Origin of the sequence: Microbacterium sp. zg-B96 (assembly GCF_030246865.1) — a bacterium.
Taxonomy (GTDB): Bacteria; Actinomycetota; Actinomycetes; order Actinomycetales; family Microbacteriaceae; genus Microbacterium.
Window position 1 is genome coordinate 2,893,729 of sequence record NZ_CP126738.1, and the last position, 56,067, is coordinate 2,949,795.

At 67.7% G+C, this 56,067-nt stretch carries 53 protein-coding genes, 2 tRNA genes and 2 pseudogenes (2 of these 57 cut by a window edge); 18 read left to right on the forward strand and 39 right to left on the reverse strand.

From position 1 onward, the window contains the following. A protein-coding gene (locus tag QNO11_RS13760; RefSeq protein WP_257507696.1) for a hypothetical protein crosses the window boundary here: on the forward strand, positions 1–70 show its final stretch. Its footprint begins 275 nt before the window's first position; the window shows 70 of its 345 coding nt (coding positions 276–345); its start codon lies off the left edge, out of view; it ends in the stop codon at positions 68–70. Positions 71–72: 2 nt separating this feature from the next. Here QNO11_RS13760 and QNO11_RS13765 read toward each other — a convergent pair whose 3' ends face one another. Further along, positions 73–477 (reverse strand): DUF7882 family protein, encoded by a 405-nt coding sequence (locus QNO11_RS13765; RefSeq protein WP_257507695.1) that lies wholly within the window; start codon positions 475–477, stop codon positions 73–75. A gap of 188 nt (positions 478–665) precedes the next feature. Here QNO11_RS13765 and QNO11_RS13770 point away from each other — a divergent pair, with 188 nt between their 5' ends. Next, positions 666–1,157, forward strand: a complete 492-nt coding sequence (locus QNO11_RS13770; protein ID WP_257507694.1) for a transporter substrate-binding domain-containing protein — start codon at positions 666–668, stop codon at positions 1,155–1,157. Continuing rightward, positions 1,154–2,125, forward strand: coding sequence for a cation diffusion facilitator family transporter (locus tag QNO11_RS13775; RefSeq protein WP_257507693.1), 972 nt, complete (start codon positions 1,154–1,156; stop codon positions 2,123–2,125). The genes QNO11_RS13770 and QNO11_RS13775 overlap by 4 nt, the downstream gene beginning before the upstream one ends. 17 nt (positions 2,126–2,142) lie before the next feature. Here the strand turns inward: QNO11_RS13775 and QNO11_RS13780 are convergent, their stop codons facing one another. Next, positions 2,143–3,195 (reverse strand): YihY/virulence factor BrkB family protein, encoded by a 1,053-nt coding sequence (locus tag QNO11_RS13780; RefSeq protein WP_257507692.1) that lies wholly within the window; start codon positions 3,193–3,195, stop codon positions 2,143–2,145. 1,016 nt (positions 3,196–4,211) lie between these two features. Here QNO11_RS13780 and QNO11_RS13785 point away from each other — a divergent pair. Both QNO11_RS13785 and QNO11_RS13790 read left to right on the forward strand, forming a co-directional pair. Then, positions 4,212–6,500: an alpha-L-rhamnosidase gene (locus QNO11_RS13785; RefSeq protein ID WP_257507691.1), complete on the forward strand. Its 2,289-nt coding sequence runs from the start codon at positions 4,212–4,214 to the stop codon at positions 6,498–6,500. 62 nt (positions 6,501–6,562) lie between these two features. Continuing rightward, positions 6,563–7,597, forward strand: coding sequence for a LacI family DNA-binding transcriptional regulator (locus tag QNO11_RS13790; protein WP_257507690.1), 1,035 nt, complete (start codon positions 6,563–6,565; stop codon positions 7,595–7,597). Between the two features lie 36 nt (positions 7,598–7,633). On the opposite strand, the gene QNO11_RS13795 is transcribed toward QNO11_RS13790, so the two are convergent. The 9 genes and pseudogenes from QNO11_RS13795 to QNO11_RS13830 form a co-directional block, all read right to left on the reverse strand. Continuing rightward, the gene (locus tag QNO11_RS13795; protein WP_257507689.1) at positions 7,634–9,652 is read right to left on the reverse strand and encodes a hypothetical protein; all 2,019 of its coding nucleotides are present in this window, start codon (positions 9,650–9,652) and stop codon (positions 7,634–7,636) included. Positions 9,653–9,689: 37 nt separating this feature from the next. Beyond that, the gene (locus QNO11_RS13800; protein ID WP_257507688.1) at positions 9,690–10,766 is read right to left on the reverse strand and encodes a family 43 glycosylhydrolase; all 1,077 of its coding nucleotides are present in this window, start codon (positions 10,764–10,766) and stop codon (positions 9,690–9,692) included. A 100-nt stretch (positions 10,767–10,866) separates the two neighbouring features. Beyond that, a complete protein-coding gene (locus tag QNO11_RS13805) occupies positions 10,867–13,242 on the reverse strand; it encodes a hypothetical protein (RefSeq protein WP_257507687.1) in 2,376 nt (791 codons plus the stop codon). An 80-nt stretch (positions 13,243–13,322) separates the two neighbouring features. After that, positions 13,323–14,546, reverse strand: a complete 1,224-nt coding sequence (locus QNO11_RS13810) for an MFS transporter (protein ID WP_257507686.1) — start codon at positions 14,544–14,546, stop codon at positions 13,323–13,325. A gap of 119 nt (positions 14,547–14,665) precedes the next feature. Continuing rightward, positions 14,666–15,505 (reverse strand): ATP-binding cassette domain-containing protein, encoded by an 840-nt coding sequence (locus tag QNO11_RS13815; protein ID WP_257507685.1) that lies wholly within the window; start codon positions 15,503–15,505, stop codon positions 14,666–14,668. Then, positions 15,502–17,307: a dipeptide/oligopeptide/nickel ABC transporter permease/ATP-binding protein gene (locus tag QNO11_RS13820; RefSeq protein WP_257507684.1), complete on the reverse strand. Its 1,806-nt coding sequence runs from the start codon at positions 17,305–17,307 to the stop codon at positions 15,502–15,504. The genes QNO11_RS13815 and QNO11_RS13820 overlap by 4 nt, the downstream gene beginning before the upstream one ends. Further along, a complete protein-coding gene (locus tag QNO11_RS13825; RefSeq protein WP_374113786.1) occupies positions 17,304–17,972 on the reverse strand; it encodes an ABC transporter permease in 669 nt (222 codons plus the stop codon). The genes QNO11_RS13820 and QNO11_RS13825 overlap by 4 nt, the downstream gene beginning before the upstream one ends. Continuing rightward, a pseudogene (locus QNO11_RS16315) lies at positions 17,955–18,305 on the reverse strand (hypothetical protein); the annotation flags it as partial. The pseudogene QNO11_RS16315 and the gene QNO11_RS13825, both read right to left, overlap by 18 nt. Then, positions 18,293–19,816, reverse strand: coding sequence for an ABC transporter substrate-binding protein (locus QNO11_RS13830; RefSeq protein WP_257507682.1), 1,524 nt, complete (start codon positions 19,814–19,816; stop codon positions 18,293–18,295). The pseudogene QNO11_RS16315 and the gene QNO11_RS13830, both read right to left, overlap by 13 nt. Positions 19,817–20,053: 237 nt before the next feature. On the opposite strand from QNO11_RS13830, the gene QNO11_RS13835 reads away from it, so the two are divergent. After that, entirely contained in the window at positions 20,054–21,001 is a 948-nt protein-coding gene (locus QNO11_RS13835; RefSeq protein ID WP_285169391.1) for a LacI family DNA-binding transcriptional regulator, read from the forward strand. A gap of 18 nt (positions 21,002–21,019) precedes the next feature. Here QNO11_RS13835 and QNO11_RS13840 read toward each other — a convergent pair whose 3' ends face one another. Next, a complete protein-coding gene (locus tag QNO11_RS13840; protein ID WP_257507680.1) occupies positions 21,020–23,458 on the reverse strand; it encodes a glycoside hydrolase family 2 TIM barrel-domain containing protein in 2,439 nt (812 codons plus the stop codon). A gap of 587 nt (positions 23,459–24,045) precedes the next feature. Here QNO11_RS13840 and QNO11_RS13845 point away from each other — a divergent pair. Both QNO11_RS13845 and QNO11_RS13850 read left to right on the forward strand, forming a co-directional pair. After that, positions 24,046–24,675, forward strand: a pseudogene (locus QNO11_RS13845) (HAD-IC family P-type ATPase); the annotation flags it as partial. 154 nt (positions 24,676–24,829) lie between these two features. Further along, the gene (locus QNO11_RS13850; RefSeq protein ID WP_285169393.1) at positions 24,830–25,555 is read left to right on the forward strand and encodes an EI24 domain-containing protein; all 726 of its coding nucleotides are present in this window, start codon (positions 24,830–24,832) and stop codon (positions 25,553–25,555) included. Between the two features lie 130 nt (positions 25,556–25,685). On the opposite strand, the gene QNO11_RS13855 is transcribed toward QNO11_RS13850, so the two are convergent. Further along, positions 25,686–26,300 carry a TetR/AcrR family transcriptional regulator gene (locus QNO11_RS13855; RefSeq protein ID WP_257507678.1) on the reverse strand — a complete coding sequence of 205 codons (615 nt, stop codon included), beginning with the start codon at positions 26,298–26,300 and terminating at the stop codon, positions 25,686–25,688. 97 nt (positions 26,301–26,397) lie between these two features. Here QNO11_RS13855 and QNO11_RS13860 point away from each other — a divergent pair, with 97 nt between their 5' ends. Further along, a complete protein-coding gene (locus tag QNO11_RS13860) occupies positions 26,398–27,021 on the forward strand; it encodes an NAD(P)-dependent oxidoreductase (RefSeq protein WP_257507677.1) in 624 nt (207 codons plus the stop codon). Between the two features lie 8 nt (positions 27,022–27,029). Further along, complete coding sequence (locus QNO11_RS13865) at positions 27,030–27,413, forward strand: hypothetical protein (protein WP_257507676.1); 384 nt, start codon at positions 27,030–27,032, stop codon at positions 27,411–27,413. Positions 27,414–27,542: 129 nt separating this feature from the next. Here the strand turns inward: QNO11_RS13865 and QNO11_RS13870 are convergent, their stop codons facing one another. The 7 genes from QNO11_RS13870 to QNO11_RS13900 form a co-directional block, all read right to left on the reverse strand. Next, the gene (locus QNO11_RS13870; protein WP_257507675.1) at positions 27,543–28,259 is read right to left on the reverse strand and encodes a RibD family protein; all 717 of its coding nucleotides are present in this window, start codon (positions 28,257–28,259) and stop codon (positions 27,543–27,545) included. Beyond that, positions 28,256–29,281 (reverse strand): glycosyltransferase family 4 protein, encoded by a 1,026-nt coding sequence (locus tag QNO11_RS13875; RefSeq protein ID WP_257507674.1) that lies wholly within the window; start codon positions 29,279–29,281, stop codon positions 28,256–28,258. Before QNO11_RS13875 ends, QNO11_RS13870 begins: the two co-directional genes overlap by 4 nt. Continuing rightward, entirely contained in the window at positions 29,278–29,679 is a 402-nt protein-coding gene (locus QNO11_RS13880) for a 6-pyruvoyl trahydropterin synthase family protein (RefSeq protein ID WP_257507673.1), read from the reverse strand. The genes QNO11_RS13875 and QNO11_RS13880 overlap by 4 nt, the downstream gene beginning before the upstream one ends. Continuing rightward, positions 29,676–30,695 carry a zinc-dependent alcohol dehydrogenase gene (locus QNO11_RS13885; RefSeq protein ID WP_257507672.1) on the reverse strand — a complete coding sequence of 340 codons (1,020 nt, stop codon included), beginning with the start codon at positions 30,693–30,695 and terminating at the stop codon, positions 29,676–29,678. Before QNO11_RS13885 ends, QNO11_RS13880 begins: the two co-directional genes overlap by 4 nt. A 131-nt stretch (positions 30,696–30,826) precedes the next feature. Next, positions 30,827–30,997 carry a hypothetical protein gene (locus tag QNO11_RS13890; RefSeq protein ID WP_257507671.1) on the reverse strand — a complete coding sequence of 57 codons (171 nt, stop codon included), beginning with the start codon at positions 30,995–30,997 and terminating at the stop codon, positions 30,827–30,829. Between the two features lie 36 nt (positions 30,998–31,033). Beyond that, positions 31,034–31,579, reverse strand: a complete 546-nt coding sequence (locus tag QNO11_RS13895; RefSeq protein ID WP_257507670.1) for an ABC transporter permease — start codon at positions 31,577–31,579, stop codon at positions 31,034–31,036. Next, positions 31,579–32,328 carry an ABC transporter ATP-binding protein gene (locus tag QNO11_RS13900; protein ID WP_257507669.1) on the reverse strand — a complete coding sequence of 250 codons (750 nt, stop codon included), beginning with the start codon at positions 32,326–32,328 and terminating at the stop codon, positions 31,579–31,581. The genes QNO11_RS13895 and QNO11_RS13900 overlap by 1 nt, the downstream gene beginning before the upstream one ends. Positions 32,329–32,443: 115 nt before the next feature. On the opposite strand from QNO11_RS13900, the gene QNO11_RS13905 reads away from it, so the two are divergent. After that, positions 32,444–32,899 (forward strand): hypothetical protein, encoded by a 456-nt coding sequence (locus QNO11_RS13905; RefSeq protein WP_257507668.1) that lies wholly within the window; start codon positions 32,444–32,446, stop codon positions 32,897–32,899. Next, positions 32,883–33,614 carry a hypothetical protein gene (locus QNO11_RS13910; RefSeq protein ID WP_257507667.1) on the forward strand — a complete coding sequence of 244 codons (732 nt, stop codon included), beginning with the start codon at positions 32,883–32,885 and terminating at the stop codon, positions 33,612–33,614. The genes QNO11_RS13905 and QNO11_RS13910 overlap by 17 nt, the downstream gene beginning before the upstream one ends. Before the next feature lie 106 nt (positions 33,615–33,720). Here QNO11_RS13910 and QNO11_RS13915 read toward each other — a convergent pair whose 3' ends face one another. Beyond that, positions 33,721–34,008, reverse strand: coding sequence for a hypothetical protein (locus QNO11_RS13915; protein WP_257507666.1), 288 nt, complete (start codon positions 34,006–34,008; stop codon positions 33,721–33,723). Positions 34,009–34,184: 176 nt separating this feature from the next. Between QNO11_RS13915 and QNO11_RS13920 the strand changes: the two genes are divergently transcribed. Further along, positions 34,185–34,619, forward strand: coding sequence for a DUF1801 domain-containing protein (locus QNO11_RS13920; protein ID WP_257507665.1), 435 nt, complete (start codon positions 34,185–34,187; stop codon positions 34,617–34,619). A gap of 78 nt (positions 34,620–34,697) precedes the next feature. Here QNO11_RS13920 and bla (QNO11_RS13925) read toward each other — a convergent pair whose 3' ends face one another. The 7 genes from bla (QNO11_RS13925) to QNO11_RS13955 all read right to left on the reverse strand — a co-directional run bounded on the left by bla (QNO11_RS13925) (position 34,698) and on the right by QNO11_RS13955 (position 40,698). After that, entirely contained in the window at positions 34,698–35,720 is a 1,023-nt protein-coding gene (gene bla / locus QNO11_RS13925; protein ID WP_257507664.1) for a class A beta-lactamase, read from the reverse strand. Between the two features lie 2 nt (positions 35,721–35,722). Further along, entirely contained in the window at positions 35,723–35,959 is a 237-nt protein-coding gene (locus QNO11_RS13930) for a LacI family DNA-binding transcriptional regulator (protein WP_257507663.1), read from the reverse strand. A 446-nt stretch (positions 35,960–36,405) separates the two neighbouring features. Next, positions 36,406–37,710 carry a fumarylacetoacetate hydrolase family protein gene (locus tag QNO11_RS13935; RefSeq protein WP_257507662.1) on the reverse strand — a complete coding sequence of 435 codons (1,305 nt, stop codon included), beginning with the start codon at positions 37,708–37,710 and terminating at the stop codon, positions 36,406–36,408. A 126-nt stretch (positions 37,711–37,836) separates the two neighbouring features. Further along, complete coding sequence (locus QNO11_RS13940; RefSeq protein ID WP_257507661.1) at positions 37,837–38,511, reverse strand: response regulator; 675 nt, start codon at positions 38,509–38,511, stop codon at positions 37,837–37,839. Then, positions 38,508–39,710, reverse strand: coding sequence for a sensor histidine kinase (locus QNO11_RS13945; RefSeq protein ID WP_257507660.1), 1,203 nt, complete (start codon positions 39,708–39,710; stop codon positions 38,508–38,510). Before QNO11_RS13945 ends, QNO11_RS13940 begins: the two co-directional genes overlap by 4 nt. A 162-nt stretch (positions 39,711–39,872) precedes the next feature. Further along, positions 39,873–40,085 (reverse strand): hypothetical protein, encoded by a 213-nt coding sequence (locus QNO11_RS13950; RefSeq protein WP_257507659.1) that lies wholly within the window; start codon positions 40,083–40,085, stop codon positions 39,873–39,875. A 64-nt stretch (positions 40,086–40,149) separates the two neighbouring features. Then, positions 40,150–40,698, reverse strand: coding sequence for a hypothetical protein (locus QNO11_RS13955; protein WP_257507658.1), 549 nt, complete (start codon positions 40,696–40,698; stop codon positions 40,150–40,152). Between the two features lie 216 nt (positions 40,699–40,914). Between QNO11_RS13955 and QNO11_RS13960 the strand changes: the two genes are divergently transcribed. After that, a complete protein-coding gene (locus tag QNO11_RS13960) occupies positions 40,915–41,199 on the forward strand; it encodes a DUF4342 domain-containing protein (RefSeq protein WP_257507657.1) in 285 nt (94 codons plus the stop codon). Positions 41,200–41,404: 205 nt separating this feature from the next. Here QNO11_RS13960 and bla (QNO11_RS13965) read toward each other — a convergent pair whose 3' ends face one another. The 7 genes from bla (QNO11_RS13965) to serS all read right to left on the reverse strand — a co-directional run bounded on the left by bla (QNO11_RS13965) (position 41,405) and on the right by serS (position 47,668). Continuing rightward, complete coding sequence (gene bla / locus QNO11_RS13965) at positions 41,405–42,178, reverse strand: class A beta-lactamase (RefSeq protein WP_257507656.1); 774 nt, start codon at positions 42,176–42,178, stop codon at positions 41,405–41,407. 306 nt (positions 42,179–42,484) lie between these two features. Continuing rightward, positions 42,485–42,576 (reverse strand) — tRNA-Ser (locus QNO11_RS13970). Between the two features lie 72 nt (positions 42,577–42,648). Beyond that, entirely contained in the window at positions 42,649–43,869 is a 1,221-nt protein-coding gene (locus tag QNO11_RS13975) for an LCP family protein (RefSeq protein WP_306817081.1), read from the reverse strand. Between the two features lie 56 nt (positions 43,870–43,925). After that, positions 43,926–45,236 (reverse strand): LCP family protein, encoded by a 1,311-nt coding sequence (locus QNO11_RS13980; RefSeq protein WP_257507654.1) that lies wholly within the window; start codon positions 45,234–45,236, stop codon positions 43,926–43,928. 49 nt (positions 45,237–45,285) lie between these two features. Next, a tRNA-Ser gene (locus QNO11_RS13985) sits at positions 45,286–45,373 on the reverse strand. A 124-nt stretch (positions 45,374–45,497) separates the two neighbouring features. Continuing rightward, complete coding sequence (locus tag QNO11_RS13990) at positions 45,498–46,406, reverse strand: HAD family hydrolase (protein WP_257507653.1); 909 nt, start codon at positions 46,404–46,406, stop codon at positions 45,498–45,500. Next, a complete protein-coding gene (serS, locus tag QNO11_RS13995; RefSeq protein ID WP_257507652.1) occupies positions 46,403–47,668 on the reverse strand; it encodes a serine--tRNA ligase in 1,266 nt (421 codons plus the stop codon). The genes QNO11_RS13990 and serS overlap by 4 nt, the downstream gene beginning before the upstream one ends. A gap of 52 nt (positions 47,669–47,720) precedes the next feature. Between serS and QNO11_RS14000 the strand changes: the two genes are divergently transcribed. Next, a complete protein-coding gene (locus tag QNO11_RS14000) occupies positions 47,721–48,785 on the forward strand; it encodes a diacylglycerol/lipid kinase family protein (RefSeq protein WP_257507651.1) in 1,065 nt (354 codons plus the stop codon). 29 nt (positions 48,786–48,814) lie between these two features. Further along, complete coding sequence (locus tag QNO11_RS14005) at positions 48,815–49,867, forward strand: LLM class flavin-dependent oxidoreductase (protein WP_257507650.1); 1,053 nt, start codon at positions 48,815–48,817, stop codon at positions 49,865–49,867. A gap of 30 nt (positions 49,868–49,897) precedes the next feature. Here QNO11_RS14005 and pheA read toward each other — a convergent pair whose 3' ends face one another. Continuing rightward, positions 49,898–50,857 (reverse strand): prephenate dehydratase, encoded by a 960-nt coding sequence (pheA, locus tag QNO11_RS14010; RefSeq protein WP_257507649.1) that lies wholly within the window; start codon positions 50,855–50,857, stop codon positions 49,898–49,900. Positions 50,858–50,910: 53 nt separating this feature from the next. Here pheA and pgm point away from each other — a divergent pair, with 53 nt between their 5' ends. Together pgm and QNO11_RS14020 are read left to right on the forward strand one after the other, a co-directional pair. Then, the gene (gene pgm / locus QNO11_RS14015) at positions 50,911–52,551 is read left to right on the forward strand and encodes a phosphoglucomutase (alpha-D-glucose-1,6-bisphosphate-dependent) (RefSeq protein WP_257507648.1); all 1,641 of its coding nucleotides are present in this window, start codon (positions 50,911–50,913) and stop codon (positions 52,549–52,551) included. Positions 52,552–52,666: 115 nt separating this feature from the next. Further along, entirely contained in the window at positions 52,667–53,665 is a 999-nt protein-coding gene (locus QNO11_RS14020) for a magnesium and cobalt transport protein CorA (RefSeq protein ID WP_257507647.1), read from the forward strand. A 111-nt stretch (positions 53,666–53,776) separates the two neighbouring features. Here the strand turns inward: QNO11_RS14020 and QNO11_RS14025 are convergent, their stop codons facing one another. The 3 genes in view from QNO11_RS14025 to kduI are tightly spaced (each overlapping or abutting the next) and all read right to left on the reverse strand, a layout consistent with a single transcriptional unit that may run on beyond the window. Next, positions 53,777–54,391 carry a bifunctional 4-hydroxy-2-oxoglutarate aldolase/2-dehydro-3-deoxy-phosphogluconate aldolase gene (locus QNO11_RS14025; protein WP_257507646.1) on the reverse strand — a complete coding sequence of 205 codons (615 nt, stop codon included), beginning with the start codon at positions 54,389–54,391 and terminating at the stop codon, positions 53,777–53,779. Beyond that, positions 54,388–55,314: a sugar kinase gene (locus QNO11_RS14030; protein ID WP_257507645.1), complete on the reverse strand. Its 927-nt coding sequence runs from the start codon at positions 55,312–55,314 to the stop codon at positions 54,388–54,390. The genes QNO11_RS14025 and QNO11_RS14030 overlap by 4 nt, the downstream gene beginning before the upstream one ends. Continuing rightward, positions 55,311–56,067 carry the 3' portion of a 5-dehydro-4-deoxy-D-glucuronate isomerase gene (kduI, locus tag QNO11_RS14035; protein WP_257507644.1) on the reverse strand. The gene runs 74 nt beyond the window's last position, so 757 of the gene's 831 nt are visible here — the last part of the coding sequence; its start codon lies off the right edge, out of view; its stop codon occupies positions 55,311–55,313. The genes QNO11_RS14030 and kduI overlap by 4 nt, the downstream gene beginning before the upstream one ends.

A 56,067-nucleotide genomic window follows, 5' to 3' on the forward strand; every position in this document is an offset into this window, starting at 1 on the left:
CAGATCACCGTCGCCACCGGCGGGGATGATCCAGGACGAATTCGACGACGGGTACGCCGACGAATTCTGAGGTCAGCGCGCGGATGCCGCGGCGTCGGCCCTCACGGCGTCGGCCGTCACTGCACCACGGTGGCGGCGAGGACCGCTCCCGGCTACCTGCCGCGTGCGCTCGGGCCTGGGGGTGTGCAGGGGTGGGAGCGTGATCGCACCGGTCCTGGCGACTTCATCCGCCATCGACTGCAAACGGCGCGGGTCGAGGACCGCCGGATCGGCGTCGTCGAACACGAACCGCAGCGGGATGGAAGGTTCGAGCCACAGGGTCGTACGGCCGGCAGGGCTGTTCTCATCGTGCTGCCACGCGAGCGTGAAACTCTCGCCGCGACGCAGCTTCGTGGCCATGACCACCTTCAGGTGGGCCAGAAGCGTGTCTTCGATCTGAACGGGGGTGCTGGCGGAACTGTAATACAGGGTGCCCATGGGCTCTCTCCTTGACCTCAGACAGGTCGCGGAGATTGTTCAATGAGAAAAGTGCCACAAGCGGTTCGGGTTGCTGGCGAAACGATAAGCGAGTGTCGTCGGCGAGACCTGTGAGCCCATTCTAGGCGTCATCCCTCGGATTAGCGAGCTACCGCGTCGCCGCCGGGCCGCCGCTTATGGTGGGGGGCATGCCAGGCTCACCGTCCCCCCTCCACGCCCGACGTCTCCTGGTGATCTCGACGCTACTGCTGACGGCGACATTCGCCGGCTGCACCGCGATTCCGGCGGATGCCGCCGGCACGTTGGACCGGGTTCGCGACGGGGAGATACGGGTCGGCATCACGCACAACCCGCCGTGGACAGACACGTCGGGCCCTCCCGCCGGCTCGGAGGTCGAGCTCGTCGAGCAACTGGCGGCGGACCTCGATGCCGACGTGGTGTGGACCGAAGCCAGCGAGGCGCTGCTCGCCGAGGCGCTGCGTCAGGGCGAGCTGGACCTGGCCATCGGCGGGTTCACCGAGGACACCCCGTGGACCGACAAGGCCGCCGAAACTGTGCCCTACGTCGATGCGATCGACGAGTTCGGGCAGACGAAAAAGCACGTCTTCCTTACGCGCCTCGGCGAGAATCGCCTGCTCACCGCCGTGGAAGGCTTCCTGCGCGCGGAGGGCTCACAGTGAACCCACCGCAGCTGCCGCTGCCGGAAGCGCAGGCACACGCACTGAAGCGCGCGATCCGAATCGAGTGGGCGACGATCGCGTTCCTGGCCGTGGCGATCACGATGGTCTATCTCGTGATGGGCAACTCGCAGGCGATGAAAGCTGCGTGGATCGAGGACCTGCTCTCCCTCGCCCCGCCGCTGGCGTTCCTACTGGCCGTCCGCTTGATGGCGAAGCCACCCACCGAGACGTACCCCTACGGCTTCTTCCGCTCTGTCGGCGTCGCCCACCTCGTCGCCGGGGTCGCGCTGTTCGCGATGGGGGCGTTCCTGCTCGTGGAGTCGGTGATCGGGCTGGCACGGGGCGACCGCCCGCCGATCGGGTCGGTGGAGCTGTTCGGCCAGACCGTGTGGCTCGGCTGGCTGATGATGGTGGCGATGGCGCTCACCATTCCGCTGCCGATCTACTTCGGCCGCGTGAAGATGCAGCTGGCCGAGCAGCTGCACAACAAGGTGCTCTACGCGGATGCCGACATGAACAAGGCCGACTGGATGACGGCGGTCGGCTCGATCGTCGGGGTCGCCGGAATCGGAATCGGCCTGTGGTGGGCGGACGCTGTCACCGCGACGCTGATCGCCACCAGCATCCTCTGGGACGGGGTGAAGAACACCCGCGCCGCGATCACCGATCTGATGGACACCCGCGCAACCACGTTCGATGACTACAGCCCGCATCCGGATGCCGCCCTGGTGGACGAAGTTCTCGCGCACCTCCCCTGGGTCGCCCAGGTCGCCACCCGCGTGCGCGATCAGGGACAGTTCTTCCACGTCGAGGCGTTCATCGTGCCCACCCGCGGCCGCATGCCCACTCTCGAGCAGGTCACCGAGGCGACCGAGGAGTGCACCGCACTGGACTGGAAGATCCACGACATGGTGATCACGCTCGTGCCCGAGCTGCCCGCGCAACTCGCTGTCACCTCACCTGTCTGATCGGCTCCGACTGCCCGTCACGAGTCGTCGGCGTGCTGCTGGCGGATACGCCGACCTTCGGCGATGTCCTCCCGCTCCTTCTCGGCGCGCTTGTCGCTCTGCCGGGTGTCGCGGGCGGGGAGCTGGATGTCCTCTTCCGCCGCGATGCCACCCTGCAACTGGCGTCCTCGTTCGAGTTCGGCGTCGAACTCCGCGCCGAACAGCAGCGCGAGGTTGGCGATCCACAGCCACAGCAGGAAGACGATGACTCCCGCGAGCGACCCGTAGGTGCGGTCGTAGTTGGAGAAGTTCGCGACGTACAGTCCGAATCCGAGCGTTCCCAGCGCCAGCACGACGATGGCAAGCAGCGCGCCCATGCTCACCCACCGGAACTTGGGCTGCTTGGCGTTCGGCGTGGCGTAGTAGAGAACGGCGATCAGGAACACCACGACCAGCAGCAGCAGCGGCCACTTCACGATGTCCCAGGCGATGCGCACACCCTCCCCCACGCCGATCGCGCTGCCGACGGCGTCGGCCACGCCGCCGGATAGCACCAGCCCGGCGGCGACGATCGTCAGGCACACCACCGCGATGATCGTGACGACCAGCTGCATGGGCCGCATCTTCCAGAACGGACGGCCCTCTTCGACTTCGTAGATGCGGTTCATCGCCCGGCTGAACGCCCCGACGTAACCCGATGCGGTCCACAGTGCCAGCAGGATGCCTGTGATGAGCGCGAATCCCGCCCCCGGCGCCTGCGAGAGCTGCTCGATCGGGCCTCGGAGGGTTTCGGCGGTCTCACCCGGGGCCACGTCCTCGACGATCCCCAGCACGGCGTCGGCGGCGGACCCGCTCTGGCCGAAGACGCCGAGCAGCGAGAACACCGCGATGAGGGCGGGGAAGATCGACAGCACCGCATAGTAGGTAAGGCCGGCCGCGGCATCCACGCACCCATCGGCGGTGAACTCCCGCACGGTCTTGACGAGCACGTACTTCCAGGAGCGCTTCTCGATCTGCGTAGGGGCGTCGGGCTTGTCGGCGTGATCTGGGTGGACCGCGCCGCCGCGCGTGTCCTGATTCTGCTGATTCACTGTCGCATTCCTTCCGAAGGGCAAGGGTCTGCCGGCGCGGCCGGACGCCCGGGGAACTGCCATTCTTCGTGACGTGCACGCACACGACAGGGACTTGCATCCGTGGAACGTGTGTGCTGCGGTTGAGGCCTGACGATCGCGGATCTGGTGGAGCCGTCCGTCTGGCCGATGGGTGTGAGCCTGCGCGAGGACGACGTACTGCTCCGGGGTCAGTCGCTCGCGGCGCACGGCCGCATCGCCACCCCCGCCGTGCGGAGCGCTGAAGCCCTTCCGCGGTCGGCGGCCACGCCCCTGCGGCAGCGATTCGTCTAGCTAATCGTCACGCGGGTCGTCGCGGTCACGGCATCCGGAGGGCACGGCCACGCCGACGTGACGATCGACGCGGATCTGAGCCGGTGCGAGGCGCACTGCTCCGAGGCGCACACTGTCAGCCGCCGCCCGGCGCACCGCACCACGCGGGTGCGCCTCCACACGGCGGGCACCGCCGACGGGCCTCGCGTGCGCCTGCCTCGCGACATCGCCGTGGGCGACGTGCTCGTCACCCTTTCGAGGGCCCCGTGACGCCCAGCGAACTGCGCTGCCGCGCCGCGGCGGGGGACGAGGACAACGACGGTGACGGTGACGGCGCTCCGAGTTGCGGGCGCCACGTCCGCGGACGCTGAGGTCGTGTCAGCAACCGGCGAGTTCGACCAGCGGCCCGGCCGCGGCGGCACCAACCGCCCGCTGCGGCCAACCTCGAGGGGTCCGATCTGGGGCGGTCAGCGCGATTGTCAATCAATTTACGTAAATTAAATCTACAATCCGACAGTCGCGCGTAAATCGATTGACACTGCGCCGAAAGAAGCGTTAGCGTGAACCGGCCGTCGGCGTCGACAGGGCTCGACCACAGCCCCGGACGCACCCATGGACACCGACGTTTCAGCCTCTTCCTGCTTCAATTCCATGTTGTCGTTCGAGGCACGCATGACCGACTTGCTGCACAGGATGACTCTCGCCGTCGCCGAGGAGGACCACCAATGATCAACGGCAATGCCCAGTTCATCGCGGCAGACACCGAGCCGGACAGCGCGCCCCTCTTCCGCCGGGACTTCAGCCTCGAAACGGGCCACGGGCAGGTCGAATCCGCGGTTCTGTCGTTGAGCGCGCTCGGGATCTGCGAGGCATGGATAAACGGGGTCCCGGTCTCGGAGGATCTCCTGTCTCCAGGGTGGACGAGCTACGAATGGCGACTCCACTACGTGGACCATGACGTCACTGCGCTCATCGACACCCATTCGACGCTCGGGATCGCCGTGGGCAACGGCTGGTATCGGGGGCGTCTCGGATGGATCGAGACGAAGCGGTACGGCAACGAGATCGCTGCCTACGCCGAACTTCGCATCCGCTTCGCCGACGGGTATGAGCAGGTCGTCGCCACCGACCAGTCATGGCAAGTCGGGCCCAGTGACATCACATCCAACGACCTGTATGACGGGCAGACCGTCGACGCCCGGCGCCGTGACGATAAGTGGACGTCCCCGGGCTTCAGCGACCCCCGGTGGGGCAGCGTGCACGCGGTCGACTATCGTCCCGAACGCTTCGAGCTCGACACGGCCCCGCCTGTTCGAAGAATCGACCAGCTTCTCCCGCAGAAGGTGTGGCTGAGCCCCACTGGCTCGATCCTGATCGACTTCGGTCAGAACATCGTCGGCTTCGTCCGACTGCGGATCGCCGGTCGCAGCGGCGACGTGATCACCGTGCGACACGCCGAAGTCCTGGAAGACGGTGAACTCGCCATGCGCACCCTGCGATCGGCGAAGTGCACCGACCACTTCATCCTCAGCGGAGGGGACGACGTTTTTGAGCCTACATTCACCTTCCATGGCTTCCGCTATGCCGAACTGCGCGGCTGGGACCGCGACCTCGAGGAGGTCGTGGGCGCCGTCACAGCTATCGTGATCTCCTCCGATCTGCAACGCATCGGTCATTTCGAGTGCTCGGTCCCGGACCTCAACCAGCTGCACGACAACGCCATTCGCGGGATGCGCGGGAATTTCGTTGACATCCCCACGGACTGCCCGCAGCGCGACGAACGTCTCGGGTGGACGGGCGACATCGCGACGTTCGCCCCGACCGCCGCCTTCCTGTTCGACGTCAAGGACCTCCTCGCAGACTGGCTCGAGGATCTCCACCTCGAGCAGGACCATCACGATGGCGTCGTGCCGTACATCGTGCCGGACATCCTCAAGTACGCCGTGACGCCTCAGGCTGGAGCCGGGGCCGAGGAGGCTGCTGCCGTGTGGAGCGACGCGGCCGTCTGGGTGCCGTGGGCGCTGTGGGTGGCATACGGTGATCCCCGCGTGCTCGAGGCGTCGTTCGATTCGATGCTCACGCACGGTCGGCGGGTCCACTCACTGCTCTCCCCCACGGGCGTCTGGGACTCCGGCTTCCAGTTCGGGGATTGGCTGGATCCGGACGCGCCGGCAGATCGTCCCGGCGATGCGAAAGCAGACCCTGGCGTCGTCGCGACCGCGTGCGCGTTCCGCACCGCTGACCGCATTCGCGCGGCGGCCGAGATACTGGGGCGCAACGCGGAAGCGGCGGAGTTCGCGGCGATTGCACGCGGGCTTCGGGCTGCCTTCCAGCGCGAGTACATCCACGGCGAGCGGGTCTTCAGCGACAGCACCACGGTGTACTCACTGGCCATCGTGTTCGGTCTTCTGGATTCGCCGCAGACCCGATGGGCAGGTGACCGACTGGCCGCGCTGGTCGCCGCCAGCGGATTCCACATCTCCACAGGGTTCGCGGGGACGCCGTTCATTTGCGATGCGTTGACATCGACCGGCCACGTCACCACCGCTTACCGTCTGCTCCTGCAGCGTGAATGCCCATCCTGGCTGTACCCGGTCAGCATGGGCGCGACGACCATCTGGGAGCGGTGGGACTCGATGCTGCCCGACGGGAGCATCAATCCGGGCGACATGACCAGCTTCAACCACTATGCGCTCGGGGCCGTCGCCGACTGGATGCACCGCGAAATCGGTGGGCTTGCCCCGCTGGACCCGGGGTACCAACGCATCCTCGTTGCCCCCAAGGTCGACGCCGGCATCGACTGGGCCCGCACGTCGCTGCTCACCCCCCACGGGCGCGCGAGCGTCGACTGGTCGCGAGACGACGACATGGTCGACATCAGCATCACCGTGCCCGTGGGGGCATCGGCCATCATGGTGTGGCCGAATGAACCGGATCGAACACTGGGGGCGGGCCAACACTCGCTTCGCGTGCCGGCACCCATCGCTCGTGCCGCCGCGACGTCAATCGGTTGACGACGGCCCACTAGTGTGAGCCTGGTCAGCGGCACAGCTGCCAGGTCTCGACAGGAGCGATGATGAGCCAGTCCGGAACGCCGGCGCGTCGACGGCGCCCATCGCTCGCCGACGTTGCACGGCACGCCGGCGTCTCCGAGGGCGCCGTCTCCAAGGTGATCCGCAACGCGTACGGCGTCAGCCCCGCGATGCAGGAGCGGGTGCAGAAGGCGATCGAGGAACTCAATTACCGCCCCAGAACCGGCGCCCGCGGCATGCGAGGCCAGACCTTCACCATCGCAATCGGGTCTGAGATCCCTCAGATCGGCAATGACTTCTTCACCCAGGTCACCAACGGTGCCGCGCGCAAGCTGGCCGGCAGCGGATACCAACTGGTCATCGCCCCGTCCCTTGACGACGAAGAGGACCTGGGGGTTCTGGATGCACTGGTGGACCGCCAGGTGGACGGCATCATCGCGATCTCCCTGGATGTGAGCGTGACCGCGCTTGACCAGCTAGCAGAGTATGTGCCCGTCGTTCTGCTCGGCCGCCACGACGATCCCCACAACTACGACACGGTCACCAACGACGACGAAGCCGGTGCGACACTCGCTATGGACCACCTCTTCGAGCTGGGCCACGAACGCATCACTCACTTGACGGTGCACCCCACGGAGAGCGCACCCGACTCGCAGCCGCCGCATGCCATCCGTCAAGCGACGTACCAGTTCCAGATGGTTCAGCGGGGCCTCACGCCCCACGTCGTCTACTCCGAGGCCGCCGAGGGCTCTGCATACCTGTCCGCGCGCAGGCTCCTCGAGGACAATGACGCCCTCACGGCGATATTCGCCGGTAACGACACCCTCGCCATCGGAGCGTTGCGCGCCGTGACAGAGCGCGGACTCACCGCCGGAGACGTGTCGGTCGTCGGTTACGACAACATCGAGCTTGCTAGCCATCCTCTGGTGTCCCTGACTACTGTGGACCAGTTCGGCATCCAGACAGGCGAGACGGCGGTGGAGCTCCTGATGGAGCGCATCAACCAGACGCGCACCGAGCCGCGACACGTTCAGCTGCATCCGCAGCTCGTTGTGAGGAAGTCGTCCGCTCGCATCTAGCGAGGGATCTGAGCGCAATCACCGCCAGTTCGGGGATCAGTCCTCAACGGTCAGTCGGGCGCGAGCGATATTGTGGACTCGGCCAGCTGCCGTTCCCGAGTCCGTCGTGCTCTGGGACGTAACCCGGGCGCTCACGAAGTACGTGCCCGGTCGATCGAATGTGCACTCCTGGGCCATCTCGAGGTGACGGGTAGGTTCGATTTCGATCGGCGCCGAGAAACTTCCGCTTCCGGTGAGGTCGAGCGCCAAGGACACGAGAGGCAGTCCGCCAGCAGGCGTGTCCGCGCTGATGTCGGCGCGCACAATTTGCCCGACCCGGACCCGCGCCGACCGCATTCCGTCAATCGACAGCGACACGACGGGCTGAATGCCCGCTCGCTCGCCTACGGCGCCGGGCACCGAGACCTGACCGCAATTGACGGTATAGTTCGTCGACGCGGCGGGCCCGATACCGCGTTCAACCCACGCCGCCAGCTGCCGCAACGCTGTGTGCAGCGCCCCGATGTACGAGACGGTGTGCGTCTGATCCGGCGGTGCGTCCGCGTCGCCGTGAGTCGCGTTGTCGATGTACCAGAGTCGGAAGCGGTGATCTGCACTGCCACCGGCGTTCTCATTCACCCGCTGCCGGTACCAGTCGGCCTGCCAGGGGAACGCTTCCCGGTCGAGCATGCAGGACACGACGATCATCTTGTCCGACACCTTGCCGGACGGAACACTCCCCGCGGCGGCCGCTGCGAACATCGGTCCAAGCAGCATCGCACGCTGCGGATGCACGGGCTCACCCTGCCCGTCACGGTACATGTCGTAGACAGGGTATTCGGGGCCGGGCACCTGGTGCCGGTGATAGGTCTGCGCTGCGAGGAAGTTGGAGTTGTCCAGGGTTATGCCGTCCCCCGCCCGCAGCGAACCGACAACCTCAGGCGACTGTCCTGGTTCGAGAAGCACCCGCTGCCCTTCTACGGACATCACCCGCAGAACTTGACCGGCGGCGAGACCACTGCGCACATGCAGTTCGGCGCCGAGGATCCAGCCCGCCGGCGCCTCGCTCAAAACGACCCAACTCGCCCCCGACTGACTGCTCGCCCCCGCATGCTGAAAGGACTCGTCGACGCCGCCCGATGTGGCGTCCCTCGCCGCGTCTGCGTCGACCACCGAGTCGATCGTGGCCGAATGCACGACACGATCCCGATGCACGGACGAGTCCGGGTCCGCACCGAGATACCCCGGCACGGCCCAGAAGTCCGTCGCATACGCCGGATCGGCAGCCATAATGCCCGGATAGAGGGCACTGAATCCATGCATCCCCATTGTGCGCCAGCCGAACCACGAGCGCGGCGGAAACCCCATCTTGGTGACCTCATCGAAAGCGTCCTGCTCCTCGTCGGTCAGCACGAGGTGTCCGGGGTCTCCATCCACGTCGTGGGCATCCGCGATTCGGTCCAAGGAATTGCGCAGAACTCGTTGCGCGTGCATCCGCACCGCGAAGACGTTCGGCGCCGCCATGGGGCTCCCGATGACATATGGAACGTAGCCATCCCAGACCCCCGTCGTGTTCTCCGCAGCTCCGATGGTGCGGTAGCCGCCGCCGCTCCCTCCGTAGAGATATCCGTAGGCGCGGTGCTCGCCGTAGAGCGCGGCGGCAACGGCGCGGGAGAACCGGGCGGCGGCGGCGTTCGCGCGGTATGCGCCAATGGTCGGATCCACCCCGGATAGCGGGTTGGCGGCGTCCGGGCCGCCGCCGTTCGTCTCTACGAAGTACGCGCCGCTGGCCAAGGTGAATGTGAGCTTGTCCTCTTCCCCCTCGGCACGCTGCGCCAGGTTCTCGCTCTGCGGAACCGGTGTCACGTGCTGGAAGAACCGCCCCTCGTAGGCATTCGGGGAGGGGAAGTAGAACGAGAAGCGGGTGTCGCTCGAATCGAACCCGCCGTGCACGTAGCGATGCGCAACCGGGGACTCGCGCTGCTCATCGATGTCGACCCACGCTCGGCCGAATGCGTCATCGACATCAGCGTCCCACGACTTATGCACCAGCTTCGCATCGGGTTCGGCACCCATCTCGCACTCCTTCTTCGCATTCACGCAGTGGCCGGCGTCAATCGAAATCATCGACGCGCCACTCGTCCAGCCACTGGATGTATGGGCGGTCCCCATCGAACTGGATCGGCAGCCAGACGTAGTCCGCGATCGCGGTGTTCTCCCCCGACCCCGCCGCCATGGCGGCGGCGAACACGCCCGGGGCCACGTCGGTCGACTTCGGAGCCTCGCCGCGCATGCGCGCAGCGACCGAGTCGTAGACGTTGGGCATGCCGACCGGGAGTTGGGGCAGCCAGCGATCGGCGAGCGCGATGTAGAGGTCCTGTTTCTGAGGATGCTTGAAGACGGAGCTGATCTGGGACCGGAATGACGTGGCCTCCTCGTCATCGCGATGCGTCAGCCCCAGCACGTCGAACGGGCCGTGGTAATCGGGGCCGGCGGCGACCTCGGTGAAATTCGGGAAGTACCCGGTGCTGCCGGAGGTGAGCAGATAGTGGATGCCGTTGCGCTCGAAATGGGCGGGCGCCTCTCGAGTGAAAGGGGGTCCAGGGTGACGGAAGTGCGACGAGAATTCGCCGCTCACGTCCGTATAGTCCTCTGAGAGTTCCGCACAGATGAGCTCGGTGTGGACCTTCTCGAAGTAGTAGTAGGCCCTCCCAGTCGCCGAATCCACGACCAGGTCGAAATCACCGGCGCTCATCCCCAACGGCTCCAGGCCGGTGCGGACGATGTCGTATGGCCCGAGCAGAGAGTCAGCCACGAGCACCGTGGACGCTTGCGTGTCATGCGAGCCCTCGCCCATGACTTTGAGCCAGCAAACGTATTTGCCGGTTGCACGGTTGTAGATGATGTGCGGACGATCCATCTTCTGTGCCGGATGCAACGGTGAAGATTCATCATCGATGACCGGCGGAATGATGAGACCGCGATCTTCCCAGTTGACGAGGTCGATTGACGTGTACGCCCTCACTCCCCAATGCCAGATACCACTGCCGGGGGTGGTGCGCTCTTTGTTCTCCCCGTACCACGTGAAGATCCCGTCCTCATGGAAGATCGACCCGCCGTGCGCCTGGATTCGCTTTCCGTCACTGTCCAGCCAGACGTGACCCGGGCGAATGGTGTCGTCGGTGCTCATGCTCGTGCTCCTTCACAGGGAATGTTGATCGTGCTGCTCTCGACCTGATCAGGTGCGGTCGACGCGCCCCACAAGGACGCCTGCGGACACACCACCGCCGTCACTCTCCCTCCGTGCCAGCCGGAGTGGGGGATTCCTGTGCCGCCTGCACCAGGGCGTCGATGGCCTCCTGCGAGACCCGCCCCCGACTGAGCGCCACGAGCTGCCGGAGGGGTACTCCCCTGAGCGGGGTGAGACTCTCCGCCGAGGTCCCGGTTTGCGCGAGGAAGTTCCGGAGGAGTTCTCCCCCGCGGGCGTGCTCGAGCCAGCCTCCGATGGTGGCCTCGGCGGTCAGGTGAACCGGCGCCGTCGCGGCTGCATCCGCGACGGGAGGCTTCTGGGGCACCCGCTGCGAATCGAAGGCACACCCCTCGGGGAATCGTTCGAATCCTTCGGCCCGCCAGGCCCATCCCTCAGGCGCCGGATGGCTCTGCACCAACAGGGCAACGGCGAGGAGGAGGCCACCGTTACCTGGAAGGTACAACGGCAGGATCCCGCGCATCTGCGGGTTATGGCCGACCACGGTGTAGCCGTTCTTCTGCTCGTCCCGTAGCAGCGCATCGATCGCGAGTGCAGGGTCTCCGAGCCGCGTCGCCGTCATCGCCATCACGGGGAAGTCCCAACCCCACGCGGTCGGCCAGTCCCAGGTCTCCCACACGTCCCCGAGGGTCGCTTTCATGAGTTCCGGGTCGATGATCGGCGTGGGCGGTAGGACCCCGAGCGCCATCAAGAGCGAGGGGTGGTCGTCACGGCGAAGCGGCTCGTCGGTCGCAACCGCCGTATAGCGCCCATCGACCGCGCACGGGCTGGCCAAGCCGTCTTGAACCGCCTGCCATCGGGCGTCGCGCTCGACGCCGGCGCGCTCACGCCAGGTCTGGGCGATGTCGAGACCCCACCACCAGTACGCAAGCTCGAACGTCGGATCCACGGTTTTCCGCGCATCGTAGAACTCCTGGGCGGGCATGATCGGCGGTCCGAGGTGGAACACGCCGTCCCGCTCGACCGCGAACGCCGCCATGAAGGTGGCCGTGGCGTCAACGAGGTCGCCGTACGTGGCGACGAGGTATTCACGATGCTCGGGGCTGCTCGCCTGCCAGACCAGTTCGAGCAGGTGCAGGATGTGAGGCTGCTGCCATACCAAGAGAGCGCCGATGTCGCTGGGGCTTTCGCGCCCATCCGGCCCAGTTTGCTTCGGCCAGCGCGCGCCAGGATAGCCCTGCATCGCGGCCGTCGCTCGGGCTTCATCGACAACCGTGAGGTACCACTCGAGACTACGTTCGAGGAGTTCTGGACGACCCCACACCGCGAAGTGCGCCGCGTGCCAGAGGTGCATCTCCAGATGGAACTTGCCTTGCCAGCTGTTCGTGACGAGGCCAGTTTCCTGGGGCGGCAGGTGTCCCGCACTGTGCACACGTGTCAGGTATTGGGAAAGCACGACCCGGCGCTCAAATTCGTGCGCGCGCGGGTCGGCGCTCGCCGAAAGATCCAGCGCTGCGCCGCTCATCCAGAACGCCTCCCCTGCGTCCGCGGACGCGCGCGCGACCTCGGGGAACGACGGCAGGAGTCCGCTGGGCGCAGCTCCGAATCGAACGACGAGGTCGATGTGGGGCCGATCGACCGCGACGACGAACTCATGAGCGACCGCTGTCTCGATCAGAATTCCATCGGTCGCCGAGACTTCGACGACGTAGGCGAAGTCGTCCACCCGGCGGTAAATGATGTCGCCGTCGAGGGTCGATGTGTGGCGGTCATGCGCGTCCCAGTCATCCGTCTGGAAGAACCCGTCGCTTGCATACGGGAATCGCAAGACGACGCGTGCCCGACCGTCCATAAGGAGACGTGACGTGATTCGAAAGGCCACGACAGAGTCATCGGGAGACGCGACAGTCTGCACATGAACGGCTTCACCGTCGAAGCTGAACGCACTGGAGATCATCCCGGTCCACAGGTCCAGCGACTGATCGACGTCAGCCAGTGCCGCCGGATCGTCTTCCACAGCATCCCCGGGTGTATGACGGAGTTCGAGGCCCACCCGTCCGAGGTCCATTCGCTGCGGGTTGGCATTGAGCCACGCTCCGGCTTTGAACTCGTCCGCTACATTGCCGGACATCGCGCCCATCATGTCGTGTTTGTCGAGGTAGCGAACGGGCCCGCGCGTGGTGTCGTACGTCGTCATCGCGTCCTCTATCGTGTAGCCCTCGGGATTCGGCATCTCGTGCCACCCCCAGTTGCTCATCGTGGCGGTGTTGACCGCGACCGCGCCGGCCGCCATGGCTCGACGCGCATCGTGGAAGTCTGCGAAGGTCTGCATGCCGGTGATGTCGGCGTTGTAGCCGAAATCACCGTTGCCGACGGTCAACACGTGCTCGGGATGCGGCTGGCGCACCGTGACTCGGTGACGCGCGGCGAGCGCGGCCCTGTCGATTCGCTCGGACATACGGTCTCCTGGTCGTTCGGTCAGAGTGCAGTTCTCCGGCGGTGCTCCGGTTGCCGACGTCGATATGTGATCCATAACATTCAGCGGACGGCTCTCACCCGCCACACGACGACGATCCCGCCGGCCAGCACGAGCATGCCTGCCAGGAGATAGAGAGCGGTGAAGTTGCTTGCGCCGGCAGCTCCGGTGGCCAGGAGCAAGGGCGCGAAGAGGGGCGCAACCGCCTGCGGGATCTTTTGAGAGAACGCCGTGATGCCCATGAAACGTCCGGCCTGCGTCTCACGGTGCGGCAGCACGTCCAGCACCATCGCCTGGTTGATGGCAAGGAAGACAGCGATCCCGAGTGATGAGAGCACCCCTCCGAGGATGAGCGCAGGAAGGCTGTACGCGAACGCCGAGACACCCGCTCCGGTGGCGAAGAGCAGGACCGACGCAAGGATGAACGGCCGCCGGCGCCCGAACCGGTCCGAGATCCAGCCGCTGGCGATCGCCCCTGTCGCCGAGACCGCTGTGCCCACGCCAGACATCAATGCCACCACGCCGCCGATTTCCTGTACCGGCAGCTGCATCCGGTCGGCAAAGAAGAACGTCCCGTAGGTGGATGTGAAGGTAATGCCGGCGAAGAACAGGAATCGACCCAACCAGTTCCAGGCGAAGTCGGGGTGTTCGCGAGGATGGAACCCATAACTGCGGAACAGCCGTCTGGCAGTCAGCCGGTGCTCGAAGCGCAACCGTCGGGAGTCGTCGTCCCTGACGAACACCACGAACGCCACTACGAGGGGGATTCCAACGAAAGCCGGCATCCACATCGCCAGCCCGATATCCCCGGCGAACGGGCCGACGAGCAGCACTCCGGTGACGGGCGCGACCTGACTCACAACCCCGGTGAATGCTCCCACCTTGCCTCGCTGCGATACGGCGAGTCTGTCCGCCTGGATGTTGCCGATCGAGCCGAGCGCCGTCCCCCAGCCCAGATTGGCGAGAATCCAGCCTACGCCGAGCGTGAGGACGTCCGGCGACGAGGCCATCACTGCGATCGCGACGGTTCCCAGGATGAGGCCGATGACGGTGAACGGTCGCCGTCTACCCCAGCGACTTCTGGTTCGGTCGCTCAGAATGCCTGTCAGCGGGGCACTGATGAGGCTGAAGACAGAGCCCGCGCCGATGATGTATCCGAGTACCGCTTCATTGCCAGGCTCTAACAAGTCCAGTTGTAGGGCGAGCGTGAAGACCATGGGCACGAGGTAGGCCAGTGCTGCGCCGAGCGTCCCCGCCAGCAGCAGCGCGACCTCTGCGCGGGACATGCCCGGCGTCTCCGCGGCGGGGCGTTCCGAAGGGGCAGCTACGTCGACAAGCGGTCCGAGCGCGACCGAGTGCACAGACAGAGCGTCGCCGAAGGACTCCGCGCCCTGACTGCGATCCATCACCGAGCCGCAGCCAGCGCTGCCTTGAGCGCCCAGCGTGCCTCACGGCGCGCGCGCTGCCTGTCGGGGTCAGATGTCGGTGCGGCGAGTAGCAGCGTGCGCGTGTACTCGTCGATCGGGTTCGACGTCACCTGAGCGGTCGACCCGGTCTCGACGAGCTCGCCGCGGTACATCACGGCAACGCGGTGGCTGATGTGCCGAACGACCGACAAGTCGTGTGTGATGAACAGGTAGGCGACCCCGGTCTCACGTTGGAGCTCGATGAACAGGTCCATCACACGCGCCTGCGTCGTCAGATCCAGCGCGCTGACCGGCTCGTCGCACACGATGAGGCGCGGCTTCAACGCGAGAGCGCGCGCGATCGCAACACGCTGACGCTGGCCACCACTGAACTCCCGTGGGTACCTCTGGGCGGAGTTGGACGGCATCCCCACGCGATCGAGCAGCGTCATGACGCGCATCCGCGCTTCCCGACCTTCCAGCCCCTGGGCGATGAGCGGCTCGGCAAGGATGTCCGCGATCTGCAACGCGGGATTCAGGCTCGTGTATGGATCTTGGAAGACGACCTGGATGTCACGGGCCAGAGGGCGCCTTCGCTTGCTCGGAAGGTGGGTGATGTCACGGCCGTCGAAGCGAATGGACCCTCCTGTCGGGCTCGCCAGGCCCAGGACCGCTCGACCCAAAGTCGTCTTTCCCGACCCGGACTCGCCCACCAGCCCTAGCGTCTCGCCCGGCGCGATGTTGAGCGAAACCCCCTTGAGAATCTCTGGAGATCGCCGGCGAAATCCCTTGCCCGGGTAGCTGAGAGTCAGATCCTCGACCTCCAGCAATGCACTCATTTCCGTCCCTCTCCTGCTGCGGCAGTCACCGGGAGGTCCTCCCGCACCACGTCCTCGTCGAGGATGGCGCCAACGAGTTCCTGCGTGTATCGCTGCTTCGGCGACTGGAAGATCTCCCTCACCGGACCCTCCTCCACAAGTTCGCCGTCGCGCATGACGACCACGCGGTCCGCGAGGTCGGCGATGACGCCGAAGTTGTGCGTCACCAGAAGCACGCCCATTCCCAACTCCCCCTGCAGTTCGCGCAGCAAATCGAGGATCTCTGCCTGCACCGTGACGTCCAGTGCGGTCGTCGGCTCGTCCGCGATGAGCAGCTTCGGCCGTGAGACGACGGCTCCGGCGATGAGAACGCGCTGTGCCATCCCTCCTGAGATCTGATGGGGGTAGGACGCGAAGGTGCGCCGCGGGTCGGGGATCCCTACCCGTTCGAGCAGGGCGAGGATGGAGTCCTTGGCTTCCTTGCGGGACATGCTCTTGGTGAGCCCCTCCATCAGCTGCGAGCCGACAGTGAAGCTCGGGTCGAGATTCGCCATCGGTTCTTGGGGAATGTACGAGATGACACCTCCGCGTAGTTTGCGCAGCTCGCCCGGCGACTTGCCCAGCAGCGAGTCACCGGCAAGCGTCAGCTCATCCGCCGTGATCCGCGCTTCCTTGGGCAGCAGCCCGAGGATCGAGAATGCCGTCTGCGTCTTGCCCGAACCCGATTCACCCACGACTCCGACGATTTCGCCGGGGTTCACATCCAGCGACACGCCACGAACGACCTCCCTATAGTTGCCGTCGGGCATCGGGTACTGGACGCGAAGATTGCGGACGCTCAGCAATCCTCCGCGCATCGTCTCTGCCGCCGCGTCCGGGTCTGCAGCAGGCTCCGGCACCGCCGCCGCCAAGCTTCGCTTCTTCTTCACGGTCGATTGCGGACCTGCCAACACGTCGCGGTAGGCGTTTCCGAGCAAGATCAGCCCTCCATTGAGGAGAGCGAGAAACAGCGCCGGCCACACCAGCTGGATCGGCTGGGAGTAGATGTTGATGAACGCGTCATTGGTCATCGACCCGAAGCTCGGCGTCTGCGTGGACCCGAAGCCGAGGAACGCGAGTCCTGCCTGAACGCCGATGGCGGAGCTCGCGAGGAAGGATGCCGAGATGATGACCGGCCCGCGGACGATGTAGAAAACGTGCCGGGAGAGGATCCGCCAATTCGACAGGCCCGACACTCGGGCGGCATCCACGTACAGCTCGTTGCGGACCCCCTCGACGAGGTTTCGAACGAGTCTGAAGATGCCCGGAGCAAGGAACAGCCCGAAGATGAACATCATTCCCTGGTAACTGCTCCCCATGACGGGGTAGAGCACCATCACCAGGATCAGGGCGGGGAAGGTCATCAGGAGATTGAAGACCCAGGAGGCGATGGCGTCAGTGCGCTTGCCGACGTATCCGGCGATGAGGCCGAAGACAGAGCCCACGGCGACTCCGACTCCGGCGCCGATCAGCGCCGAAATGACTGAGACATTGATGGATGTCAGGACCCTCGCCCAAATGTCGCGACCGTACTGGTCACCACCCAGCGGCCAGCCCGGTGTGCCCGGAGCGGCATTGATATGGTCCAGCGACGCATACATGGGGTCGTGGGTGCTCAGGAGCGGCTCGAACAGACCTAGAAGCACGATGGCAAGGAGGACGACCAAGCTGCCCAGGCCCAGCGGTTTGCGCAGCAGACGCCGGAAAGCACCTGCTCGCTTCCTCGTCGTCAGATCGGGGATCTCATTGGCGACGATCGAGTCTGCGGGATCGTAGACGGTCATGAAGCCCTCACCTTCGGGTTGAGCCATCCGTTCGCCAAGTCGACGAGGAGGTTCACGATGACGACCAGCCCGACACTGAACAGAGACACCCCGAGCATGGCCGGGAGATCTCCCTGGATGGTGGCTAGGTAGCCATAGGTACCGAAACCAGGAAGTGCAAAGATCTTCTCGACGAACAGCGACGCACCGAACATCGAAATGAACATGAGCGAGAACGTTGTCAGTCCCGGGCCGGCCGCGTTGCGCAGCGTGTGCTTGAGAAGAATGGACATCTCGGAGACCCCGCGGCTGCGGAGCGATCGCACATATTCGCGGTTCAGTTCATCTATCATCGAACCGCGAATTTGTGCCGCAAGGGAGGCGATACCTCCGATGGAGAGCACCACCGCCGGCAAGATCACCGAGGCGAACCAACCACCGAAGGATTCCTCCATCGGCACGAACCCGATGGCCGGCACCCATCGCAACACAATGGCGAACAGATAAACCAGCACGATCCCGAGCACGATGGCGGGGAACACATAGGAGAACGTCGCGATGCCCTGCAACACGTTGTCCAACCACCCGCCACGGGCGGCCGATGCGACTCCGAGGACGACACTGACGATGAGCGTGATGATGCACGCGAGCGCGACGATCGACAGCGTGATCGGAAGCCGGTTCACAAGCGAATCCGCCACGGGTTCGCTCGTGAAGTAGGACGTACCCAGGTCCCCACGGAAGACGCCTCCGAGCCAGGAGAAATACTGCTCGAAGATGGGGCGGTCGAGGCCGAGCCGGGTGTTAAGGGTCTCTACCTGCTCCGGCGTCGCAGCAGGGCCGAGGATATTCAGCGCAACCGGGATGCCCGCGCCGAAGGTCAGGAAGAAGGTGATGGCGGTGACGATGAAGATCAGGACAAGTCCCGAACCCAGCCGCCTGAGGATAAACGAGATCACTATGGCTCCTCGGCGGGGTGGGGGCGACGCCCCCACCCCGCATTCGATTACTCGGCCGGCGCGAAGGGCAGGACGTTCTGGTTGGCGACGACGGGAGGCGTGTAGTCGATGTCATTCGACACCACGTACAGCGGGGTGATGTAGACCATCGGCGCGAACCATGCCTGCTCGACGAGGTACTCGTTCACAGCGCCGAACGCCGCTTCATCCCCGGAGGCGTTGGCTTCAGCGAGAAGCGCCTCCAACTCGTCGGTCGTCGAGCCGAAGGGGTTGAACACTCCCGCGAGCGACGCGTTCGCATCGCCCGCATCCGAGCCGCTGAAGCCGTTGAACATGAAGAACATGCCGTAGCTGCCGCCTAGCACCTTGGCGTAGAAGTCCTGGAAAGGCACCGACTCCCAAGTGACCGTAATGCCGATGTCGGCCAGGGCCTGCCCGATGGCTGATTCGAACTGCGTGCTCATCACCGTGCTGGGCATGGTCACCGCAAAGCCGTCGGGGTATCCGGCCTCGGTTAGCAGGTTCTTGGCTTCCTCGACGTCGAGGTCATAGGTGGCGGTGAGGTCCTCGTGGAACGCGGCACCGCTGGGGCTGAACACCTGCGCGGTCGGGTGCAGATATCCCGACCCGAGTCCGGTTGCGATTGCCTCCCGGTCGAAGGCGAGGTTGATCGCCTGACGGACCCGTGCGTCTGCGAGAGCGGGCACAACCACGCCTTCGCGGTCAACGAGCCACAGGGCGCCGAGCGTTCCGGGGAGGCTGACGCCGGTCGTGAACTGGTCGGCGGGGAACTGGGCGAACTGGTCTTTATTGCTGAGACCGGTCACGTGGAGCTGGCCGGCCTTCATGGCGTTCTGCGCAGCCGTCGAGTCCGCGATGACCTGCATCTCTACGGTGCTGAACGGATAGGACTCGGCATCGTAGAAGTCCTCGTTCTTCTCGAGGATGTACGTGGCGCCTGCCGTCGACTCGTCGCTCAGCGTGTAGGCGCCTGATCCGACCGGCTCGAGCTGGGAACTCTCGGCGGTGAGGACCTCCGGGGCGCCGATGGCGCCGGATACACCGCTCAAGATCGGGATCAGCGAAGCGTCCGGTCGCGCCAGTGAGATGACCACCGTGGACTCATCGGTGGCCTCGATGTCGGTGACCGACGCGAGGTTCGCGGCAGTCGAGGCGCCCGCGCGAGCTACGTCGAGCGCAGCTACGACGGCCTGCGCATCGAGCACCTCACCGTTAGTGAATTCGACGCCGTCACGGATGGTCAAAGTGAGCTGCGTGGAGTCGTCGTTGTACTCCCATTCCTCCGCAATGCCGCCGGAGAGCGAACCGTCGAGGTTACGGTGGAACACGGTGTCGTACACCGACAGGAACAGGGTCGCGTCGCCACCTGACCATGCGCCGATGGAGAAGTTGGAGGGAGGTGCGCTGAGCGCCAGACGCAATGTGCGGTCTTCTTGAGGTGCCTCTTCGGCATCCTCACCGCTCTCCCCCGCCGAGCATCCCGCCAATACCACTGCGGCGGCCGCCGCCAGCGCTAGCCCGGCGACTCGCAGACTCTTCGCACGTGTCATTATTTGGACTCCCTTGTCAGTGATTCGCGTTCCCGGCGGTTTTTCACGTCGCGAGACTCAGCGATAGTGTCACGTGAGACTCACGCGTGACTCCACCCTAGGGCACACGTGTTACTGAGTCCATAGCCGGGAGTGAGACGACATAACTTTTTGATCACCACCGCAACGGATACTGCATGGCAGGATGTACACATGTTCGCGACTGAGGGTCGGGCCCGACCGGCCACGAGCACCGACGTGGCACGCCGCGCTGGCGTTTCCCGGTCAACGGTCAGCAACATCCTCAACGGAAATGACGCGCGTTTTCCGGAGCAGACCCGGCAGAAGGTCCTCGACGCTGCCCGCGAGCTGGAGTATCAGCCCTCCGTCGCTGGTCGGTCGCTCGTGAGCGGCCGCAGCGACACCATCGTCGTTCTCGTCGCCAACGCCGGCTTCGCCGCCCACTTCCAAGACGCTGTAGAACGCGTGATGGCCAACACTCGGCAGATTGGCGGGAACGTCGTCATTCGGGTCGCTGGGGAGAGCCCTAGGGCGACCTCGCAGGCGGTTGCCGTCTTGCGGCCGCTGGCAGTAGTGGATCTCGGGGTACTCACGCCCGACGACCGGGTATGGCTGGAGGATCGCGGGACCGTCATCGTCCCGTCGCTGGTTTCGGGTCGCTCGAGCACGCGACTCGACGGTGGAATCTCCGATCTCCAGGCATCCGCACTCCTACACCACAAGCCGAAGGCTCTGTGGTTCGCGGTCCCCGCGACCTACGAACGCGACCCATACGTGCCCAGTCGACTTGAGGCGTTGCGCCGAGTAGCTCGCACCGCCGGACTCCCCGAGTCGTCGCTCATAGCCGTCGACCTCACTGTCGAAAGCGGCATCGCCGCCATGCGAACCGTCCTCTCGGGGCCGACCCCCGCCGGTATCGCTGCTTACAACGACGATGTCGCCCTGGCAATGCTCGCCGCTGCCCGAGAACTCAGCGTCGCCGTGCCCAAGACGATCGCCGTCGTTGGGGTCGACAACTCCCCCGTCGGCCAGATGTGGTCACCACGTCTCACCACCGTGGACACCGATCTCGTCGGCATGGTCGACGCCATCGCGATCGAACTGCGGATTTTGCTGGGCGAGTCGGAGTTGGAGATGCCGACCACTCGCACGCACTTCTCGCTCGTGCGTGGCGAAACAGCGTAAGTGCTCCGCCTTCGCTGGTCAGGTCACAGAAACCACGGTCGACATCGGGCTGAGCCCTTCGGCAGATGCTGTGACGCGCACTTCACCCCTCCCGGTCGTCCGGATGATCGCCAGCGCGCGCCCATCGTAGGTCGTGTGCTCGCTGTCCACCAAAGACTCTCTCGTGGTGTGCAGCCCGCTCGCGAAGCCCTGGAGCACAGCTGGACCCTCCACGGTGATCGTGACAAGTCGGTCCGCGGTGTTGTGCACCACGCCCGCGTCGTCTTCGAGAAGCACCTGCAGGTACACCACGTCGCCGACGCGAGGCTCGACGTCCTCGGCACGAACCGCCAAGCGCACGCCTGACCCGGCAGTCGCAAGAAAGGTGCGCCCCGTCTCGCGCCCGCCTGAGTATGCGACAGCCTCCAAGAGGCCTGGCCGGTATTCGACGTCGAACTCGACACGGAAAGCGCGGGTCGCGCCGACCGCGGTGCGACCAAGCGAAGCCCCTTCGAGGAGCAGCTCGACCTCATCACCGTCGCTGTACACCTCCACCTGGGTGCGTCGACCCTCAGAGCCCGTCCACGACCAACTCGAAACCGTATCGCTCCAGGACCACGGCGTCGCCGACGCGATCTCCTGCCCGTATCGCTCCGGACGCTGCACGGCGATGTACGGGGTGCGGCGCAACCCGAACACGATCTCGCGGTAGTACGAGACCGGCCTGCGAAACCCCGTGATGTCCAGGTCACCTGTGAATGCAGTCAGGCCCGGAAAATCCGTGGCGAATGTCGAGCGCAGCTCGGTGTCGGGCTCTTTGTACCGAAGCACCCCTGCGCCCGCTTCACCCAGATAGTCGAAGCCTGTCCACGTGAAGTCGCCCAGGACGTGGGCGTTGTTGCGCACGAGTTGCCAGTTGACGTCGATGTCGCCCGGCCACGTCTCCGTACCCACGATCACTCGATCGGGGAAGAGCTCGCGATCCATCTCGTACCGCGCAACCCCGTAGTTCATCCCCGCGACGTCCAGGACCGAGAACGACTCCTCGGTGCGCGACGTGACTGGGGGCGATGCCTGGATTTGGGCCATCATCGCGCCGATGGCACCCATCATCGCGTTGACGCCACCGTCGCCCGGCGCGACCTGGGGAGCCCGATGCTTGCGGCCCTCGAGGATCATGTCCAGCACCGCGACGAACCCGTTAATCCCGTTCGTGACCAGACGAGTGGGGTCCAGCTCACGAACCTTCTCCGCAAGGCGCCTCCCCCACAGTGCTCCGAAACGGTCGCCGGCCTCCGGAATCTCGTTTCCGATCGAGTAGAAGATGACAGAAGGATGGTTGAAGTCCTTCGCCACGAGCGCAGCAACGTCCCGCTCCCACCACTGCGGGAATTCGAACGAGTAGTCGAATGCCGACTTCGCCTGGGTCCACATGTCGAAGGTCTCATCCATGACCAGCATGCCCAGTCGGTCGCACGCATCCAGAAGCGCCGAGCTGGCAGGGTTGTGCGCGCTGCGTATGGCGTTGAAGCCTGCCTCTTTGAGAAGGCGGATCTTTCGCTCCTCGGCCGCAGGAAACGCGGCCGAGCCCAGCGCCCCATTATCGTGATGGATGCAGGCTCCGCGAAGTTTTACTGTCGTTCCATTGATGCGAAGTCCGCGGACCGCGTCGACCTGCAGCGTACGGATCCCGAACGCAGTCTCAGCTTCGTCGACGGTGCTCGCAACGCGGACTTCCACTTTGGCGGTGTACAGCGAAGGGCTGTCGACGTTCCACCTCGAGGGGTTCGCAACAAGCATCCGATGGCGCACCATCTCGGTCCCCTGTGGCAGCAGGGTGGCCGGCGACTCGGTCTGGGCGACTTGGACGCCGTCGGGCCCGAGCAACAGGGTCCGCACTCGAGCGGTCGCCGTGGTCGGAAGCACGCTTCCCACCGTCGTCGCCACTTCGATCGTCGCCCACTCTTCGTCCACATCGACTGTGGTGACGCGCAGTCCGTCGATGGCGGCATGGACGGGCTCTTTCACGATGAGATGGACATCACGGTAGATGCCAGCACCCGTGTACCACCGCGAATCGAGATGGGTGCGACAGTCCACACGGATCTCGTTGTCCGCACCGAAGTTCACGAACGGGTCGATGCGAACGGCGAAGCGCGAATACCCGAAGGCATCCTGCCCCGCGAGTGCCCCGTTGACGTACACGTTGGCGTCACGGTACACACCGTCGAATTCGAGCGCGATCAGCTTGCCGCTGTCGCTTTCCGGTATGTGCAGGGTACGGCGGTATTCGAAGGCGCCGCCGTGAAAGTAACCCGTTGTCTCACCTCGCGGAGCATCGGCCGATCGCGCCGTGCTGATGACGGCATCGTGCGGTAGCACGACGTCGACCCAATCAGCACCGTCCGTCCCGCCGATCTCTTGAAACGCTGTGGCCTTCGGGCGGTATGCCCAGCCGTCGTTGAACATGGTGCGCATCAGTGGGTAGCCCCCTGGGTGAGTGATTGAAGGTAGAGCGCGGCGTGAAGGCTCTGCTCAGGGTCCCCACTGAGGCTTTCCTCGCTGACGAAAGTGCCCGTGACCCGCGTAACGCCCGTACCCATGAACTCCTCTGTTCCTGCTCACTGTGGACGGCTTGTCCAGCCGCCGTGTCCGCCCATGATCGAGATTCCCGGTGAACGAACCGCGGGAGGTGGAGTGACACGTGTTACCGTCGATAACACCATACGGCAGTAACGCGTGTCAACGCGCCGTACTCATCATCGACCCGCGCACTCGTGGCGACGGCGGCATCTGACCAGCTGCGGCGCTGGGGCCTAACACCAGCTCCCCCGCCGGCAGGCTCGGGTCACATGCGCGAGTTCCCGGGGGAATGGCCTTCTTAGGCGGCGGATTCGCATTCTGGCGTCGACGCCCGGGGCTCATGGCCCTGGGCCTGGTCCCCGCGGTGATCGTCGGCGCGCTGTTCCTGGCGGGGCTGATCACGCTGGGCGTCTTCCTGCCCGACCTCACCGAGGCGGTCACCCCGTTCGCCGACGGCTGGCCGGCGCTGGGGCAACCGTCAGTGGCGCACCGAAGGCGCCATCGTCCTCTACGTCGTCGCCGACGGCAGGGTGATCGGCGGCATCGCCCTCGCCGATGGGGTGCGCCCCGAGTCACGGCAGGCCGTCACGGCGCTGCACGAACTCGGCATCGAAGTGGTCATGATCACCGGCGACGCCGAATCGGTGGCCCGCACCGTCGCCGACGACGTGGGCATCGACCAGGTGTTCGCCGGGGTGCGTCCCGAGGACAAGTCGGCGAAGGTCGCCGAGCCGCAGAGCCAGGGCAAGAAGGTCGCGATGGTGGGCGACGGCGTCAACGACGCCCTCGCGCTGGCCCGCGCCGATGTCGGTATCGCGATCGGCGCGGGTACCGACGTGGCTATCGGCTCGGCGGGCGTGATCCTCGCCGGCTCCGACCCCCGCTCCGTGCTGTCGGTCATCGCGCTGTCGCACGCGAGCTACCGCAAGATGACGCAGAACCTGTGGTGGGCCGCCGGCTACAACCTCATCTCGGTGCCACTGGCCGCCGGCATCCTCGCCCCGCTGGGGTTCGTCCTGCCGATGTGGGTCGGCGCGGTACTCATGTCGGCATCCACCGTCGTGGTCGCCCTCAACGCGCAGTCGCTGCGTCGCGTGGAGCTCACCCGTTAGGCGGTGCGCGTGACGGGCGCAGGAAATGTGGCGACCGTAGGACGGATGCCGCAGCGAATGTCCTACGCTCGCACCATCTCCTACGCTCGTGACGCGGCTGAGCGCTGACACCGCGCCGGTAGGCTCGGGTCACATGCGCGAGTTCACCCGGGGAATGGCCTTCTTAGGCGGCGGATTCTCATTCTGGCGTCGACGCCCGGGGCTCATGGCCCTGGGCCTGGTCCCCGCGGTGATCGTCGGCGCGCTGTTCCTGGCGGGACTCATCACCCTGGGCGTCTTCCTGCCCGACCTCACCGAGGCGGTCACCCCGTTCGCCGACGGCTGGCCGGCGCTGTGGGCAACCGTCATCCGCCTCGCCGTCGGTACCGCGATGGTGGGCGCGGCTCTCGTACTCGTCGCCGTGTCGTTCACAGTACTCACCCTGTTCATCGGGGAGCCGTTCTACGACCGCATCTGGAAGGCCGTAGAGGCGGATGCCGGCAGCGCCGGTATCGCCGCCGACTACGGCTTCTGGCGCTCCGTTCGCGACGGGCTCGCCCTCTTCGTGCGCGGCATCGGCGTCGCCCTGCTGGCCGCGGTGGTCGGCCTCGTCCCGGTCGTGGGCGGCATCCTGGGCGCGGTCTGCGGCGTGCTGCTGACCGGTTGGCTGCTCGCCGACGAGCTGGCCACGCGGGCGCTCGCGGCACGCGGCATCGGCGCCGGCGCACGGCGGAAGCTCATGCGAGCGCACCGCGCACGCATGCTGGGCTTCGGCGTCGCCACGCAACTGTGCTTCCTGGTGCCCCTGGGCGCGGTCGCCACCATGCCCGCAGCGGTGGCCGGATCCACCCGGCTGGCGCGGTCGCTGCTGCAGCCGGCCGCGGTCGATCCCGGCCGTTGACGCCGCGACTCAGCGCGCGCGGCGGCGACCGGAACGAGTGCCGCAGCGCCACCTCCCGCAGCTCGCCGACCTGATCCATGCCGGTGAACGTGAACTGGTCGGTGATGGGTGGCGGATGCTGTCCGTTGCCTCAGTCATCAGTGGTCAGCTCCGTTCTCGGTCCAGCGGGAACCAGTGCCGGCAGGACGACTGCGACGAGGCTCCGTGCGAGTTCGCCGCTGTGCTCGATCTGCAGGGCACCGGAGAAGGCGGCGAGGAACGCCTGGTAGAGCGCCGCGCCGGTGAGTGCGGTAGCGATCGCCTCGGCATCCGCGTCACGCGCGATGCGGCCCGCGTCCGCTTCCGCCTCCAGATAGTTACGGACCATGAGGGCAGGCATGTGGGGACCCACACCTCGGGCGTGCATGCTCTCCCGGTGGGCCGTGACCAGGTCGTGGCTGCTGAAGATCGAGGCCGCGATCGGGAAGCTCTGAACGTAGAACGCGAGCAGCTGCTCGACGATGCGTTCCAGATTCCCGGCGACCGAGTCCTTTCCCACCATGTCGCTGGTGATCCGCACGGGAGGCATCCGCTCGCCGAGCACCCGCACGAAGATCTCCTGCTTGTCCGCGAAATGCTTGTACAGCAGCGCCTCCGAGCATCCCGCAGCGCGCGCGATCTCCTTCGTCGTCGTCCGCGCCAGCCCCCGCTCGCGCATGACCCGAGCGGCCGCGTCCAGGATGCGGTCCTGCGTCGGCTCCGTCACCGCTTCCCCCTCCCCCCGCCGACCCTTGACGCACCGGCGCGATGTCGTCAGTATATGGGGTGAGTGAACACTTACCCACCCCGTCGAGAGGACGATCATGATCGCTGTCATCGGCGCCTCCGGGCGCACCGGACGCCTCGTCGCCCACCAGGCGGCGGCGCGTGGCCATCCGGTCACCGCTGTGGTCCGCAACGCCACACGATTCGATCCCTCGGCCGCAGCGAGAGTGGCCGTCGCCGAATCGACGGATGCCGCGCAGCTCGCTCCCGTGATCGCGGGTTGCGACGCGGTGCTCTTCTGCATCGGCCCTGTCCCCGGGGAGTCGACCGTGATCCAGCAGGACAGCATCGCCGCCGCCCTGGAGGCGATGGGGCCGACCGGGGTCCGCCGTATCGTGGCGATCAGTGCCAGCGGCGGGGTCGTCGACGGCGACGATCCGCTCTCCCGGTACGTCGCCAAGCCGATCCTCGCCCGGGTGCTGCGCGACAGCAACGCCGACACTGCCGCCATGGAGGAGCGGCTGCGCGAAAGCGACGCAGCGTGGACGATCCTGCGCCCGCCGCGCCTGACCGACAAGCCCGCCACGGGTCGGTATCGCCAGCGCCGCGACGGCAACGTCCGCTGGCACTACCTGATGCGCCGGTCCCATCTCGCCCAGGCGATGCTCGACGCCCTCCACGACGACTCGAGCATCCACCAGACCATCGCCGTCACCGATTAGGGGACCGCATGAACGCGCTGGAGATCGTCCGTCTCGCCGTACTCGTCGGGCACTTCTTCGGGTTGGCGCTGCTGCTGGGGACGTTCCTGTTCCAGGTGCGCACCCGAAGCTCCCTGACGCTGCGACCGATGCTGGTCGGCGCGATCGTGCAACTGGTGAGCGGCATCGCGCTGATCGCCACTCGAAGACTCCAAGGCCTGCCAGTGGTCGACGAGAAGATGATCGTCAAGTTCGTCGTCGCACTGGCGGTCCTCTCCGCCGTGATCATCGCGGTCGCCGCTCAGCGACGCGGCCGTGCCGCCGGAGCTGGCGATCGGGCGGCACGGCCGTGGTTCTACGCCGCAGGCATCCTCGCCGGCGTCAACGTCGTGATCGCGGCGGTGTGGCAATGACCCCGCGCCACGTTCGGGGTGGCGTTGCGCCGTCCGACCGCGTGTCGCATCTGTCGTGCTGCTCATCCCGTTCGTCGTCGCGGATCAGGCGGGCGCCGACGGCCGGCGCCGACGGCTGGCCCGCGCCGGTCACCGGCCTGCGTCGGCCTCGGCCTGACCGCGCGCCGACATCGCGTAGCGCAGCAGCACGACGTCGCCGATCCGGCGGGTCTCCAGCAGCCGCGCGCGGTGCGCTTCGTCCCACGGGAACCGGGCGGGCTGCACGAAACGCGGCGCGCCGGCCTCGCCCACGAAGAACGGTGCGATCACCAGCTGAAGCTCGTCGGCCAGCCGCTGCGCGAGGAACTGCGTGTGGATGCGTCCGCCGCCCTCGACCATGAGCCGCGCGATGCCGCGGCGCGTCAGATCGGCGAGCGCGTCGGCCATCGCCACCACCGCGTCGCCGAGGGCAACGACCGTCGCCCGGTCGCCCACCGCACGCGTGAGTGCGTCCGCCGCGCCGCGGGGGCAGTAGACGAACTTGTCACCGTCGCCCGCGGTGAAGAACGCAGCGTCGGCAGACAGGTCGCCGGTGGCGGTGACCGTCACCTTCGCCGGCGACGGGGGCAGTCCGGACGCGACCCGCGCGGCGCGACGGTCCGCACTGCGCACCAGCAGTCGCGGGTTGTCCCGCCGCACGGTGGAGGCGCCCACCAGGATCGCGTCATGGTCGGCGCGCAGCTGGTCGACGCGGTCGAAGTCCTCCGCGTTCGACATCGCCATGCGATGCGGGGCGGTGCTGTCCAGGCACCCGTCCAGCGACATCGCGCAGCTGAGGGTGACGTACGGCCGGCCGGCCGCTTTCATGGCACGTCCGCCAATGCTGTCGCGACCCGGGCGACGGTGTCTTCCCACGCACGGCCGTGCAACCGCACGTCACGCGCCTGGCTCGTGAGGCGCCGCCGCAAGCCGGCATCCGTCATCCACCGCGTGAGCGCATCCGCGAGCGCTGCGGAATCCCCAGGAGACACGAGCAGCGCGGCACCGTCCGGCCCCAGCGCTTCCGGGATCCCGCCGACGCGGCTGGCGATGACGGGGATGCCGCGGGCGCGGGCCTCCGCGATCGCCATGCCGTACGCCTCGGCGCGAGACGGCGCGACGAGCAGATCGGTGCGTCGGTAGAGGCCGTCCATCCCGGCGTCAGTCTGCACGCCCGCGAATCGGATCCGCTCCCCCTTTCCCAGCGCGGCCGCACGGGCGAGCAGCGCGGCGACGAACGCGGGATCGGCATCCGTCGCGCCGGCGATCGTGCAGACCCACTCCGGGGCGGGCCCGAGCGCGGTGAGGGCGTCGATGAGCACGTCCTGCCCCTTGTGCGGCGCTACGACCCCGACGCACAGCAGCGCGCACCCGCCCGGGGTGCCCGTCGCCGCACCCGCCGCTACGGTGCCCGGCGGGGCGACGACGATGGGGATGCCCACGCCGTCGCCCGCGAGTTGCCCGCGGAGCCACTGGCTCGGCGTGATCAGCAACCGCGCGACGCCCAGCGCGCGACGCTCGTCGGCGACGACGCCCGCGTCGGCATCCGGCAGCGCTGCCCGGAGCATGTGCACAAGCACCACGAGCCGCAGCCGCGCGGCCGACTCGACGAGCACGTCCGCGCCGATACCGGCCAGGAGCCCGTCCACGACCACGAGCCCGCCGTCGGGTGCACCCCGCAGCGCCGTCCGCAGCTCGCCGGCATCCGCAGGCGCAGCCTCCGCCATGCGCACCCGCCACCCCAGGCCGGTCAGCCCGTCGCGCACGTGCCGGTCGTAGACGTTGCCGCCGCTCACCCGTGCCGGGTCGTCGATGCCGGGCGGCACGACGAACGACACCGCGCCGGTCACAGCGCCACCTCGTACGTCGCCCACGCGATGTGCGACTCGTGCATCGTGACGGCGATGGCGTCGAGGGCGTCGGCGCCGCGGCCCAGCTCGCCTGCGCGGGCGGCCACGACGAGGCGCTCGGCGACGAAGGCGCACAACCGTTCGGTCGTGGTGTTGACCCCCGCGAATCGCGGGTCCTCATCGAGGTTGCGGTAGGTCAGCGACGCGAGGATGCCGCGCAGCACCTCCGCGGCGCGGCCGATGTCCACCACCACGCCGTGCTCGTCCAGCTGCGCCGCGCGGAAGGCGGCATCCACGACGAACGTCGCCCCGTGCAGTTGCTGCGCGGGACCGAACATCGCACCTGTGAAGCTGTGGGCGATCATCATGTGGTCGCGCACCGCGAGCGTGTAGGTCATGGGGCGTCGCTCCAGTCGATCGTGTGGCACAGCCCGGGCAACCCGCCGTCGGCGATCGCGGCCATGACCGCCGGCAGTTCGCGCCACGGTGCGTTGCCGGTGAGGAGGGCGTCGAAGGCGGGGTCGCGCAGCAAATGCAGTGCGAGGGCGAGCCGGTCGGTCGCGCTGCGCGTGCCGCGTCGCCCGGGCGCGACCGCACCCACCTGGCTGGAGCGCAGCGTGAGGCGTCGCGAGTGGAAGTCCTCCCCCAGCGGCAACCGCACGTCGCGGCTGCCGAACCAGCTCGCCTCGACAATGACTCCCTCCGTCACCGCGGTACGCAATGCCAGGCGCAGTCCGTCTTCGGAGGCGCTGGTGTCGATCACGATGTCGCGGTCGCCGGGCGCATCGGCGGGGAGGTGGAACGGGACCTCGAGCGCCGTGCAGACGGCGCGCTTGCCGGCATCCGCATCGACGACGGCGAGGTCGACGCCGGGGATGCCGCGTGCGAGGCGGGCCACGGCGCAGCCGATCATGCCGGCGCCGACGACGGTGACCCGATCGCCGATGAGGGGCGCGGCATCCCACAGCACGTTCACCGCCGTCTCGACGGCGCCGGCGAGCACCGCGCGCCGGGCGGGCACACCATCGGGCACCACAACGACGGCCGTCGCGGGGACGACGAACCGGGACTGATGAGGGAACAGCGTGAACACCGTCTTGCCCTGCAGCGAACCGGGCCCACGTTCGACGACGCCGACGTTGAGGTAGCCGTACTTCACGGGGCCGGGGAAGTCGCCTTGCTGGAACGGCGCCCGCATGCGCGTGCGTTCACTCTCGGGCACCTCGCCGCGGAACACCACCGCTTCGGTCCCCCGGCTGATCGCCGTGTAGAGGGTGCGCACCTGCACGCCGTCGGGCGCCGGCACGGCGATCGGCTCGCTGCGCAGCGCCCCCGTCCCGGGGGCCTCCACCCAGTAGGCGGTGCCGTGGGTCATCACATCCTGCCGGTCGGCCGTCTCGGCGTCATCGCCCATGTCGCTCCATCCCCGCCCCCCACGGACCCGAGCCCCCGGGTCGTCGGCTGTGCCCACTCTGCCGGGTCAGGCGCGCGCGGGCGAGGGGGTGAGCTGCGGAGGTGCGTTACCCGTACGCTGCGGCAGACTCCTCAGCTCCAGCGGAACACCCGCACGGCGATCGCGCCGGTCGGCAGCGCCCACAGCGCCATGACGGCGAACGGCGCGAGCGAGCCGGAACCGGTGTACCAGGCATCCGTGAGCGCCAGCGTCATCGCGCCCATGGGGGTGAACGCGGCGATCGCCTCGGTCGCTTCGGGCATGAGCGGTCCCGGCGTCCACATGCCGGCGGTGAACAGTCACGCGATGAAGACGAGGAACCCCAAGCCATAGGCGATCTGAGCGCTCCCGGCGACGGCCGCGATGACCGAGCCGACCGCCATCATCGCGATGGCTCCGCTGACGATGACAAGCACCGCGAGCACGGGATTGGCCGGTGGCACCGCACCGAACGTCAGGGCGGCGAGCGCGAACGCGATCACCAGCGCCGCCCCCAGCGTGACGCCGCTGACGGCCCATTGCGCGAGCAGTACGCGGTGCGCACCGACCGGAGTGACGCCCAGCCGGCGGAGGACACCCGCTTCCCGGTAGGCCCCGACTGCCGCCGGGTAGTTGGTGATGGCCACGCTCGCAATCGCGACCGCGGCGGACACCGGAACGAAGAAGTCGATTGGCCGGAACTCTTCCAGCGCCCCGCCGCCCCCGATCGGCTCCAGCGTGCCCGGGATCACGAACGCCTGCAGCATGAGCAGCAGCGAGGGCAGGAGCAACGCCATGAAGACGCTCATCGGATTTCTGAGGAACATCAGAGCCTCGACCCGAGTCAGTGCAGAAAGAACACGCATCACGCTTCCCCTCGTGTCGCAGACAGCGCCGGATCGAGCAGACGCAGGTAGGCGTCCTCCAAGCCGTGCGCCGCACCCGATGCCGGTCTCGTCGAATCGATCAGCTCATCGGGCGTGCCAACGAAACGCGTCCGGCCACGGTCGATGACAGCGACCCGGTCGCAGAGCCGCTCGGCCTCGTCCAGGTCGTGGGTGACCAGAAGCACCGTCAGTCCGGTGTCTCGAACTCGTTCGATCAGCGCTCTCACGTCGCGACGCCCCTGCGGATCGAGTCCCGTCGTCAGCTCATCGAAGATCGCGACGCGCGGGTTGCCCACCAGCGCCAGCGCAACGGAGAGACGCTGCTTCTGCCCGCCCGACAGTGCTCCGAACGGCCGGCGCCGCTGATCGGTGAGACCGACGAGATCCAGCAGTTCCGTGACGTCCGCGGGCAGGGAGTAGAACGTTGCGAACAGGTCGAGGGCTTCCCCGACCCGCAGCGCCGGCGGCAACGCCGCCGACTGCAGCTGGTAGCCCACCCGGTCGCGCACGAAGCGTCGGTGTCCGGTGGGTTCCACCCCGAGAACCGACACGCGGCCGGCATCCGGCTTCAACGTCCCCGCGATGCACTCCACCGTCGTCGATTTTCCCGCTCCGTTGGGACCGAGAAGGCCGAACACCTCGCCGAAGGCGACGGAGAAGGTGACTTCGCGGAGGGCCTCGACGTCGCCGAAGCTCTTGCGCACCCCTTGAAGATCGATCAAAGACATCCGTTCCTCATTTGTTCAGAATCGGGATGTGTGTCATCCCTGGGGTGACACCCTGGCATCCCCCTTGACGCACTGTCAACCCCGGGTAGACTTCCGGCAGAACAAGGGAGCGGCCGTGCCTCATGACACGCAAGAGAGCGCCACAGAGACCGCAATGTGGACCGACGTGCTCGCGCACCGCGCGTTCGACGGCAGCGTGGACGATGCGGTGGCTCGCTTTCAGAAGCAGGGCGTAGCGGCATCCTTGGTCGCGCGAACGCTCGCCGACGCGGGTGACGCGTTGTTCGCCGCAGCGTCATCGGGGCAACCGAACTGGACGGAGCCGTTCGGCGGGCCGCATGCCGTTGCGCTGCTCGCCGCCGAGGTCAGCTCGCTGGCATCACACCTCAACTCCCGCGCGTCTGCGGTGCGGGCCACCGCGGTGAACGAGCTGCTGGACGAGTACAGCGCCGTCTCGGTGGCCGCAGACCTCGGGGTGTCCCGGCAGAAGGTCTACGACATCGCACGCGGCGGTATCGACGGGCGCCACGTCAGTCATGTCCCGTGGGGGAATCATGTCGCACATCAGTGAACCGGGGCAGCTGGGGCACCGCAGTGGCCCACTCCAGCATCCGCTGGACATCCCCGCGGCACGACGCTCCTACATGGCCGCGACGGTCCTGGACTGGCTCTGCTCCCCGCTGATGCTGTGCAGTGCGGTGCTCACGCTGCTCGCGACGAGCAACAACACCGTCACGCCCCTGCTCTCGTCTGCGGTGACGCTGGGTTTGATCGCCCTGCTGGAACGTCATCACCGCACCGAAGCATGGGCCCATATCCCCCGCAAACGGCAGGACAGCCCGCGCCCGGATGCGGTGTCGGTGGCGGCGGCAGGTGCCGCCGCGCAGGTCGCACTGCTGGCGGTGGCGATGTCGTTCTTCGGCCACGCGGTGACAGCCGGACATGCTCCCGCCGAGGCGGTCAGCCTCGGTATCGGGGTCGTGCTGGGCACCGCCGCTCTGGCTGTGGGGACGGCAGCGTGGGATGCCTCGAGGCACGCTGTGCCAGCAGGGCGGATGCCACCGATCGTGGCGATTCCCACAGCAGCATTCGTCGCCGGATTGGGCCTGGTCGCGCTGGCGAGCTGGCCGACCAGCGGCAGCGCGGCGATGCTGATGGCCATCGGTGCGGCTTTCGCGGTGGCGGTGCAGGTCGCCTGCTGGATGCTGCGCCTGATCCCGACCCACTCCTCCTGCGGGTTGCCCGCTCTTGTGGACCGGCTAGCCACCTCGGGCTCCCGGCGATAAGGCCCGGACATGGGCACCTGGCGCGCACGGTGATCGCGCTGTCGGCGGTGGCCGGAAGCACGAAGACCCCCTGCGCTGCAGGGGGTCTTCGTCGTAGAACGAACGGTCAGTGGCGAACGCCCTGGTCTGCACGGTCGTCGCGGTCGTAGAACTCGCGGCTGCCGGACTTGGCCAGGCCACGGCTGATCATGTATCCGATGGTGAGCAGCGTGGCGTAGAGCCAGACCTGCTCAGCGCCGAATCCCTGGCCGTCCTCGCCGTTGTCCACGACGGCAGAGGCGATGAACATGGAGACGAGGATCACGACGTACGCGATGAACTCGGTCGTCTTGAAAGCTGCCTTCGTCTCGGTCGAGACACGCGAGACGCGGACGTTCTGGGGGGTGTTGCTCATGGCTGTGTTCCTTGCTGTGAATACGGGTGCAGGTGCGGTTGCGCACCGAGCAACAAGGAAAACAGAACCGACGAGTATGCGTGGCGCCCTTGCATTCTCGGCGCGCCATCAGGTATTGAGACGACCCCGAAGCCGAGCGTCTTCCCTCGGTGAGGACGCAGTTGCAGGATGGCCCCATGGCGCCCTACGAGAACAAGACGAAAGCCACCGACGTCTCCGCGGAAGAGTTCATCGCGAAGGTCGAGCATCCGGTACGGCGTGCCGATGCCGAGACCCTCGATCGGATGTACCGGCGGATCACCGGTCAGGGACCGGTCATGTGGGGGCCCACGATGGTCGGCTACGGCCACCACCACTTCGAGTACGACTCCGGCCATAGCGGCGACGCCTTCGCCGCGGGGTTCTCCCCCCGCAAGGCCAGCCTGACCATCTACGGCGCACATCTACAACCCGAGGCGCCGGCGCTGCTGGAAAGGCTCGGCAAGCACCGACTCGGCAAGTCCTGCCTCTATGTCAACACGCTGGCCGATGTGGACCTGGCCGTCCTCGAGGAGCTCATCGCAACCGGCTACCGCTACGTGACCGAGGATCTGAACCAGGCGCAGGCCTGACCCTGGAGGGCACTGGCCCGATCGTCGTGGATAGGGGCACTTCGACATCCCGGGCATCCCCGGCAGACGCGATGATCTTCACCCGCGAGAACGGGTACTCGCAGGTCTGAGTGCTGTTATCGCAGCCCTTGCGGCGGCCGCGATGAGCGCATCGTCTCGTTCTGCGTCGGCTGAGCTCCTGCTTGAGAGCACGGTCAGCACGATCGGAGCGCCGGTGTCGGGCCAGAGGATGGCGATGTCGTTGCGCGTTCCGTACCCGCCGGACCCGGTCTTGTCGCCGACCACCCATCCGTCGGGGGCGCCCGCTCGGATGAGATTGTCGCCCGTGGTATTGCCGATGAGGAGCTCGGTGAAGATATCTCTCCGCTCCGGCGTGAGAGTGGTTCCGAACGCGATCTCCGCGAGGCTCGCCGCCAAGGCCCGTGGCGTACTGGTGTCTCGCATGTCGCCCGGTGTGGCCTCATTGAGCTCCGGTTCCATCCGCTCCGGGGCGGTGGTGGTATCGCCGATGCTCTCGAGATAATCGCTCAGCCCGCTGGGCCCGCCAAGGCGGTCGAACATCAGGTTGGCGGCGGTGTTGTCGCTGTACTGGATCGCGGCCGCCATGACCTCTCGCAAAGGCATGCCCGTGTCGATGTGCTGCTCGGTTACCGGCGAGTACTCCACCAGCTCGTCGGCGGTGTAGGTAACGATCTCGCTCAACTCCGACCCGCTCGCCTGGGCGAGAATTGCACCGCCGAGGAGCGCCTTGGATGTCGACGCATAGGCGAACCGTTCGTCTGGGCGGTAGGCGACCGCCTCGCCGGTGCCGGTGTCCATTGCGTAGACGCCCAGTCGCGCGTCGAAATCGCGCTCGAGGCGCATGAAGTGGTCGTCGGCGACGCCTTCCGGCGTGGGGGTGGATGCCGCAGTCGGCGTCGATGAGGACGATGGGTGGGACGTGCCCGTCGCGCCACATCCACTTATCACCGCGATAACGACTGCCGCACTGGCGACAACGGACACCGCCCGTCGTTGTGGCCGCATGGCGCCTTTCTGCACTTTGTTGTCTCGCGGACCAGATCGGAACACCCGCCGCATGACTCGCAGCGTGCCTGCCATGCCTAGCCGCCACGCGCAGGAGGGCGCCGAGCGAGAGACTGTGCCGCGGTATCGGGCGAATACTCCAGGGCGCGGATTGCTAGCGCTACCGCGTTCCGGGCGCTTGCACTCACGGAAGGATGATCGTTGATCACCCGCGAGACCGTCGCGCGAGACACCCCCGCCACCGCGGCTACATCATCGATGGTGGGCGCCTTCCGTGCGGCGCGCTCCTGGGCAGGGACGTGTTCTCGGGCCATCGGGGATGATCCTCCAGCGAGACTGACGGGCAACGCTGCCGATACTAACGATCGTGCTCATCGCTGTCACCCCCGGATTTACATGATCCACAATCGTGGGATCGCCCACGAATTCCAGGCTTGGTGGGCGCCAGCGTCGTTCGGCGATCTGTTCCGGTCGCTGTCGATGTTCGACCCCGACTTCGCGCGCGCCTTCGTCGACGGAAGGATCTACGGCGAGTTCTCCCATGCGGAGGCGCTGAGCAGGATCTGCGTGCCGATCCTGCTCATGCACGCCGCTGGATGCGCCTGGACGCGTACGGCCTGGTCGGGGCGATGGACGACGACGACGTGCGCAGGGCCACCGAACTCGCGCCGCAGACGCAGGTGTGGCACTCCGACGCCAACCACGTCATCCTTCGCTACCCGCCCCCCGATAACGCTGGATGCAGAGGCGGAGGGAATTCTCAGTTGAGGTCTTCGGTCTCGGCGCGCTCTCCAGCGACGATGTCCGTGAAGATCTGACCGAGTCCCTCCGCGCGCGTGACGATCATGTCGCCGGGCTGCAGGTACGCACCCGCCTCGTGCGCGTCGCGGACGTAGACCTTCAGGGCGGAGTCGACGATGGAGTCGGCGTTGGTGCCGAAGCTGGCGACGTATTCCATGAACCCGAGGACCCGCTGGCGCGTGTCGGGGGCGCGATAGATCACGCCCTCCGGCGTCCCGCTCTGAATGATGGTGCCCCGGCTGATCACGCCGGGCGCCGCGGTGAGCGGAGTCTGCACACCGTCGCTGTCCCACGTGCGGTCACCGATGGCGAGGGTCTGCTCGATCAGCGTGACCGGGTCCCACACCATGTCGACGGGGTGGGCGCGCTGGCGCAGGTCGCCGTTGACGAACAGGTCGAGTTCGAGCTCCCGGTAGTAGGTCTGCCAGTCCGCGGGGATCACGAACAGGTCGCCCGTGCTGAAGAAGCCGGGCTGGCTCTTCGCGTTGGTGAAGCCGGCCGCGTCGGTCAGGTTGTCAGGCTCGATCTGGCTGACGAGAAGCTCGCGGTCGGTCCAGTCGTTGGTGAGTAGAAGGCCCATGTACTCGGGGATGCCGGTCTCTGCCGTGATGTCGTTCATCGCCACGAGGCCGAGTTCGACCTCATAGTCGAGCAGTCCCCCGACGCCGGCGGCCAGCGGCTCGTTCGAATCGGTGATCGCACCCATCTTCGGGAAGAGGTACGGCTCGTGGATGGTCGTCTCCTCCTGGTGCTCGACGTAGTTCGTTCCGGTGCCGACATGGTGCTTGTGCGTCTCGATGGCCGTGAGTACCGCTGAGGCCGCCACGGTCGTCGTGGGCTGCGACGCGTCGGTCGCGATGCCGTGGAGCGTGTCGTATCCGAGAGCGTTGAAGGCTGTGATCGGGTCGGTGTGCGCGGCGCCCGTCGCGCCGGTGACGACGATCCCGGTGATCTCGCCGCCGGAGTAGTCGGTGACGGCGAGGACGGCGGGGCCGGTGGCCGTGGCCACACGCGCGAAGGTCAGCGCGATCGCCGGGTCGGCGAGCATGACTTCCTCGGTCGCGCCCGGCTCGATGGTCTCGGAGTGGACGAGAGGGAACTCCGGTGGGATCCAGCGGAGCACGCCATAGGAACCGAGGCCCCCGAGGACGAGCCCGGCCGTGGCAATGCCGGCGATCAGGAGGTCTTTGCGGTGGCGACGCCCAAACGAGCCGGGGTTGCCTGTCCCGCTCACGGGAATGTCGTTCGTCGTCGTACTGGTCATCGTGCTCTCCCTCGGGTCGTAGCCGCTGCGTGCGACGGTGTCCCGAAGGTAGGACCTGGATGCCGGATGGGTCTTCACCCGGTGGATGATCTCTCCCCGTACGCGTGTAGGGGTATTCGGCGATCCTCAGCCGGGCGCACCGGGCCTTACGAGCCCGGTGTCGTAGGCGAGCATCACGGCGTGGATACGATCGCGCAGGTGCAGCTTGGACAGGATGCGGCTGACGTGGCTTTTCGCGGTCTGCTCCGCCATGAACAGCTCCTTGCCGATCTCGGAGTTCGACCGCCCGGTGGCGATCAGCAGGAACACCTCGCGCTCCCGGTCGGTGAGACTGTTGAAGACGGTCGTGGACTGTAGCCCGGTCGGTTTGCTCGCGACGAAGTCCTCAATGAGTCGGCGCGTCACGCGCGGGGAGAGGAGGGAATCGCCTCTGGCGACGATGTGCACCGCGGATGCAAGCTCCTGGGCGTCGGCGTCTTTCAACAGGAAGCCGCTCGCGCCGGCCTCCAGCGCGGCGTAGACATACTCGTCGATGTCGAACGTCGTGAGCATGACCACGCGCGGAATGTTCGCGGGCCCCGCAGGGCGCGTCAACTGACGGGTTGCGTCGATTCCATTCATCTTCGGCATGCGCACGTCCATGAGCACGACGTCGGGATGAAGCACGCGGTTCCGCGCGAGCGCTTCCTCGCCGTCGCTGGCCTCGCCCACGACGGCGATGCCGTCCGCCGCGCCGAGGATGGCGGACATCCCCGCCCGGTACATCGGCTGGTCATCCACGATGAGCACTCGGACGGTCATGGCGCCTCCAGTCGGCTTTCGATCGCGGCGGGCAGGGCGGCATCCACCAGGTAGCCGCCGTCAGGCGTAGGCCCGGTCGACAGGTGTCCTCCTAAGAGGCTCACGCGTTCTCGCATTCCGCGCAATCCCTCGCCGCCACGGTCGACGATCGGCCCTCCTGGCGCCGCGCCGGTCGCGTGGCCGGATCTGGCGTTGCGCACCACGATGAGCACCGATTCCTCGTCGACGCTCACTCTCACCGTCGTCGGAGCGCCCGCAGCATGTCGCACGATATTGCTGAGGGCTTCTTGAACGATGCGGTATGCGGTCAGCTGCACGAGGGAGCTGCTTGAATAAGCGCGGGGATCGATGACGAGCTCGACATCGGTTCCGGCGCGCGACGCAGACTGCGTGAGCTCCGACAACTCGGTGAGCTGGGGTTGCGGCAGCAGATCAGCATCGTCGTCGCCTGAGCGGAGAGCGCCCAGCAGCTGCCTCATCTCGGACAACGCAGCGCGCGCGGAGCGGGCGATGTCGGAGAACTCCTCCTCGATGGCAGCCGGCGCGGCGTCGCGGAGGCGGAAGGGTGCGGAGATCGCCTGCATATGGATGATCGACATGCTGTGGGCGACGACGTCGTGCAGTTCGCGCGCGATGCGCGCGCGTTCCTCGACATACAGGCGCTGCGCTTGCTCGAGTTCGATATCCCGGCGCGCTCTGGCGAGATCGCTGCGAATGCGTGCCCTCTGGCCAACTGCGATCGCCGCAGCCAGGACGGTGACCGTATAGCTGCTGTAGATGATGAGATTGGCACCCCACTGATCGGGTGAGGCGTACTGCGTGGGGGAGGCGGCGATCACCGCGACGAGCACGACGATGCTCACCCACCACACGGTCAGCGACACGATCCAACGTTCGCGGATGCCGACAAGAAGGATCAGGGCGCCCAACGAGATCAGTCCGGTGACGGGTAGCGGCCACGGCTGTTCGGGAACGCCGCGCGTCGCAAGGGCGAGCGCGACGATGGCGGCCAGCTGCGCCGCGGTTCCGACGAGCGGCCGGAAGATTGTGAGGATCAACGAGCCGGACTGAGCGGTGCAGATGGCGAAGGCCGCCAGAAGGGGAACGTCGTAGACCGCGGTCGTCACCGGAACCGCAGCGGTGAACAGCGCCGCGCAGAATGCGGCGACTGTGCACCAGGCCCAGAACGGCAGTTCCACATTCGATCGATGGCCGACGGCTCTCGTGTTCGTCGCGCTTGTCACGATCGCCCTCTCCGGCCGGGCTGAGCGGCCTTCGTCAGTACGCTACGGCTGATCTCGTACCACGTCATCACCCGATCGTGGGTGCCGGTCCCATACCGCCGTATGGCCAGGCACTGGTCACGGACCTACCGCGCGAACCGGCTGAAGCGGGACACCGGGGCGGCGCTGGCGCCGACTGGCTCGAACCCAGACATCCCGGCACCAACGACCCATGCCGACCGCAAGCGCGATGACGGCGTAGACGAGGACGAGGAACCCTGCGGCGAGGTGGAACAGCGCGAGGGCGAGGACTGCCAGCATGAGCCGGGGAATGGAGAGGAGGATTTGCATTTCTATGGCCTTTCGGGATTCGTTGCGAGCCACTCACGGCCAGAACCGCAGGCGGAATGGTGGATCAGTGGAGGAAGGTCTCAGCGGCGATGATGCCGGCGCCGAAGCCCGCGGTCGTCACCGCCGCGAACAGCGAACGCCGCAGCGAACCACGTCGGTTCCGCAGTGACAGGAAGCCGACGACGGCGAGGGTGACAAGGCCGATGGTGAGGCTCGCGGCGTATGCCATCGGCGAGGGCAGCACCCCGGTCACTGCCAGTATCAGGGGGACGGCGGGAGCGATGCACGCCTCAAGAAGCGGAGTGTGACGCTTCATCTCATGCCACACCAGCGTGATGCCGGTCGGCACGGTGGCCTGGGGGGTGTGCTGGTCGGCGAGGACTGCCGAGTAGACGTGTGCGCACCAGAAGAGGAGGACGGCGCCTGCGGAGTAGATGAGCATCTGCCACGCGGGGTAATCAGCGACGAACGTCGCGCCCACGACCGCTACGAACAGCACAAGGCCGTGGACGGCGTAAGCGAGAGCCTCCGGGCCGATGGCCCGAGCCGCCCGCAGAGGGCTCAGGAGCCGTGTCGACGCATCGAGGCGTATCGATGCTGGCGTGTCGGTCATGATTGTCATCCTTTGAGTCCGTTGCGGTCGTTGCCCTGCGTGATCTCGAGAAGATAGGGCCACGCGCGCGCAGTGCACGTCCCCCCTCGGTACTGACGAGGGGCATACTGCGGACCACGCTGATCGACCCCACGGGTGGAGGCGCGGGTGCGGTGCGGATGCTTAGTGTCCTGACACGGCCGGATGAGCCGGTCGAAGAAAGAAGGGAACACTCTCATGAGCGAGAACAGTCACAACCAGTACGAGGAGTTCGAAGTCGAGGCCGAGGATGCGGTCCGCCGCGTCCGCGAGATCGTCCGCGAGGGCAACGTCAGCCGCCTCTTCGTCAAGCGCGACACCGGGGAGACCATCCTCGAAGTGCCGCTCACGGCCGGTGTCGCTGTGGCCACGGTCGGCCTCTTCCTGGCTCCGGTCCTCGTGGCCATCGGTGCGGTCACTGCCCTCGTGACCCGCGTCACGATCGGTGTCGAGCGTCGAGTCCCCACGGAGACCGTGGCTTGACGCGCCAGCACGGATACGAAAAGAAGCCCGGACCCACAAGGGATCCGGGCTTCTTTGTCCTCGTTCCAGTCCCTCCGGCGACCGCGATGACGGACCGGGCTCCGGCCCGGAAGGCCGCGAACCGAACGCTAGACCGAGCCACGCCGCCTGCGACCGGACTCAGATCCTTCGCGAGACCAGGGTTGAGGTCGTACAAGTTGCCTTGTCACCCGGCGTCAGGTCTGAGTGCTGTTATCGCAGCCCTTGCTGCGGCGGCGATGAGCGCATCGTCTCGTTCTGCGTCGGCTGAGCTCTTGCTTGAGAGCACGGTCAGCACGATAGGAGAGCCGGTGTCGGGCCAGAGGATGGCGATGTCGTTGCGCGTTCCGTACCCGCCGGATCCGGTCTTGTCGCCGACCACCCATCCGTCGGGGGCGCCCGCTCGGATGAGGTTGTCGCCGGTGGTATTGCCGATGAGGAGCTCAGTGAAGAAATCTCTCCGCTCCGGTGTGAGAGTGCTTCCGAACGCGATCTCCGCCAGGCTTGCCGCCAAGGCCCGTGGCGTACTGGTGTCTCGCATGTCGCCGGGCGTGGCCTCGTTGAGCTCCGGTTCCATCCGCTCCGGGGCGGTGGTGGTATCGCCGATGCTCTCGAGATAACCACTCAGCCCGCTGGGCCCGCCAAGGCGGTCGAACATCAGATTGGCGGCGGTATTGTCGCTGTGCTGGATCGCGGCCGCCATGACCTCTCGCAAAGGCATGCCCGTGTCGATGTGCTGCTCGGTTATCGGCGAGTGCGCCACCAGCTGGTTTGCCGTGTAGGTGACGATCTCGCTCAGCTCGGACTCGCTCGCCTGCGCGAGGATTGCACCACCGAGAAGCGCCTTGGATGTCGACGCATAGGCGAACCGTTCGTCCGGGCGGTAGGCGACGGCCTCACCGGTGCCGGTGTCCATTGCGTAGACACCCAGTCGCGCGTCGAAATCGCGCTCGAGTCGCATGAAGTGGTCGTCGGCGACGACGCGCGGCGTGGGGGTGGATGCCACAGTTGGCGTCGATGAGGACGATGGGTGGGACGTGCCCGTCGCGCCACATCCACTTATCACCGCGATAACGACTGCCGCACTGGCGACAACGGACACCGCCCGTCGTTGTGGCCTCACGCCCGCTTTCTCCCGCACTCTGTCGTCTCGTGGGTGCATTGGGAGCCTTCTCCGCCGGATTACGTCGTCCGTACGCGAACGGGATTCCATGAGACACCTATGGCCCGCGATCCCGGTGTTTACAGGGGATCTCGGGCCATCACGTGGCGGAGACGGAGGGATTTGAACCCTCGGTCCCCATAAGGGGACTCCACCTTAGCAGGGTGGTGCACTAGGCCGGACTATGCGACGTCTCCAGGCATCCGACCGCAAAACGGCGGGTGCGCTCAGCCATCATAACCTGGTCGCGGACCCGCGAACGAACGCGGTCACCCGCCGACGTTACCCACGGAGCACGTCTCCTGCGCAGCGGTCGACCCGGTGATGGATCGCGGCAGCAGCACGGTGCCCTCCGGGACCACCGGCGCTTCCGCCACGGGGGTCTCCCCGGCGGGGGTCTCGGCCCCGGCCGACGGCTCGGCGCCGGGCGGCTCCACGACGACCACGGCGTCGTTCATGCCTGCTTCACCGCTGAGCTGCAGCGGCTGGTTCGCCAGGATCGCCTCCCACATCTGCTCGGCCGCGTTGTAGTCGGGAACCACCTTGTCGACGTCAGCAGGGTCGCCGTACGTGGGGTACTGCAGGAAGGTGATGTCGTCGAACGGCACGTCCTTCGCGGCCAGCGCGATCTGCACCAGTCGCAGCGGGTTGGTCAGCGAATCGCTCGGCGTCACGTTCTTCACCGCGGTGCCCGCGAGCGCGCCCAGCGTGCCGTAATCACTGAGCACCTCGTCGCTGACCAGCTTGCGCACCAGACGCGACATGTACTGCTGCTGGTTGCTGATGCGGGCGAGATCCGAGCCGTCGCCGACGCCGTGCCGGGTGCGAAGGAACTGCAGCGCATCGTAGCCCGAGACGGTGCGCGTGCCCTCCGGCCAGTCGATGCCGGTGTGACGATCGCGGATGCCGCCGGCGATGCACACCTCGACCCCGCCGATCGCGTCGGTGATGTTGATGACGTTGCCGAAGCTCACCTTCGCGGCATACGGCACGCTCATCCCGCTCAGCTTCGACAGCGTACTCACGACGCACCCGAGGCCGCCGTACGAATATGCCGAGTTCAGCGGCTGCTTGCTCATCGCCGACGTCTGCGAGCCGTCCTCCTGCGTGCACGACGGGATCGGCACCATCAGGTCACGGGGGAATGACACCACCGTCACCCGGCGCGGGGCATCGGAGATGTGTACGAGCAGGTTCACGTCGTTGAGCTGCCCGCTGGCATCGGGCCCTTTGCAGCGGCCGCCGAACGAGCCGGCAATCTCGTCCTCGCACTCGTCGGTGCCGGCGACGACCATCGTGATCGGCCCCTCGAGGGCTCCGAGGCTCGGGGGCTCGGCGGGGGCATCCTCGAGCACGACGGCGTTCTCGGCGAAGTCCGACACCAGCCCCACGGTGGCGTAGCCGGCGACACTGACCCCCGAGACCAGCACGACGGCGACGATGACTCCGAAGACGGTCAGCAATTGCAGCAGCGGATTCGGTGAACGCAATACCCCATGTCGGGCGACGGGAAGCCGTCGCCCCTTGGCTGGGGCATTGCGTGGAGTCATTGGCTCACATTCCCGTTCGTACAGGTCTCCTGCGCGGCCGTCTGTCCCGCGATGGACGAAGGAAGGGTAACACCCGGCGCAGGCGTCTCCGACGGCGCGGCGGTCTCGCCCGGTGCCGGGGCCGCCTCGGTGGGCGCGGGCGCTGCGGGCGTTTCCGGCTCCACGACGACCACGCCGTCGCCCTGACTGGTCTCACCGCTGATGATCAGCGGCTGGTTGGCTTCGAGCGCCGCCCACAGCTGATCGGCGGCGTCGTAGTCGGGTACGACCTTGTTCGGGTCGTCGGGGTCTTCCAGTACGGGGTACTGCAGGAACACGATCTCTTCGAACGGCACGTTCTTGACCGCCAGCGCGATCTGCATGAGCGTGACCGGGTTGGTGAGGGTCTTGCTCGGGGTCACGTTCTCCACGGCGGTGGATGCCAGTGAGTACAGCGTGGCCGGGTTGGAGAGCACTTCGTCGCTGACGAGCTTGCGCGCCAGCCGCGACATGTACTGCTGCTGGTTGGAGATGCGGCCGAGGTCTCCGCCGTTGCCGACGCCGTACCGGGTGCGCAGGAACTGCAACGCTTCCACGCCCGCGATGGTGCGGTTGCCGGCCTCCCAGTCGATTCCGGTGTGCGGGTCCTTGATGCCGTTCTCGATGCACACCTCGACCCCGCCGATGGCGTTGGTGATCTCGATCACGCCACCCCAGGTGATCTTCGCAGCGAACGGGATCTCCTGCCCGGAGAGCTCCGAGATCGTCGAGACGACGCAGGCCAGGCCTGCTTCACCCCCGTTGGAATAGGCGGAGTTCAGCGGCTGCTTGCGCATCGCCGGGGTCTCGTTGCCACCGGGGTCGGTGCAGGCGGGGATCGGGACCATCAGGTCACGCGGGAACGACACCACCGTCACACGGCGCGGGTTGTCCGAGATGTGCACGAGCATGTTGACGTCGTTCAGCTCGCCCGTCGCGTCGCTGCCGGTGCAACGGTCGCCGAAGTAGGCGGCGTACTCGGGCTCGCAGGCATCCGTGCCGGCGAGGAACAGGTTGACGCCGCCTTCGATCTCGCCGATGTCGGGCGGGACTGCCTCTTGGCCCTCGAGGTCCACTGAGCCGTCGGCAAAGCTGGATGCCAGGTTGAACGCGGCGTATGCCGCCACGCTCACCCCGGACACCAGCACCACGGCCAAGCCGATCGCGAGGAACTTCATCAGCTGGACCCAGGGGCCGGGCGTGCGCTGCGTGCCGTGCCGTGCGAGCGGACGCCGACCGGCGCGGTCGGCACCTGTCGGCGCGCCGCTGCGGTCGGGGGTGGCGCTCACACGGGTCCTCTCGGGTGGGGCAGACCATGCCCGTCACACCCGAGTGGCGTGGCGGAGGGTGTGGGATTCGAACCCACGGGACATTGCTGCCCACTGGTTTTCAAGACCAGGTCCATCGGCCGCTCGGACAACCCTCCCGGCGAATGCCCTGCGGCATCCGTCGAACAGGCCCCGAGTCTAGTCGACGGCACCGTCTCCCATTCTCCCGGGGGCGGCTGTACAGGCGCTGAATGACCCGCGGAGGCCGATCCGCGCGTGCCGTCAGAGCTGACGCAGCACGTCGGCGACGCCGCCGGCTTCGACCGAAGTCGTCGTCTCGCCGGCCACGGCGCGCACCTCTGCCACACCCTGCGCCATCGCCACGGCGCGCCCGCCGTGCTCGCGCGCCCAGCGGAACATGCCGATGTCGTTGCGACCGTCGCCGATGACCAGCACGTGCGCGGGGTCCACGTCGAGCCAGCCGCAGACCAGCTCCAGCGCCGATGACTTGTCCACGCCGCGCGGGGCGATGTCCAGCCAAGCCGTCCATCCCACCGCGTACGACACCTCGTTCAGGCCGATGCGCGCGACGAGATCCACGAAGTCCTGTTCGGTCTCGTCGGGCGAGACCACCACGACGCGGCAGGCCGGCTGCGCGGCGAGCTGGGCGAACGGCACCCGCTTGGCGCCCTGCAGGTTCCAGTCGTCGAGTTCCTCGGTGTAGAGCCGGCTGCCGTCGGGAAGCTCGACCATGTACTTCGCGTGCGGCAGGTGCTCGCGCAGCAGGGTGAGCACTTCGGTGGGGTCGAACGTCTCGGTGTGGAACCGCTCGTAACGCACCTCGTCGCCCTCGACGCGCTTCATCACGACGGCGCCGTTGGAGCAGACGACGTATTCGGGTGCGATCTCCAGCACGCGCATGATGCCGCGGGTGCTCTCCCAGCTGCGCCCGGTGGCGAGCATGACCTCGTGACCGGCGCGGTGGGCGTGCTCCACCGCTTCGATGACGCCCGGGCTCAGCGACTCGTCCTCGAGGAGGATCGTGCCGTCGATGTCGAGCACGATGAGCAGCTGTTCGGTGGCGACGAGCGGGTTCTCGGCATCCTCCGCGATCTCTTCGACGAGTTCGGCGGCCTGGGCGGGTTCGGTGACCTCGACGCTGCCGGTTTCAGGAAGGTGGGCGGGTTTCATGCGACCGGCTCCAGCACTTCCAAGCCGCCGAGGAACGGGCGCAGCACCTCGGGCACCGTCACCGAGCCGTCGGCGCGCTGGTGCGTCTCCAGCAGCGCGACGATCCAGCGGGTGGTGGCCAGCGTGCCGTTGAGGGTGGCCACCGGCGCCGTCTTGCCGCCGTCGGGCCGGTAGCGGATGTCCAGGCGCCTGGCCTGGTAGGTGGTGCAGTTGCTCGTGCTGGTCAGCTCGCGGTAGGCGCCCTGCGTGGGAACCCACGCCTCGATGTCGTACTTGCGGGCCGCGGAGGACCCGAGGTCGCCGGCGGCGACGTCGATGACGCGGTAGCTGAGACCGAGGTCCTGCAGCAGCTGCTCCTGCAGCGCGACAAGGCGCTCATGCTCGCTCTCGGCATCCTCGGGGGTCGTGTAGACGAACATCTCCAGCTTGTTGAACTGGTGCACGCGGATGATGCCGCGGGTGTCTTTGCCGTAGGAGCCGGCTTCGCTGCGATAGCAGGTGGACCAGCCGGCGTACCGCAGCGGGCCGCGCGGGAAATCGAGGATCTCGTCCATGTGGTAGCCGGCGAGCGGCACTTCGCTCGTGCCGACGAGGTAGAGGTCCTCGTCGGCGAGGTGGTAGACCTCGTCGGCGTGCTGGCCGAGAAAACCGGTGCCGCGCATGACCTCGGGACGCACCAGCGTCGGCGGGATGATCGGGGTGAACCCCGCCTGCAGTGCCCGGTCGAGACCGAGGTTCATCAGGGCGATCTCCAGACGCGCCCCGATGCCGGTGAGGAAGTAGAAACGCGAACCCGACACCTTGGTGCCGCGTTCCATGTCGATCGCGCCCAGCTTCTCGCCGAGGGCGAGGTGATCGCGGGGCTCGAAGTCGAAGGTGAGCGGCTCGCCGTGGGTGCGCAGCGTCACGAAGTCGTCCTCGCCGCCGGCGGGCACGCCGTCGATGACGATGTTCTCGATCTTCGCGAACGCCGACTCTGCGGCCGCCTCGGCTTCGGTCACGGCGTGCTGGGCGCGCTTGACGCGTTCGCTCAGTTCCTTGGCCTCGGCGACCAGTGCCGCCTTCTCCTCCTTCGGGGCCTGTGCGACCCGCTTGCCGTGGGAGTTCTGCGCCGCGCGCAACTCCTCGAACGCGGTGATCGCGGCGCGGCGGGCACGGTCGGCGGTCACGGCCTCATCGACGGTATCGGGCGACTGGCCGCGGGCCTGCTGCGAGCGCTTGACGAGGTCTGGCTGGTCGCGGAGGAGAGCGGGATCGATCACCGGTCAATCCTCGCACAGGCCCCGCGCTCCGACCCGGGGCTATCGTGTGTCCATGACCACGCCTGCCGCTCCCCGCGCCGCGCTGGTCTACAACCCGATCAAGGTCGACGTCGCCGCGCTGAGCGCGAGCGTGGCGCGCCTGTCGGCCGAAGCGGGGTGGGAGCCGCCCCTGCTGTTCGCCACCACCGTCGACGACCTGGGCGACGCCGCCACCGGTGAGGCCCTCACGCAGGGCGTGACCGCGGTGCTGGTGGCCGGCGGCGACGGCACGGTGCGCGCCGTCGCCGGAGCGCTCAGCGACACCGGCATCCCCCTCACGATCGTCCCCAGCGGCACCGGCAACCTGCTGGCACGCAACCTGCGGCTGCCCCTGAGCGACGCGGAGACGATGATCCGCGCGACGTTCACCGGCCAGACGCAGGCCATCGACATCGGCTTCGCGCAGCTGCGCCGTCCCGACGGCCGGGTCGACGAGCATCCGTTCGTCGTCATGGGCGGCATGGGGCTGGATGCCGCGATGATCGCCAACACCAACCCGCAGCTGAAGAAGACGGTCGGGTGGGTCGCCTATGTGGGAGGTGCGGCGCGGTCGCTGGTCGGCGCGAAACCGTTCCGCGTGGTCTACCAGGTGGAACGGCACCGCATGCACTCGGCGCGCGTGCACAGCGTGCTGTTCGCCAACTGCGGGTCGCTGCCGGCGGGGCTGGAGCTGATCCCGGAGGCATCGGTCACCGACGGTGAACTGGACGTCGTCGTCTTCCAGCCCGACGGCCCATTCGGGTGGCTGTTCGTGTGGCGCCGCGTCGCCTGGGACAACAGCGTGCTGCGCCGGTTCCGCGCCGGCCGGAGCGTGCTGGCGCTGCGCACCGAGGATGCCGCGGTGCGCTACGCCCGGGGACCCGCGCTGGACCTCGCGCCCGCGGGCGCGCAGCCGGTGCAGCTCGATGGCGACGAGTTCGGCGTTGCGGTGCACGTGCACACCCACGTCGCGGCGGGTGCGCTGCTGGTGGCGGTGCCTGTCGGCCATCCGGCGCAGCAGGGCGGCGTCCCGGCGCAGGAGGCCGGCGTCCCGGCGCAGCAGGCCGGCGTCGCGGCACTGCGCCACGCCGCGGAATAGGCGTCGCCGGCGCGCGGTTGTCTCCGAGGATGTCCTCCTCGCCGCGCCCCGCCCTGTCCGTCCTCGACCTCGTGCCGGTGCGCACGGGCCAGACCAGCGCTCAGGCGGTCGCCGCGTCGCTCGCGCTGGCCGAGCGCGCCGACGCCCTCGGCTACCGGCGGTACTGGTTCGCCGAGCACCACAACATGGCCTCGGTGGGCTCGACCACTCCCCCGGTACTCATCGCCGCGGCCGCCGCGCGAACCTCCCGCATCCGCGTGGGCTCGGGCGGAGTCATGCTGCCCAACCACGCCCCGCTGGTGGTGGCCGAGCAGTTCGCCGCCCTGGAGGCGCTCACCCCCGGCCGCATCGACCTCGGCATCGGCCGCGCCCCCGGCAGCGACCCGGTGATCACGCAGCTGCTGCGGATGTCTGGCACCTCCAGCGACGTCGACCGGTTCCCGCAGCACGTGCAGGACATCCTCGCGCTGGTCTCGCCCGAGGGCGCATCGCTGCAGTTCACCTCGGGCGGCACCTACGACGTGCACGCGACACCGGCGGCCACCACGACGCCAGAGGTGTGGCTGCTGGGGTCGAGCGACTACTCCGCGCAGCTGGCGGCATCCCTCGGGCTGCCGTACGTGTTCGCGAACCACTTCGCCGGCGACGGGCTCGAGCGCGCCCTGGGGCTGTACCGCGGCCAGTACCGGCCGAGCGAGGGCCACCCCGAGCCGGTCACGTTCCTGACCGCGAACGTCGTCGCCGCCGACACCGCCGAAGAAGCCGACGCCCGGGCGCTCCCGCAGCTGCGGGCGATGGCCCGGCTGCGGCTGAACCGGCCGATGGCCGCGATGGAGACGGTCGAGGATGCCGAGGCGGCGGGTGTGGACGAGGCGATGACGCCCATCATCGCCGCGATGGCGCAGCACTGGATCATCGGCACCGGCGACCAGGCGGCATCCGAGCTTCGGGCGCTCGCCGACACGCACGGCGTCGAGGAGATCATGGTGTCGCCGGTTGCCGCCGCCCGCGCATCGGACCCGCTGGACGGTGCCGACGGCCGCGCCCGCACGCTCGAGTTGCTGGCCGGCGCGCTGGGCTGAGCCCGGCGGCGCCTCCGGCGCGGACCGCGGTCAGGCGTCGGGTTCGCCGGAGAGCAGACCGCGCAGCCAGTCGCGCGCCTCGACGAACACCTCGTCGGCGTAGCGGTCCGGGTAGTGCACGATCGCGCGGTCGGCGCGCGGGTACGACCCCAGGAAGATCACGCGCGGGCTGAAGCGGCGCAGGCCCAGGAGCGCATCGGCCATCCGCTCGTCGGCGATGTGGCCGTCGGCGTCGATGACGAACCGGTAGCGGCCGAGGGCGTCGCCGATGGGGCGCGACTCGATGAGCGACAGGTTGATGCCGCGCGTGGAGAACTGCTCCAGCAGCTCCAGCAGCGCGCCGGGGCGGTCGTCGGGCAGCTCCGCGATGAGGGACGTCTTGTCGGCCCCTGTCGGGTTCGGCGGCGTGCCGGGGCGGCTGACGAGCACGAAGCGGGTGACGGCGTTCGGGTTGTCGCCGATCGCTTCGGCCAGCAGTTCGAGGTCGTGGTGTTCCAGGATGCCTGGTGGCGCGATCGCGGCATCCGCGTTGCTCGTGCCGTCGAGCATGTCCACGGCGGCGGCGACGTTGCTGGCGGCGGGGAGGTGAGCGTGGGCGGGCACGTGGGCCGCCAGCCACTGCAGGCACTGCGCGTAGGCGACCGGGTGCGCGGCGACGAGGGACACGTCCTCGATCGCGGTGCCAGGGCGGGCGACGAGGACGAAGTTCACCGGCACGAGGTATTCGCCCACGATCCGCAGTCCCGGCATGGTGGCCAGGGCGTCCTGCGCGGTGGACACGCCGCCGTCGATCGAGTTCTCGATCGCGATCATCGCGGCATCCGATCGTCCCTCGACGACGTCGGAGAGGGCTTCGGCGACGTTGCGCACCGGATGCCAGACCTGGTCGCGTGCCTCGGGGACCTGCGCGAGCGCCGCCTCGGTGAAGGTGCCGGCCGGACCCAGGAAACTGTAGGTCCGACGGGCGACGGGGGCGGGCTCGTTGGTCACGGTGAGCAAGCCTAGTCCGCGCGCGTCGGCGGTCCGGGTGGCAGACTGTCCGCATGAGCCGAGCAGGACAGCCCGCCGAAGCCTCCGACCTCGTCGACATTGACGAGCTGGTCAACGCCTACTACGACCGCAAGCCCGATGCCGCCATTGCCGAGCAGCGCGTGGCCTTCGGAACCAGCGGTCATCGCGGCTCGTCGCTGTCGACGAGCTTCAACGAGAACCACATCCTCGCCACCACCCAGGCGATCGTCGATTACCGCGTCAGTCAGGGCATTACCGGCCCGCTGTTCCTCGGCCGCGACACGCACGGACTGTCCCGGCCGGCCGAGCGCAGCGCGATCGAAGTGCTCGTCGGAAACGGCGTGGACGTGCGGGTCGACTCCCGCGATGCGTGGGTGCCGACCCCCGCACTGAGCCTCGCGATCCTGGCCCACAACCGGGGCCTCGACGCCGCCGACCCCACCCGCGCCGACGGCATCGTCGTCACCCCGTCGCACAACCCGCCGCGCGACGGCGGCTTCAAGTACAACCCGCCGCACGGCGGCCCCGCCGACACCGACGCCACCGGCTGGATCGCCGAGCGCGCGAACGCACTCATCGCCGCCGGGCTCGAGGGCGTCACGCGCACCCGCTTCGCCGACATCGACACGTCGCGGCTGGGCAGCTACGACTTCCGCGAGGAGTACGTGCGGGACCTGGCGAGCATCATCGACGTGGATGCCATCCGTTCGGCGGGGGTGCGCATCGGCGCGGACCCGCTGGGTGGTGCATCGGTGGAGTACTGGGCCCTCATCGGCGAGGTGTACGGGCTGGACCTGACCGTCGTCAACCCCGACGTCGACCCGACCTGGCGGTTCATGACGCTGGACTGGGACGAGAAGATCCGGATGGACCCGTCTTCGCCGTCGGCGATGGCCTCGCTCGTCGCGGCGCGCGCCGACTACGACATCCTCACCGGAAACGACGCCGACGCCGACCGGCACGGCATCGTCACCCCGGACGCGGGCCTGATGAACCCCAACCACTTCCTCGCCGTGGCGATCGACTACCTGTTCCGCCACCGCGATGGGTGGCCGGCGGATGCCGCTGTGGGCAAGACCCTCGTGTCGTCGATGATCATCGACCGCGTCGCGGAGTCGCTCGGGCGGAGGCTCCTGGAGGTGCCCGTCGGGTTCAAGTGGTTCGTGCCGGGCCTGCTGGACGGGTCGGTCGCGTTCGGCGGCGAGGAGTCGGCGGGGGCATCGTTCCTGCGTAGGGACGGCACGGTGTGGACCACCGACAAGGACGGCATCCTGCTGTGCCTGCTCGCCGCCGAGATCCTGGCCGTCACCGGCAAGACGCCGTCGCAGCGCTACGCCGAGCTGGAGGCCGAGTTCGGTTCGTCGGCCTACGAGCGCGTCGACGCGCCTGCGACCCCGGCCCAGAAGGCGACGCTCGCCAAGCTCGCCCCCGAGTCGGTCACCGCGACCGAGCTGGCCGGCGAGCCGATCATCGCGAAGCTCTCGCACGCGCCGGGCAACGGCGCCGCGATCGGCGGGCTGAAGGTGCAGACCGAGCACGCGTGGTTCGCCGCCCGTCCCTCCGGCACCGAGGACGTCTACAAGCTGTACGCCGAGTCGCTGCGAGGCCCCGAGCACCTGCGCGAGGTGCAGGCCGAGGCCCGCGCCGTGGTCGCCGCCGCCCTCGGCGGCTAGCCCAACCCGTGAGACCGCAGCTGGTCGCCGAGACGGGGGGAATTTCCCAGGGTCTCGGCGACCAGCTGTCGTTTCAGCGCGCGGAGGCGCGCGGTGGAGGGGGCAGACTGGCGGGATGCCGATCATCGACAACGCCGTGTACGTCGCGGGCCAGCGGATTCGCAACCCGGAGAATCTCGAGCAGACGTTCGAGCACATGCAGGAAAACCACGGCATGGCGTGGATCGGGTTGCTGCGACCGACGCCGGAAGAAATCCACCAGGTCGCGGCGGAGTTCTCGCTGCATCCGCTCGCGGTGGAAGACGCCCTGTCGGGCCACCAGCGCGCCAAGATCGAGCGATACGGCAACATCCTGTTCACGGTGCTGCGCCCGGCCCGCTACGTCGACGCCACCGAGACGGTGGAGTTCGGCGAGCTGCACCTGTTCGTCGGCCCGGACTTCGTCGTCACGATCCGCCATGCCGACGTTCCCGACCTCGCCGCCGTGCGGCGGAACCTGGAACGCCAGCCCGAGCTGCTCGCCAAGGGCCCCGAAGCGGTGCTGGCGGCGATCCTCGACGAAGTGGTCGACGAGTACGCTCCGGTGGTCGAGGGGCTGCTGACCGACGTCGACGAGATCGAGGACGCCCTCTTCGGCAACACCGGCGCCGAACTGACCCGGCGCATCTACGACCTGTCACGGGAGGTGATCCACTTCCAGCGCGCCGCGGAGCCACTCACCGAAATGCTGGAGGGGCTGCTGCGCGGGGCGGACAAGTACGCGCTGGACCTCGAGCTGCAGCGGTCGCTGCGCAACGTCCTGGACCACGTCATCCGGGTCACCGACAAGCTGGCGGCGATGCGGTCGATCCTGGAGAACGCGCTGGCGGTCAACGCCACCCTCGTCACGCACCGGCAGACCGACACCGCGCTGGCGCAGAGCGAGCAGGTCAAGAAGATCTCCGGGTGGGCGGCGATCCTGTTCGGCCCCACCCTGGTGGGAACCATCTACGGCATGAACTTCACCCACATGCCCGAGCTGGACTGGGTCTGGGGGTACCCGATCGCGCTGATCTGCATGGCGGCGACGTCGGTGGCCCTCTGGCTGGTGTTCAAGGCCCGTCGCTGGATGTGACGGCGGTCCGTCGCCCCGGACCGTGAGACCGCAGCTGGTCGCCGAGACAGTGGGAACCAACCACGGTCTCGGCGACCAGCTGTGGTTTCAGCGGGGAGGGGGCGGCGGGGGTCAGGCGCGGAGGAGAGCGGCCAGGAGCGGCAGCTGGGACTCGTCCTCGAGGGCCGAGCCGACGGCGACGACCTTCACCCCGGCAGCGAGGAAGGCGCCGGCGTTGGAGGCATCCATACCGCCGGTGGCGACGAATCGCACGTGCGGGAACGGTCCGCGGATGTGCTTGAACCAGTCGGCACCGAGCCAATGCGCAGGGAATGCCTTGAGCCACGTGAGCCCGAGCGCGACGGCCTGCTGCACCTCGCTGGGGGTGGCGACCCCGGGCAGGATCGGGATGCCGCGCTCCTGCGCCGCACGCACCACCGCGGCGTCCAGCCCCGGCGCCACCAGGTACGACGCCCCGGCGGCGATGGCGGCATCCACCTGCGCCACGGTCAGGATGGTGCCGGCGCCGACGGCCTTGCCCCGCTCGGTGCCGAGGCGCACGACCTCGCGCAGCGCGCGGTCGTCTTCTTCGGTCTGCAGCGGCACCTCGACGGAATCGATGCCGAGGTCCCAGGCGGTGGTCGCCAGGCGCGCCGAGCGCTCGAGGCCCATCCCCCGCAGGATCGCCATGAGCGGGGCACCGGCGAAGATCTCGTCGAGGCGGCGCGAATCGGCCGGAGCGGTCATGCGGGAGTCCTTTCGGAAGGGGCGGCGTCGGGGAAGTCCCCCGTCGTCTGCATCGTGAGGGCGGCGCGGGCGTGCCCGGCGCGCAGCCGCGCGGCGGGGCCGTCGCCGGAGAGCAGCGCCGCGAGGTAGCCGCCGGCGAACGCGTCACCGGCGCCGACCGGTTCGACCACATCGACCACGAGCGCCGGCTCGAACATGGCAGCCTGCCCGTCGAAGAGGGTGGCGCCGACGGCACCGTCCTTGACGATGAGCTGCGGCACATCCGCCAGCAGCGCGCGCGCCGCTTCGGGGGTCGCGGCCCGCCATAGCGTTTCGGCTTCGTCACGACCGACGAAGACGACGTCGGCGCGACGGGCGAGGGCGAGCAGCGGGGCGGATGCCGCCGCCGCCGACCACAGCGGCGCGCGATGGTTCACGTCGAAGCTCACCAGCACGCCGGCCCGCCGCGCCCGGTCGATGACATGTGCGAGGAACGCGGCGGCCGAGACCGACAGCGCAGGAGTGATGCCGGAGACGTGCACGACGGCGACGCCGTCGAATTCCAGCGCGTCGGCATCCGCCCGCGACAGGTGCGATGCGGCGGAACCCGCGCGGTAGTACGTCACACCCCGGCCGGGGTCTTTCACGTACAGCCCGGTCGGATGCCGCCGGTCGATGTCCACGCGCGAGATGTCGACGCCGCGGGAGGCGATGCGGGCCGCGATGCGGCGCCCCAGCGCATCGTCGCCGAGCCGGGAGTACCAGGCGGCGGGGACCCCGGCCGCCGCGACGTGGGAGGCGACGTTCGACTCGGCGCCCCCGGCATCCAGCCGGAAGGTCTCGGCAGCCTCCACGGGGACCGCGGTCATCGGGGCGACCATCGCCATGGTCTCCCCGATGGCCAGCAGCACCCCGTCCCGCGGGACAGGGAGCGAACCGGTCACTTCAACGTCGTGACGGGTGCGGCGTCCATGTCGTCGAACGTCTGGTTCTCGCCGGCCATCGCCCACACGAACGAGTATGCCGCGGTGCCGACGCCGGAGTGCAACGACCAGCTGGGCGAGATGATCGCCTGCCGATCGGCGACGACCAGGTGACGGGTCTCCTCGCGCTCGCCCATCAGGTGGATCACGCGGGCGTCCTCGGGCACGTCGAAGTACAGGTAGCACTCGGTGCGTCGGTCGTGCGTGTGAGCGGGCATGGTGTTCCACATCGAGCCCGGGTGCAGAGAGGTGACGCCCATCACGATCTGGCAGCTCTTGACGCCGTTCTCGTGGATGTACTGGTTGAGCGTGCGGCGGTTGCTGGTGACCTGGTCGCCCAGTTCGCGGACGGTGCCCTCCCCCGGTGAGACGAGCGCCGCCGGGTAGGCGGTGTGAGCGGGTGCCGAGAACAGGTAGAACTGCGCGCCGCTGTCGCCCTCGGCGTCGGCGAAGACGACCTCGCGGATGCCGCGCCCGAGGTACAGGCAGGCACCCTTGACCATCGTGTAGACCTCGCCGTCCGCGGTGACCGTTCCGGTGCCGCCGACGTTGATGATGCCCAGCTCGCGGTGCTCGAGGAAGTAGTCGCTGCGGATCTCGGGGTAACCGGTCAGCGACAGCTCGGCACCGGCGGGCACCGCCCCGCCGAGCACGATGCGGTCGTGGTGCGTGTACACGACGGTGATCTCACCGGGAACGAACACGTCGGGGACG

Bases quoted from the DNA above. Each gene is read 5' to 3' on its own strand.
- QNO11_RS13920 (WP_257507665.1), top strand. From the start codon at position 34,185: ATGGCGCCCTACGAGAACAAGACGAAAGCCACCGACGTCTCCGCGGAA.
- QNO11_RS13770 (WP_257507694.1), top strand. From the start codon at position 666: ATGCCAGGCTCACCGTCCCCCCTCCACGCCCGACGTCTCCTGGTGATC.
- QNO11_RS13805 (WP_257507687.1), bottom strand. From the start codon at position 13,242: ATGTCCGAGCGAATCGACAGGGCCGCGCTCGCCGCGCGTCACCGAGTC.
- QNO11_RS13895 (WP_257507670.1), bottom strand. From the start codon at position 31,579: ATGCGTGTTCTTTCTGCACTGACTCGGGTCGAGGCTCTGATGTTCCTC.
- QNO11_RS13990 (WP_257507653.1), bottom strand. From the start codon at position 46,406: ATGAAACCCGCCCACCTTCCTGAAACCGGCAGCGTCGAGGTCACCGAA.
- QNO11_RS13830 (WP_257507682.1), bottom strand. From the start codon at position 19,816: ATGACACGTGCGAAGAGTCTGCGAGTCGCCGGGCTAGCGCTGGCGGCG.
- QNO11_RS13850 (WP_285169393.1), top strand. From the start codon at position 24,830: ATGGCCTTCTTAGGCGGCGGATTCTCATTCTGGCGTCGACGCCCGGGG.
- bla (WP_257507656.1), bottom strand. From the start codon at position 42,178: ATGCGACTCGAGCGCGATTTCGACGCGCGACTGGGTGTCTACGCAATG.
- bla (WP_257507664.1), bottom strand. From the start codon at position 35,720: ATGGCAGGCACGCTGCGAGTCATGCGGCGGGTGTTCCGATCTGGTCCG.
- QNO11_RS14025 (WP_257507646.1), bottom strand. From the start codon at position 54,391: ATGACCGCTCCGGCCGATTCGCGCCGCCTCGACGAGATCTTCGCCGGT.
- QNO11_RS13810 (WP_257507686.1), bottom strand. From the start codon at position 14,546: ATGTCCCGCGCAGAGGTCGCGCTGCTGCTGGCGGGGACGCTCGGCGCA.
- QNO11_RS13790 (WP_257507690.1), top strand. From the start codon at position 6,563: ATGAGCCAGTCCGGAACGCCGGCGCGTCGACGGCGCCCATCGCTCGCC.
- QNO11_RS13865 (WP_257507676.1), top strand. From the start codon at position 27,030: ATGAACGCGCTGGAGATCGTCCGTCTCGCCGTACTCGTCGGGCACTTC.
- QNO11_RS13800 (WP_257507688.1), bottom strand. From the start codon at position 10,766: ATGAGCACCGACGACACCATTCGCCCGGGTCACGTCTGGCTGGACAGT.
- QNO11_RS13935 (WP_257507662.1), bottom strand. From the start codon at position 37,710: ATGACCAGTACGACGACGAACGACATTCCCGTGAGCGGGACAGGCAAC.
- QNO11_RS13765 (WP_257507695.1), bottom strand. From the start codon at position 477: ATGGGCACCCTGTATTACAGTTCCGCCAGCACCCCCGTTCAGATCGAA.
- QNO11_RS13910 (WP_257507667.1), top strand. From the start codon at position 32,883: ATGTCGCACATCAGTGAACCGGGGCAGCTGGGGCACCGCAGTGGCCCA.
- QNO11_RS13955 (WP_257507658.1), bottom strand. From the start codon at position 40,698: ATGACCGACACGCCAGCATCGATACGCCTCGATGCGTCGACACGGCTC.
- QNO11_RS13960 (WP_257507657.1), top strand. From the start codon at position 40,915: ATGAGCGAGAACAGTCACAACCAGTACGAGGAGTTCGAAGTCGAGGCC.
- QNO11_RS13950 (WP_257507659.1), bottom strand. From the start codon at position 40,085: ATGCAAATCCTCCTCTCCATTCCCCGGCTCATGCTGGCAGTCCTCGCC.
- QNO11_RS13840 (WP_257507680.1), bottom strand. From the start codon at position 23,458: ATGCGCACCATGTTCAACGACGGCTGGGCATACCGCCCGAAGGCCACA.
- QNO11_RS13890 (WP_257507671.1), bottom strand. From the start codon at position 30,997: ATGCCCGAAGCGACCGAGGCGATCGCCGCGTTCACCCCCATGGGCGCG.
- QNO11_RS14000 (WP_257507651.1), top strand. From the start codon at position 47,721: ATGACCACGCCTGCCGCTCCCCGCGCCGCGCTGGTCTACAACCCGATC.
- QNO11_RS13940 (WP_257507661.1), bottom strand. From the start codon at position 38,511: ATGACCGTCCGAGTGCTCATCGTGGATGACCAGCCGATGTACCGGGCG.
- pgm (WP_257507648.1), top strand. From the start codon at position 50,911: ATGAGCCGAGCAGGACAGCCCGCCGAAGCCTCCGACCTCGTCGACATT.
- QNO11_RS13915 (WP_257507666.1), bottom strand. From the start codon at position 34,008: ATGAGCAACACCCCCCAGAACGTCCGCGTCTCGCGTGTCTCGACCGAG.
- QNO11_RS13820 (WP_257507684.1), bottom strand. From the start codon at position 17,307: ATGACCGTCTACGATCCCGCAGACTCGATCGTCGCCAATGAGATCCCC.
- QNO11_RS13930 (WP_257507663.1), bottom strand. From the start codon at position 35,959: ATGGCCCGAGAACACGTCCCTGCCCAGGAGCGCGCCGCACGGAAGGCG.
- QNO11_RS13880 (WP_257507673.1), bottom strand. From the start codon at position 29,679: ATGACCTACACGCTCGCGGTGCGCGACCACATGATGATCGCCCACAGC.
- QNO11_RS13885 (WP_257507672.1), bottom strand. From the start codon at position 30,695: ATGGGCGATGACGCCGAGACGGCCGACCGGCAGGATGTGATGACCCAC.
- QNO11_RS13815 (WP_257507685.1), bottom strand. From the start codon at position 15,505: ATGAGTGCATTGCTGGAGGTCGAGGATCTGACTCTCAGCTACCCGGGC.
- QNO11_RS13900 (WP_257507669.1), bottom strand. From the start codon at position 32,328: ATGTCTTTGATCGATCTTCAAGGGGTGCGCAAGAGCTTCGGCGACGTC.
- QNO11_RS14020 (WP_257507647.1), top strand. From the start codon at position 52,667: ATGCCGATCATCGACAACGCCGTGTACGTCGCGGGCCAGCGGATTCGC.
- QNO11_RS13860 (WP_257507677.1), top strand. From the start codon at position 26,398: ATGATCGCTGTCATCGGCGCCTCCGGGCGCACCGGACGCCTCGTCGCC.
- QNO11_RS14005 (WP_257507650.1), top strand. From the start codon at position 48,815: ATGTCCTCCTCGCCGCGCCCCGCCCTGTCCGTCCTCGACCTCGTGCCG.
- QNO11_RS13870 (WP_257507675.1), bottom strand. From the start codon at position 28,259: ATGAAAGCGGCCGGCCGGCCGTACGTCACCCTCAGCTGCGCGATGTCG.
- QNO11_RS13795 (WP_257507689.1), bottom strand. From the start codon at position 9,652: ATGGGTGCCGAACCCGATGCGAAGCTGGTGCATAAGTCGTGGGACGCT.
- QNO11_RS13785 (WP_257507691.1), top strand. From the start codon at position 4,212: ATGATCAACGGCAATGCCCAGTTCATCGCGGCAGACACCGAGCCGGAC.